General features: G+C 72.7%; 56 protein-coding genes (1 of these 56 only partly in view). 30 read left to right on the forward strand and 26 right to left on the reverse strand.

Going from position 1 to position 54,543, the window contains the following annotated elements; all coding sequences use genetic code 11:
• The 3 genes in view from ACFPFQ_RS09065 to ACFPFQ_RS09075 are tightly spaced (at most 49 nt apart) and all read right to left on the reverse strand, a layout consistent with a single transcriptional unit that may run on beyond the window.
• Positions 1-341: the 5' portion of a class I SAM-dependent methyltransferase gene (locus ACFPFQ_RS09065; RefSeq protein WP_379616767.1), read on the reverse strand. It extends 304 nt beyond the left edge of the window; 341 of the gene's 645 nt are visible here — the first part of the coding sequence; it begins with the start codon at positions 339-341; its stop codon lies off the left edge, out of view.
• A 49-nt stretch (positions 342-390) separates the two neighbouring features.
• Positions 391-1,389 carry an LLM class F420-dependent oxidoreductase gene (locus ACFPFQ_RS09070; protein WP_379616769.1) on the reverse strand — a complete coding sequence of 333 codons (999 nt, stop codon included), beginning with the start codon at positions 1,387-1,389 and terminating at the stop codon, positions 391-393.
• A complete protein-coding gene (locus ACFPFQ_RS09075) occupies positions 1,386-3,140 on the reverse strand; it encodes a class I adenylate-forming enzyme family protein (protein ID WP_379616771.1) in 1,755 nt (584 codons plus the stop codon). The genes ACFPFQ_RS09070 and ACFPFQ_RS09075 overlap by 4 nt, the downstream gene beginning before the upstream one ends.
• 123 nt (positions 3,141-3,263) lie before the next feature.
• Here ACFPFQ_RS09075 and ACFPFQ_RS09080 point away from each other — a divergent pair, with 123 nt between their 5' ends.
• From ACFPFQ_RS09080 to ACFPFQ_RS09095, 4 genes are all read left to right on the forward strand, one after another.
• Positions 3,264-4,490, forward strand: coding sequence for an acetyl-CoA acetyltransferase (locus tag ACFPFQ_RS09080; RefSeq protein ID WP_379616773.1), 1,227 nt, complete (start codon positions 3,264-3,266; stop codon positions 4,488-4,490).
• 77 nt (positions 4,491-4,567) lie between these two features.
• A complete protein-coding gene (locus ACFPFQ_RS09085) occupies positions 4,568-4,945 on the forward strand; it encodes a nuclear transport factor 2 family protein (RefSeq protein WP_379616775.1) in 378 nt (125 codons plus the stop codon).
• Positions 4,942-5,307 (forward strand): hypothetical protein, encoded by a 366-nt coding sequence (locus ACFPFQ_RS09090; protein WP_379616777.1) that lies wholly within the window; start codon positions 4,942-4,944, stop codon positions 5,305-5,307. The genes ACFPFQ_RS09085 and ACFPFQ_RS09090 overlap by 4 nt, the downstream gene beginning before the upstream one ends.
• A gap of 139 nt (positions 5,308-5,446) precedes the next feature.
• Entirely contained in the window at positions 5,447-6,451 is a 1,005-nt protein-coding gene (locus tag ACFPFQ_RS09095) for a magnesium and cobalt transport protein CorA (RefSeq protein ID WP_379616779.1), read from the forward strand.
• A 7-nt stretch (positions 6,452-6,458) separates the two neighbouring features.
• Here the strand turns inward: ACFPFQ_RS09095 and ACFPFQ_RS09100 are convergent, their stop codons facing one another.
• From ACFPFQ_RS09100 to ACFPFQ_RS09110, 3 genes are all read right to left on the reverse strand, one after another.
• Positions 6,459-7,889 (reverse strand): DUF2252 domain-containing protein, encoded by a 1,431-nt coding sequence (locus ACFPFQ_RS09100; RefSeq protein ID WP_379616781.1) that lies wholly within the window; start codon positions 7,887-7,889, stop codon positions 6,459-6,461.
• Positions 7,890-8,011: 122 nt separating this feature from the next.
• Positions 8,012-9,667 (reverse strand): hypothetical protein, encoded by a 1,656-nt coding sequence (locus tag ACFPFQ_RS09105; protein WP_379616783.1) that lies wholly within the window; start codon positions 9,665-9,667, stop codon positions 8,012-8,014.
• Between the two features lie 152 nt (positions 9,668-9,819).
• Complete coding sequence (locus ACFPFQ_RS09110; RefSeq protein WP_379616785.1) at positions 9,820-10,023, reverse strand: tautomerase family protein; 204 nt, start codon at positions 10,021-10,023, stop codon at positions 9,820-9,822.
• Positions 10,024-10,194: 171 nt separating this feature from the next.
• On the opposite strand from ACFPFQ_RS09110, the gene ACFPFQ_RS09115 reads away from it, so the two are divergent.
• A complete protein-coding gene (locus ACFPFQ_RS09115) occupies positions 10,195-13,635 on the forward strand; it encodes an indolepyruvate ferredoxin oxidoreductase family protein (RefSeq protein WP_379616787.1) in 3,441 nt (1,146 codons plus the stop codon).
• 163 nt (positions 13,636-13,798) lie between these two features.
• Here ACFPFQ_RS09115 and ACFPFQ_RS09120 read toward each other — a convergent pair whose 3' ends face one another.
• Positions 13,799-14,743, reverse strand: coding sequence for an FAD-dependent oxidoreductase (locus tag ACFPFQ_RS09120; RefSeq protein WP_379616789.1), 945 nt, complete (start codon positions 14,741-14,743; stop codon positions 13,799-13,801).
• A 173-nt stretch (positions 14,744-14,916) separates the two neighbouring features.
• On the opposite strand from ACFPFQ_RS09120, the gene ACFPFQ_RS09125 reads away from it, so the two are divergent.
• The 3 genes from ACFPFQ_RS09125 (at position 14,917) to ACFPFQ_RS09135 (ending at position 17,289) form a co-directional block, all read left to right on the forward strand.
• Positions 14,917-15,387: a peptidoglycan-binding domain-containing protein gene (locus ACFPFQ_RS09125; RefSeq protein WP_379616791.1), complete on the forward strand. Its 471-nt coding sequence runs from the start codon at positions 14,917-14,919 to the stop codon at positions 15,385-15,387.
• A 113-nt stretch (positions 15,388-15,500) separates the two neighbouring features.
• Entirely contained in the window at positions 15,501-16,448 is a 948-nt protein-coding gene (locus ACFPFQ_RS09130; protein WP_379616793.1) for a class I fructose-bisphosphate aldolase, read from the forward strand.
• 52 nt (positions 16,449-16,500) lie between these two features.
• Positions 16,501-17,289, forward strand: a complete 789-nt coding sequence (locus ACFPFQ_RS09135) for an enoyl-CoA hydratase/isomerase family protein (RefSeq protein WP_379616795.1) — start codon at positions 16,501-16,503, stop codon at positions 17,287-17,289.
• Here ACFPFQ_RS09135 and ACFPFQ_RS09140 read toward each other — a convergent pair.
• On the reverse strand, positions 17,274-17,777 hold the full coding sequence (locus tag ACFPFQ_RS09140) for a winged helix-turn-helix transcriptional regulator (RefSeq protein ID WP_379616797.1): 504 nt from the start codon (positions 17,775-17,777) through the stop codon (positions 17,274-17,276). The genes ACFPFQ_RS09135 and ACFPFQ_RS09140 overlap by 16 nt on opposite strands.
• A 119-nt stretch (positions 17,778-17,896) precedes the next feature.
• Here ACFPFQ_RS09140 and ACFPFQ_RS09145 point away from each other — a divergent pair, with 119 nt between their 5' ends.
• Positions 17,897-18,661 carry an SDR family NAD(P)-dependent oxidoreductase gene (locus ACFPFQ_RS09145; protein ID WP_379616799.1) on the forward strand — a complete coding sequence of 255 codons (765 nt, stop codon included), beginning with the start codon at positions 17,897-17,899 and terminating at the stop codon, positions 18,659-18,661.
• Positions 18,662-18,664: 3 nt separating this feature from the next.
• Here ACFPFQ_RS09145 and ACFPFQ_RS09150 read toward each other — a convergent pair whose 3' ends face one another.
• Positions 18,665-19,024, reverse strand: coding sequence for a hypothetical protein (locus ACFPFQ_RS09150; RefSeq protein WP_379616801.1), 360 nt, complete (start codon positions 19,022-19,024; stop codon positions 18,665-18,667).
• 155 nt (positions 19,025-19,179) lie between these two features.
• Between ACFPFQ_RS09150 and ACFPFQ_RS09155 the strand changes: the two genes are divergently transcribed.
• Complete coding sequence (locus tag ACFPFQ_RS09155; protein ID WP_379616803.1) at positions 19,180-20,721, forward strand: MFS transporter; 1,542 nt, start codon at positions 19,180-19,182, stop codon at positions 20,719-20,721.
• Here ACFPFQ_RS09155 and ACFPFQ_RS09160 read toward each other — a convergent pair.
• Together ACFPFQ_RS09160 and ACFPFQ_RS09165 are read right to left on the reverse strand one after the other, a co-directional pair.
• Complete coding sequence (locus ACFPFQ_RS09160) at positions 20,690-21,298, reverse strand: hypothetical protein (RefSeq protein ID WP_379616805.1); 609 nt, start codon at positions 21,296-21,298, stop codon at positions 20,690-20,692. The two genes, ACFPFQ_RS09155 and ACFPFQ_RS09160, sit on opposite strands and share 32 nt — an antisense overlap.
• Positions 21,299-21,415: 117 nt before the next feature.
• A complete protein-coding gene (locus ACFPFQ_RS09165) occupies positions 21,416-21,760 on the reverse strand; it encodes a DUF3040 domain-containing protein (RefSeq protein ID WP_379616807.1) in 345 nt (114 codons plus the stop codon).
• Positions 21,761-21,899: 139 nt separating this feature from the next.
• Between ACFPFQ_RS09165 and ACFPFQ_RS09170 the strand changes: the two genes are divergently transcribed.
• Entirely contained in the window at positions 21,900-22,826 is a 927-nt protein-coding gene (locus ACFPFQ_RS09170) for an NAD(P)H-binding protein (RefSeq protein ID WP_379616809.1), read from the forward strand.
• A gap of 98 nt (positions 22,827-22,924) precedes the next feature.
• Positions 22,925-23,377 carry a DUF6918 family protein gene (locus ACFPFQ_RS09175; protein ID WP_379616811.1) on the forward strand — a complete coding sequence of 151 codons (453 nt, stop codon included), beginning with the start codon at positions 22,925-22,927 and terminating at the stop codon, positions 23,375-23,377.
• A gap of 57 nt (positions 23,378-23,434) precedes the next feature.
• Here the strand turns inward: ACFPFQ_RS09175 and ACFPFQ_RS09180 are convergent, their stop codons facing one another.
• The 3 genes from ACFPFQ_RS09180 to ACFPFQ_RS09190 all read right to left on the reverse strand — a co-directional run bounded on the left by ACFPFQ_RS09180 (position 23,435) and on the right by ACFPFQ_RS09190 (position 24,452).
• A complete protein-coding gene (locus tag ACFPFQ_RS09180) occupies positions 23,435-23,623 on the reverse strand; it encodes a hypothetical protein (RefSeq protein ID WP_379616813.1) in 189 nt (62 codons plus the stop codon).
• A gap of 183 nt (positions 23,624-23,806) precedes the next feature.
• A complete protein-coding gene (locus ACFPFQ_RS09185; RefSeq protein ID WP_379616815.1) occupies positions 23,807-24,112 on the reverse strand; it encodes a hypothetical protein in 306 nt (101 codons plus the stop codon).
• Positions 24,113-24,155: 43 nt separating this feature from the next.
• Complete coding sequence (locus tag ACFPFQ_RS09190; protein WP_379616817.1) at positions 24,156-24,452, reverse strand: hypothetical protein; 297 nt, start codon at positions 24,450-24,452, stop codon at positions 24,156-24,158.
• Here ACFPFQ_RS09190 and ppc point away from each other — a divergent pair.
• The gene (gene ppc / locus ACFPFQ_RS09195; protein ID WP_379616819.1) at positions 24,451-27,852 is read left to right on the forward strand and encodes a phosphoenolpyruvate carboxylase; all 3,402 of its coding nucleotides are present in this window, start codon (positions 24,451-24,453) and stop codon (positions 27,850-27,852) included. The genes ACFPFQ_RS09190 and ppc overlap by 2 nt on opposite strands.
• A 55-nt stretch (positions 27,853-27,907) precedes the next feature.
• Positions 27,908-28,735, forward strand: a complete 828-nt coding sequence (locus tag ACFPFQ_RS09200) for a dienelactone hydrolase family protein (RefSeq protein ID WP_379616821.1) — start codon at positions 27,908-27,910, stop codon at positions 28,733-28,735.
• A gap of 2 nt (positions 28,736-28,737) precedes the next feature.
• Here the strand turns inward: ACFPFQ_RS09200 and ACFPFQ_RS09205 are convergent, their stop codons facing one another.
• Positions 28,738-29,307 (reverse strand): hypothetical protein, encoded by a 570-nt coding sequence (locus ACFPFQ_RS09205; protein ID WP_379616823.1) that lies wholly within the window; start codon positions 29,305-29,307, stop codon positions 28,738-28,740.
• Positions 29,308-29,547: 240 nt separating this feature from the next.
• Between ACFPFQ_RS09205 and ACFPFQ_RS09210 the strand changes: the two genes are divergently transcribed.
• The 6 genes from ACFPFQ_RS09210 (at position 29,548) to ACFPFQ_RS09235 (ending at position 35,048) form a co-directional block, all read left to right on the forward strand.
• On the forward strand, positions 29,548-30,348 hold the full coding sequence (locus ACFPFQ_RS09210; RefSeq protein ID WP_379616825.1) for a hypothetical protein: 801 nt from the start codon (positions 29,548-29,550) through the stop codon (positions 30,346-30,348).
• Positions 30,349-30,526: 178 nt separating this feature from the next.
• On the forward strand, positions 30,527-31,291 hold the full coding sequence (locus tag ACFPFQ_RS09215; protein ID WP_379616827.1) for a hypothetical protein: 765 nt from the start codon (positions 30,527-30,529) through the stop codon (positions 31,289-31,291).
• A gap of 430 nt (positions 31,292-31,721) precedes the next feature.
• The gene (locus ACFPFQ_RS09220) at positions 31,722-32,186 is read left to right on the forward strand and encodes a MarR family winged helix-turn-helix transcriptional regulator (RefSeq protein ID WP_379616829.1); all 465 of its coding nucleotides are present in this window, start codon (positions 31,722-31,724) and stop codon (positions 32,184-32,186) included.
• Positions 32,183-33,007 (forward strand): ATP-binding cassette domain-containing protein, encoded by an 825-nt coding sequence (locus ACFPFQ_RS09225; protein WP_379616831.1) that lies wholly within the window; start codon positions 32,183-32,185, stop codon positions 33,005-33,007. Before ACFPFQ_RS09220 ends, ACFPFQ_RS09225 begins: the two co-directional genes overlap by 4 nt.
• Positions 32,967-33,785, forward strand: coding sequence for an ABC transporter permease (locus ACFPFQ_RS09230; protein WP_379616833.1), 819 nt, complete (start codon positions 32,967-32,969; stop codon positions 33,783-33,785). The genes ACFPFQ_RS09225 and ACFPFQ_RS09230 overlap by 41 nt, the downstream gene beginning before the upstream one ends.
• Before the next feature lie 414 nt (positions 33,786-34,199).
• Positions 34,200-35,048, forward strand: coding sequence for an SDR family oxidoreductase (locus ACFPFQ_RS09235; protein ID WP_379616835.1), 849 nt, complete (start codon positions 34,200-34,202; stop codon positions 35,046-35,048).
• Positions 35,049-35,066: 18 nt separating this feature from the next.
• On the opposite strand, the gene ACFPFQ_RS09240 is transcribed toward ACFPFQ_RS09235, so the two are convergent.
• The 5 genes from ACFPFQ_RS09240 to ppdK all read right to left on the reverse strand — a co-directional run bounded on the left by ACFPFQ_RS09240 (position 35,067) and on the right by ppdK (position 40,789).
• On the reverse strand, positions 35,067-35,879 hold the full coding sequence (locus ACFPFQ_RS09240; RefSeq protein ID WP_379616837.1) for a hypothetical protein: 813 nt from the start codon (positions 35,877-35,879) through the stop codon (positions 35,067-35,069).
• Between the two features lie 29 nt (positions 35,880-35,908).
• Entirely contained in the window at positions 35,909-37,126 is a 1,218-nt protein-coding gene (locus ACFPFQ_RS09245; protein WP_379616839.1) for an RNA polymerase sigma factor, read from the reverse strand.
• A 29-nt stretch (positions 37,127-37,155) separates the two neighbouring features.
• Complete coding sequence (locus ACFPFQ_RS09250) at positions 37,156-37,557, reverse strand: YciI family protein (protein WP_379616841.1); 402 nt, start codon at positions 37,555-37,557, stop codon at positions 37,156-37,158.
• Positions 37,558-37,577: 20 nt separating this feature from the next.
• Complete coding sequence (locus ACFPFQ_RS09255; protein ID WP_379616843.1) at positions 37,578-37,928, reverse strand: pyridoxamine 5'-phosphate oxidase family protein; 351 nt, start codon at positions 37,926-37,928, stop codon at positions 37,578-37,580.
• A gap of 119 nt (positions 37,929-38,047) precedes the next feature.
• Entirely contained in the window at positions 38,048-40,789 is a 2,742-nt protein-coding gene (gene ppdK / locus ACFPFQ_RS09260; protein WP_379616845.1) for a pyruvate, phosphate dikinase, read from the reverse strand.
• A gap of 159 nt (positions 40,790-40,948) precedes the next feature.
• Between ppdK and trpC the strand changes: the two genes are divergently transcribed.
• A complete protein-coding gene (trpC, locus tag ACFPFQ_RS09265; RefSeq protein ID WP_379616904.1) occupies positions 40,949-41,731 on the forward strand; it encodes an indole-3-glycerol phosphate synthase TrpC in 783 nt (260 codons plus the stop codon).
• Positions 41,732-41,806: 75 nt separating this feature from the next.
• Here trpC and ACFPFQ_RS09270 read toward each other — a convergent pair whose 3' ends face one another.
• Both ACFPFQ_RS09270 and ACFPFQ_RS09275 read right to left on the reverse strand, forming a co-directional pair.
• Positions 41,807-42,163 carry a Rieske (2Fe-2S) protein gene (locus ACFPFQ_RS09270; RefSeq protein ID WP_379616847.1) on the reverse strand — a complete coding sequence of 119 codons (357 nt, stop codon included), beginning with the start codon at positions 42,161-42,163 and terminating at the stop codon, positions 41,807-41,809.
• A gap of 9 nt (positions 42,164-42,172) precedes the next feature.
• Entirely contained in the window at positions 42,173-43,135 is a 963-nt protein-coding gene (locus ACFPFQ_RS09275; RefSeq protein ID WP_379616849.1) for a Rieske 2Fe-2S domain-containing protein, read from the reverse strand.
• Positions 43,136-43,380: 245 nt separating this feature from the next.
• On the opposite strand from ACFPFQ_RS09275, the gene ACFPFQ_RS09280 reads away from it, so the two are divergent.
• Positions 43,381-43,707 carry a cytochrome c biogenesis protein CcdA gene (locus ACFPFQ_RS09280; protein WP_379616851.1) on the forward strand — a complete coding sequence of 109 codons (327 nt, stop codon included), beginning with the start codon at positions 43,381-43,383 and terminating at the stop codon, positions 43,705-43,707.
• A 96-nt stretch (positions 43,708-43,803) separates the two neighbouring features.
• The gene (locus tag ACFPFQ_RS09285) at positions 43,804-44,352 is read left to right on the forward strand and encodes a dihydrofolate reductase family protein (RefSeq protein ID WP_379616853.1); all 549 of its coding nucleotides are present in this window, start codon (positions 43,804-43,806) and stop codon (positions 44,350-44,352) included.
• Here ACFPFQ_RS09285 and ACFPFQ_RS09290 read toward each other — a convergent pair.
• Positions 44,324-47,236 carry an ATP-binding protein gene (locus ACFPFQ_RS09290; RefSeq protein WP_379616855.1) on the reverse strand — a complete coding sequence of 971 codons (2,913 nt, stop codon included), beginning with the start codon at positions 47,234-47,236 and terminating at the stop codon, positions 44,324-44,326. The two genes, ACFPFQ_RS09285 and ACFPFQ_RS09290, sit on opposite strands and share 29 nt — an antisense overlap.
• Before the next feature lie 45 nt (positions 47,237-47,281).
• A complete protein-coding gene (locus tag ACFPFQ_RS09295; RefSeq protein ID WP_379616857.1) occupies positions 47,282-47,434 on the reverse strand; it encodes an AfsR/SARP family transcriptional regulator in 153 nt (50 codons plus the stop codon).
• Between the two features lie 70 nt (positions 47,435-47,504).
• Between ACFPFQ_RS09295 and ACFPFQ_RS09300 the strand changes: the two genes are divergently transcribed.
• Both ACFPFQ_RS09300 and ACFPFQ_RS09305 read left to right on the forward strand, forming a co-directional pair.
• Positions 47,505-48,287, forward strand: coding sequence for an alpha/beta fold hydrolase (locus ACFPFQ_RS09300; protein ID WP_379616859.1), 783 nt, complete (start codon positions 47,505-47,507; stop codon positions 48,285-48,287).
• Positions 48,288-48,325: 38 nt separating this feature from the next.
• Positions 48,326-48,520 carry a hypothetical protein gene (locus ACFPFQ_RS09305; RefSeq protein ID WP_379616861.1) on the forward strand — a complete coding sequence of 65 codons (195 nt, stop codon included), beginning with the start codon at positions 48,326-48,328 and terminating at the stop codon, positions 48,518-48,520.
• On the opposite strand, the gene ACFPFQ_RS09310 is transcribed toward ACFPFQ_RS09305, so the two are convergent.
• Positions 48,480-49,736 (reverse strand): MFS transporter, encoded by a 1,257-nt coding sequence (locus tag ACFPFQ_RS09310; RefSeq protein WP_379616863.1) that lies wholly within the window; start codon positions 49,734-49,736, stop codon positions 48,480-48,482. The genes ACFPFQ_RS09305 and ACFPFQ_RS09310 overlap by 41 nt on opposite strands.
• Before the next feature lie 126 nt (positions 49,737-49,862).
• Between ACFPFQ_RS09310 and ACFPFQ_RS09315 the strand changes: the two genes are divergently transcribed.
• The 5 genes from ACFPFQ_RS09315 to ACFPFQ_RS09335 all read left to right on the forward strand — a co-directional run bounded on the left by ACFPFQ_RS09315 (position 49,863) and on the right by ACFPFQ_RS09335 (position 54,097).
• Complete coding sequence (locus tag ACFPFQ_RS09315; RefSeq protein WP_379616865.1) at positions 49,863-50,450, forward strand: TetR/AcrR family transcriptional regulator; 588 nt, start codon at positions 49,863-49,865, stop codon at positions 50,448-50,450.
• A complete protein-coding gene (locus ACFPFQ_RS09320; RefSeq protein ID WP_379616867.1) occupies positions 50,447-51,691 on the forward strand; it encodes a M20 family metallo-hydrolase in 1,245 nt (414 codons plus the stop codon). The genes ACFPFQ_RS09315 and ACFPFQ_RS09320 overlap by 4 nt, the downstream gene beginning before the upstream one ends.
• A gap of 324 nt (positions 51,692-52,015) precedes the next feature.
• On the forward strand, positions 52,016-53,314 hold the full coding sequence (locus ACFPFQ_RS09325) for an ABC transporter substrate-binding protein (RefSeq protein ID WP_379616869.1): 1,299 nt from the start codon (positions 52,016-52,018) through the stop codon (positions 53,312-53,314).
• A 68-nt stretch (positions 53,315-53,382) separates the two neighbouring features.
• Positions 53,383-53,727: a hypothetical protein gene (locus ACFPFQ_RS09330; protein ID WP_379616871.1), complete on the forward strand. Its 345-nt coding sequence runs from the start codon at positions 53,383-53,385 to the stop codon at positions 53,725-53,727.
• Between the two features lie 136 nt (positions 53,728-53,863).
• Entirely contained in the window at positions 53,864-54,097 is a 234-nt protein-coding gene (locus ACFPFQ_RS09335; protein ID WP_379616873.1) for a hypothetical protein, read from the forward strand.
• Between the two features lie 6 nt (positions 54,098-54,103).
• Here the strand turns inward: ACFPFQ_RS09335 and ACFPFQ_RS09340 are convergent, their stop codons facing one another.
• Positions 54,104-54,343, reverse strand: a complete 240-nt coding sequence (locus ACFPFQ_RS09340) for a hypothetical protein (protein WP_379616875.1) — start codon at positions 54,341-54,343, stop codon at positions 54,104-54,106.
• Positions 54,344-54,543 lie beyond the last annotated feature (200 nt).

Genomic DNA, 54,543 nt, shown 5'->3' on the forward strand with positions numbered 1-54,543 from the left:
GAGAGCAGGTCGGCCACCCGGTAGTCGACGGTGGAACCGGGGAACCGGCGGCGGGCGCCCTCGACGGCGGTGGGCGCGACGTCGAAGGCGGTGGTGGCGAATCCGTGGCGGGCGAGCAGTTCGGCGTCCTCACCGAAGCCGCAGCCGATGGTGAGGGCCCGCCGGTCACGCTGGTCGAGCTCGAGCTCGACCAGCCAGGGTTCCAGCAGCGGGTGCGGGGTACCGCGATCCCACGGCACCACCGCCGTTCCCGCGGCCGCCTCGGTGTAGAGGCGGTCGAACCAGGCCGTCGGACCGCCGCCGGCCGCCAGGTCGCGGGTGTGCTGATCGGGATCCGTCACGCGTTCCTCCTCCGAGTGCCCTGCTGTCGATCATGCGGCAGGGTCGCCGCTACCCAGGCAGCACTTTCCCGATCTCCGCAGTGACCGCCAGGGTGTGGGCTCCGGCGGGGTCCTCGTCGGTTGCCGCCGGCACGATCACCACGTCGTCGGCGCCCGCCGCCAGGTACGCGCGGATCCGCGCCTCGACGTGCGCGGCGTCGCCCACGAGGCCGACCGCCCGGCTGAGCTCGGCAGGCACCCTGGCCAGCAGCGCGCCCGGGTGCGGTCCGGTCTGCGCGAACGCCACGAGCTCGCCGAAACCGGCGCGGGTGAACATCGTGCTGTAGCCGGGGGCGGCCAGGTAGCCCACGACACCGCGGCGCAGCTGCTCCACCGCCGCGGGGCCGTGGTCCACGGCCGCGGTGACCCAGACCGCCACCCGCGGGCACGGCCTGCCGGCCTCCGCGGCAGCGGCTCGCACCTGCTCCACCAGCAGCGCGACCGTGTCGACGTCGACGAGGTTGAGCACGACCCGGTCGCCGTGGCGGGCCGCCGCCCGGATGGCGTGCTCACCGAACGCCGCGATCGCCAGCTCCGACCTCGGTGCCGGGAGGCGGAGCCGGTATCCGGACGAGCGCACGACCGCCCCGTCGAGATCCGCCCGGGAGCCGTCCAGCAGCGCGCGGACGGCCTGCGCCGACTCGGCGAGCGCCGTGGCCGAGCGCACCCGGTCCCGGCCGTGCCACCGCTCGACCACGACGGTGGAGGAGGTGCCCAGCGCCACCCCGACGGTGCGGCCGGTGAGGGCGGCCACCGACGCGGCCCCCATCGCGATCATCATCGGGTCGCGCACGGCCACCGCGAACGGGCCGAGCACCAGGTTGCTGTGCCGCAGCGCGGCCCCGACGTGCGCGCCGAGCGCGAACGCGTCCCAGGTGGCCATCTCGCCGATCCAGATCGCGCGGAACCCGAGCGCGTCGGCGAGCGCCGCGGTCTCGAGCACCTCGGCCGGTGGGCGGTCCTGCCAGAGCCCGAGCGACACCTCGAGGGAGCATGGGGGTGCGGTCACGGGCGGGGTGTCCGCATCTCGTCGCGCAGCTGCCTCTTGAGGATCTTGCCGACCGGGTTGCGCGGCAGCGCGTCACGCAGCTCCAGCCGCTCGGGGAGCTTGTAGCCGGCGATCTGCTGCGCCTCGAGGTGCGCGATCACGTCGGCAAGGGTGATCGACTGCCCCGCTCGGGTGGCCACGACGGCCGCGACCCGCTCGCCGAGCACGTCGTCGGGGTAGCCGACGACCGCCACGTCGGCGACGGCGGGGTGGCTCGCGATCATGGTCTCCAGCTCGGCGGGCGCGATGTTCGTGCCGCCGCGGATGATCAGGTCCTTCGCCCGGTCGACGTAGCGCAGGAACTCGCCGTTCGGCCCGTCGATGACGAAGACGTCGCCGGTACGGAGGAAGCCGTCGGCGTCGAACGGGTCGGGCAGCGCCGCGGCGTCGAGGTAGCCTGCGAACACGCTCGGGCCCTTCAGGTGCAGCTCACCGGGGCGGCCAGGCTCCTCGACGATGGCGCCGGTGTCCGGGTCCACGAGCTTGACGGTGGTCTGCTGCGCGACCGCGAAGCTCCACTCCCGCCCGCCGCCGTAGCGCGGGAAGAAGCGTGCCCGCTGCGCCGGATCGGTCATGCGCACCACGTCGGTCATCAGCGCGATGCCCTCGTTGGAACCGAAGAAGTTGATGACGCTGATGCCGAGGCGCTCGTGCCAGCCCCGCACCATCCACTCCTGCAGCGGCGCCGAGCCGGAGCCGACGTGGCGCAGCGAGGACAGGTCGGCCCCGGCCAGCAGCTCTTCGTGCTGCAGCAGCATCGCCAGCAACGCGGGCGGGGCGACCGTGTAGGTGACGCGCTCGTCGCGCACCTGCGCCAGGAACACCGCGAGGTCGAACGGGTGGTGCTGCACCAGCACGCAGCCGACCCGCAGCCACGGCAGGAACATCCCGCTGATCCCCGCCATGTTGACCATGGGGAAGGGGTTGAGCAGCACCGAATCGCGGGTCAGGCCCGGTGCCTCGACGGTGCCCGAGGTCATCGTCAGCCACTCGTAGTGCGCCCGCGGCACCCCCTTGGGCCGGCTCTCGGTGCCGGAGGTCCAGCAGATCGTGAGGCAGTCGTTCGGGTCCACCGGATGCGCGTCGGCGTAGGCCGCCACGGCCGCCCGGTGCCCGTCGGTGAGGCCCGCGACCGCGTCGCCGACGCCGACCGAACCCGGCACCGGTGACGGGCCGACGTGCAGCACGGTGTGCAGCGACGCGATCTCGGGCCGCAGCGCGACGACCTCCGCCGCCGCGGCCCGCTTGCCGATCCGATCGGCGGTCAGGAATGCCGCGACCGCGCCGATGGTGGCGAGCTCCACGATCTCGTGGCGGCGGTACTGCACCGGCAGTGGCGAGACGATCGCCCGCACCCGCCAGGCGGCGAGGTAGGCCACCACCAGCTCGACGGTGTTGGGGAGCTGCACGGCGAGCACGTCGCCCTCACCGATCCCGTGGGCCAGCAGCACGGCGGCGAGCTGCTCGACCTGCGTGTCGAGGTCGTCCCAGGTGGCGCGCTGCGGGGCGGTGTCGAGCAGGTCGACCTTGTTCGCCGGGTCGATGACCGCCGGCTCCGGGCCGAGCTCCGCGACCCGATCGGCGAACAGCTGCTGCACCGTCACACCGGTCCACCAGCCGCGCTCCACGTACTCGGTGATCCGCTCCTGCGGATGCATCTTCCTGCCGGCCACCTGTCGCCTCCCGACGTCGCTGTCGTGCTGCGTGCGCATCATCTCCTCGTTGGGCCCCCGCCCGCCGTTGCGGGAAAGTGGCTTTCCTGCAAGCCGAGAGCCTGCCGCCCCGCTGCACCGTCGTGTAGTACTGGTTGCGTCGCGCGCACAAGGGAGTTCGTCGTGAGCACACCGTCCAGCTGGATCATCGGCGGCTACCAGACCGACTTCGCCCGCAACACGGCCCGGGAGGGCACGAGCTTCGCCGACCTGTTCGGCGAGACCGTGCGGCACACCCTGGAGTCGGCCGACATCCCGGCGTCCGAGGTCGGGGTCGTGCACGTCGGCAACGCCTTCGGCCAGCTGTTCACCGGGCAGGGGCAGCTCGGCGCGATGCCCGCCACCGTCGAGCCGGCGCTGTGGGAGGTGCCCGCCGTGCGGCACGAGGCCGCCTGTGCGTCCGGGTCGATGGCGCTGATCGCAGCGATGGCCGAGATCGAGGCGGGTCGCTACGACGTCGCGCTCGTCGTCGGGGCGGAGATCGAGCGCACCGTCGGTGGTGAGCTCGGCGCCCGGCATCTCGGTGCGGCGGCCTGGGTCGGGCAGGAGGGCCAGGAGGCGCGGTTCATGTGGCCGTACATGTTCGACCGGCTCACCGACGAGTACGACCGCCGCTACGGGCTCGACGACCGCTACGTCCACGCCATCGCCGAGCTCAACATGCGCAACGCGAAGCTCAACCCGAACTCCCAGACGCGCGGCTGGACGTTCACCCCGGAGAGCTTCACCGACGACGACACGGCCAACCCCCGCGTCGAGGGGCGCGTGCGGCGCACCGACTGCAGCCAGATGACCGACGGCGCCGCCGGTGTCGTCGTGGTCTCCGACCGCTACCTGGCCGCGCACGGCGACCTCGCGCGACGCCCGAAGGCGCAGGTACTCGGGTGGGGCCACCGCACGGTCGGGCTGCCGCTGGCGCAGAAGCTGGAGCGCTCCGCGGGGGACGAGTACGTGCTGCCGCACGTGCGGCGCACCATCACCGACGCCTTCGCCCGTGCCGGCATCGGTGGGGTGGACCAGCTCGACGCGATCGAGACCCACGACTGCTTCTCGATGAGCGAGTACGCCGCGATCGACCACTTCGGCATCACCGGGCCCGGCGAGTCGTGGAAGGCCGTGGACGCGGGCGACATCGAGCACGGCGGCCGGATCCCGGTGAACCCCGGCGGCGGCCTGATCGGCGGCGGCCACCCCGTCGGCGCCACCGGCGTGCGGATGGTGCTCGACGCCTACAAGCAGGTCACCGGGCAGGCGGGGGAGTACCAGGTGGCCGGCGCGCAGACCGTGGCCACGCTCAACATCGGGGGCAGCACCACGACGTGCGCGAGCTTCGTCGTCGGCAACCGCTGATTTCCGCCGCGGCGTTCCGTTCGCCTCCGTCGTGGTGTCTCAACAGGTGTCACCTCCACGACGGAAGGAACCTGATCATGACCGACCCCGGCTCCGCGGCACTGGACGTCGCACTGGCCTACCACCGCGCCTGGACCGGCCACGACATCGAGCTGGCGATGTCCTACGTCGCCGACGACATCGTCTGCCAGGCACCGCCCGGGCGGCTGGAGGGCATCGCGGCCTTTCGCGCGTTCATGGGCCCGTTCTCCCAGATCCTCACCAGGTCGGAGCTGATCGCCGCGTTCGGCGACGACACGACCGCGGTGCTGATGTACGACACCGACACCGTCCCGGTGCCCGATGCCCCCGGCGCCGAGCGCCTCACGATCCGCGACGGCCGGATCAGCCACATGCGCATCATCTTCGACCGCGCGCCCTTCGACGCGGCCCGGCAGGCGGCGGCGAGCCGGTGACGGACGCGCTCGCGGCGGACGAGCGCCGCAGCCGCCGCCGCGCGGCGCAGGCCGTGTTCGACGAGCTCGCCGAGGCCCATCTCGGCCGGCCGGGTGTGGACCGCGCCACCATGTTCGGCAGCGCCGGCCTGCGTGTCGGTACGAAGTTCTTCGCGTTCGTCGGCAGCGCCGGTCAGCTGATCGTCAAGGTGCCGGCTGCGCGGGCCGAGGCACTCGTCGCGGCCGGGCTGGGCACGCCGGTGCGGGTGGGACGCGCCGCAGCGCGGGAGTGGGTCGGGGTGCCGGGGCAGGACCGGTGGCCGGGCCTGCTGGACGAGGCCCGCACCTACGTCTCGGCACTGGTGGCGGGGTCCGCGAGCTGAACCGGACACTCGAGACGATCATGACGCAGCGGCTGTTCCGGTCAGAGGGGACGTCGCACGCCGCGCATCGACACCGGCGCCGGGAGGGACCGATAATCGGTCGGCGCTGCCCGGCGCCCTGCGCACGGGGAGTCGAGAGATGATCATCGATTGTGCCCACTACCGCGACGGGTGCCGGCAGGGCGACGGCCCGGTCCCGATCGAGGACGCGGCCACGCTGCACGGCGAGGGCGGTTTCGTCTGGCTCGGGCTGTTCGAGCCCGGGCCAGACGAGCTGGCCAGGGTGCGCGACAGCTTCGGCCTGCACGAGCTGGCCGTGGAGGACGCCCAGACCTTCCACATGCGGCCGAAGGTCGAGATCTACGACGAGACCGTCCAGCTGGTCATCCTGCGCACCGCGCGCTACGACGACGAGCGCGAGGAGGTCGACTTCGGCGAGATCAGCGTGTTCCTGGCGCCGACGTTCGTGATCACGGTGCGGCAGGGCGTGGCGAGCGAGCTGCACAGCGCGCGGTCCCGCCTGGAGCAGCGCTCGGAGCTGCTGCACGCGGGCACGGCGTCGGCGCTGTGGGCGATCCTGGACTCGGTGGTCGACGGCTACGCGCCGGTCATCGCGGGGCTCGAACGCGACATCGACCAGATCGAGGCCACCGTGTTCTCCGGGGCGGTGGCACCGACGGAGCGGATCTACTCGCTGCGCCGCGAGGCCACGGACTTCTACCGCGCCGTGCACCCGCTGCTCGCGGTGGTGGCCACGGTCGAACGGACCGCGGTGCCGCAGCTGCGGCCCTACCTCCGTGACGTGCACGACCACCTGCTGCTCATCAACGACGAGGTCGGCGCCCAGCGCGACCTGCTCGGCACGGTGCTGGAGGCGAACATGGCGGTGATCTCGGTCGAGCAGACGAAGGTCAGCGTCCAGCAGAACGCCACGATGGAGCAGCTCACGGTGCTGGCGACGGTGTTCCTGCCGCTCACGTTCGTCACCGGGTTCTTCGGCCAGAACTTCGGCTGGCTGGTGGGCCACATCGACGACTTCTGGACGTTCCTCGGCCTCGGCATCGGCGGCCTCCTGCTGCCGCTGGTGCTGCTCTACCTGTGGCTGCGGTCCCGCCGCCGCCCCGACCGACCGCCCACCCCGTAGCGGCTGGTCAGACCCCGTGCTCCACCGGGAGCAGCCCGCGGTCGACGGCGGCGACGAGGGCGGCGTGGTCGGCCTCGGTCTGGTCGGCGTAGCGACGCGCGAACTCGGCCAGCGCGTCGTCGAGCTTCGCCGAGCCACCGACGTACCCCGCGATCATCGAGGCGCCGCTGGTACGGGCGTGTCCCTTGGCGAGCAGGTGCCCGACGACGTCGGCGTAGTCGGCGAGCGCCTCGACGTCGATCGCGTCGAGGGCGATCGCGCCCTTCATGTTGCGGAACTGGCGAACGTAGAACTGGCGCCCGGCGATCTCGGTCCAGCCCAGCAGCGGGTCGCTCACGGTCTGCAGCGCCTGCTGGTACTCCACGACCCGCTGGCCCTGGTGGTCGTGCCATGCCGACTCGCCGTGCACGTAGCGGGCCAGCACCGACCGGCGGGCCTGCTTGAGCTGCAGGAACACGACGTCCTCCGGGGAGGAGCCCTCCAGCAGCGCGACGTAGGCCCGCAGCCCCACGCTGCCGACGCCGACGACCTTCTGCGCGGCGTCGAGGAACGTGTAGCCGCCGAGCACCCGGCGCCAGTGCGGCGCCAGCGTCAGGAGGTAGTCGTCGAGCGCCTCGGCGACGGCCTCGACCTCCGGGTCGGCGAGGCGGGTGATGAGCGGCGGCTCCTCGACGATGCGGCGCCTGCCCTCGACCGTCTCGGTGAACCGGGGGAGCGCGCGGTCGCTGGTGCGGTGGCGGGCCCGGCGGGCGGCGCGGCTGATCTCGTGGCCCAGCGTCGTGTCGGAGACGTCGTGGGCCAGCCGGTCGACGTCGACGCGTTCGTAGGAGCGCGACAGCAGCGGCTGCTCGGCGAGGTGGCGGACCTCGGCGCGGTAGGCGGCCACGCAGGAGCGGACCGCGGCGCCGCACCCGTCCTCGGACGCCCCGTTCTGGCGGCCGGCCACCCAGATGCTGGCCACCAGCCGGCGCAGATCCCACTCCCACGCCCCGGGATGGGCCTCGTCGAAGTCGTTGAGGTCGATCACGAGATCGCGCTCGGGGGAGGCGTAGAAGCCGAAGTTGCCCAGGTGTGCGTCGCCGCAGACGACCGGGGTGATGCCGGTGGCCGGCAGGTGCGCGACGTCGTCGGCCATCACCACGGCCGTGCCGCGCAGGAACCCGTAGGGCGAGGCGACCATCCGCCCCACCCGGATCGGCACCAGCCGCCCCAGCCTGCCCTCGTGGCTGTCCATGATCTGCGCGACCGGGTCGGGGCGGCCCACCGCCACCTGCCATTCCCCGAGCGAGGTGCGGGGGACCCGCCTGCGCAGGCCCTTGCCGAGTGCGTAGCGCTCGGCCCGGTCGATCGGGCGGTGCCGCAGCGACGCGTAGGCGGTGCCGTCGGCGTCGGCGAGAACCGTGTGTGCGTGGGCAGCGCGCTTGGCCGGAACGGTCACGTCCGGATGCTACGCAGTGATCCCCAGCACAGTGATCGCGCAGGGACTCCGGACATGCCTGCGGACATGACAGTGCCGGCCTGCTGGATCAGCAGGCCGGCACCGGTCAGGTAGCGCTCGGATCAGATGTGGAAGCCGAACAGGTGGGCCGCCCCGCCGTCGCCACCATCAGCGCTGGCGTCGGCGTGGTTGTCCTGGTCGCCGAAGATGTTGACGTTGCCCTCGTTGGAGGCGAAAGCCTCTCCACCGAAGCCGCCGTCGCCACCGAAGGCGTGAGCGAACGGGTCGAAGCCGTGGGCTGCGGCGTTGCCACCGTCGCCACCGTCGGCGTTGGCCGTGGCCGAGTTGACCTGGAGGCCACCGACGTTGATGTTGCCGACGTTGTGGGCGTCGGCGAACCCGCCGTCGCCCCCGTTGCCGCCGGTGGCCGCGCCGTGCCCGAAGCTGTCGGCGTCGCCGCCGTTGCCCCCGTTGGCGTTGGCGGTGGCCGTGTTGTCCTGGTCGCCGAAGATGTTGATGTTGCCGAAGTTCCCGGCGTGCGCCTCGCCACCGTTGCCGCCGTTGCCGCCGGTCGCCGCGCCGTGCCCGAAGCTGTCGGCGTCGCCGCCGTTGCCCCCGTTGGCGTTGGCGGTGGCCGTGTTGCTCTGGTGGCCGAAGATGTTGATGTTCCCGACGTTGGACGCGTCGGCGGTGCCGCCGTTGCCCCCGTTGCCGCCGGTCGCCGCGCCGTGCCCGAAGAAGCCGCCGGCGTGGGCGTCGCCGCCGTTGCCGCCGTTCGCGTTGGCCGTGGCGGAGTTGTCCTGGTCACCGAAGATGTTGATGTTGCCGACGTTGTGGGCGTCGGCGGTGCCGCCGTTGCCCCCGTTGCCGCCGGTGGCGGTGCCGTGCCCGAAGAACCCGCCGGAGGTGGCGTCGCCGCCGTTGCCCCCGTTGGCGTTGGCGGTGGCGGTGTTGCTCTGGTGCCCGCCGACGTTGACGTTGCCCTCGTTGGAGGCGCTGGCGGTGCCGCCGTTGCCGCCGTTGCCGCCGGTCGCGGTGCCGTGGCCGTGGGCGGTGGCGTCGCCGCCGTTGCCGCCGTTGGCGTTCGCGGTGGCGGTGTTGTCCTGGTGCCCGCCGACGTTGACGTTGCCGACGTTGTGGGCGTCGGCGGTGCCGCCGTTGCCCCCGTTGCCGCCGGTGGCGTGCCCGCCGTGCCCGGCGTCGGCGTTGCCACCATTGCCGCCGTTCGCGTTGGCCGTGGCGGTGTTGTGCTGGGCGCCCCCGACGTTGACGTTGCCGTCGTTGCCGGCCGTGGCGTGCCCGCCGTTGCCGCCGTTCCCGCCGGTGGCGGTGCCGTGGCCGTGGGCGGTGGCGTCGCCGCCGTTGCCCCCGTTGGCGTTGGCGCTGGCGGAGTTGCTCTGGTGTCCGCCGACGTTGACGTTGCCGCTGTTGTGGGCGTCGGCGGTGCCGCCGTTGCCCCCGTTGCCGCCGGTGGCGTGTCCGCCGTGGCCCGCGGTGGCCGCCCCGCCGTTGCCGCCGTTGGCGTTGGCGTCGGCGTGGTTGCTCTGGTGTCCGCCGACGTTGACGTTGCCGCTGTTGTGGGCGTCGGCGGTGCCGCCGTTGCCCCCGTTGCCGCCGGTGGCGTGTCCGCCGTGACCCGCGGTGGCCGCGCCGCCGTTGCCGCCGTTGGCGTTCGCGCTGGCCGAGTTGTCCTGGTGTCCACCGACGTTGACGTTGCCGCTGTTGCTGGCCGTCGCGGTGCCGCCGTTGCCGCCGTTGCCGCCCTGGGCGTTGCTCATGATGTTCTCCCGAGTTCGCTGCCGGGGGTTTGGGTTCCGGCTGGTTTGTGGTGATGCCAATCATGCGAGCCGGCGGCGGCCGGGGCGCTCGCCATGACGGGGGCGTGGCTGTAGCGGGAGGTAAGGGTTCTGTCACCCCAGCGGCAGTGCCCTCATCGCTGCCCGGACGCCCGCAGCTCGGCCAGCGTGTTGCCGCCGACGAACCAGTGCTCGGGTTCGCACTCGGTGAGCACCACCCGGATCGACGCGCGCGGGGCGCCGATCGACTGCTCGGCGGCGTCGGTGAGGGCCTGGCCGAGCGCGTGGAGCTGCTCGGGGGTGCGGCCACGGCCGATGGTCACCTGGATCAGGGGCATGCTGTCCTCCGGAGGGTCGGTTCGAGGTCCACCCAGTCTGCGACCCGCGGACGCTCCCGCTCCGACGCGGGTCGTGGCGCGGGGAGCGCGCCGGTTCGCGATCGTGCAGAGTGTTCGCAAGGCCGCCGCGACGGTCCCAGCAGCGAGCGCACGAGCGAGTGGGAGCACGCGATGACCCTCGAGGACACCCGGCCCGTCGAGTTCGACCTCGCCGCCCGGTACCGGGCGGGTGCCGGTCCCGTCCTGCTCACGGGGGTGCAGGCGATCGCCCGCATGCTCGTCGAGCAGCACGCCGCCGACGCCGCGGCGGGGCTGCGCACCGCGTCGTTCGTCTCCGGCTACCAGGGCAGCCCGCTGGGCGGGCTCGACCAGACCCTGGCCAAGGCGTCCGAGCTGCGGGAGAACGCCGGGCTCACCCTCGTACCCGGTGTCAACGAGGAGCTCGCCGCCACAGCGGTGTGGGGCAGCCAGCTGGAGGTCCCCGGCCACGAGCGCACGGTCGACGGCGCGGTGGGTGTCTGGTACGGCAAGGCACCCGGCGTCGACCGGGCGGGCGACCCGTTCCGGCACGGCAACATGTGCGGCGCGCACCCGTCCGGTGGCGTGCTGGTGCTCGCCGGCGACGACCCGAGCTGCAAGTCCTCCACGATCCCGTGCATCAGCGAGCGCACGCTGGCCGGATACGGCCTGCCGGTGCTCTACCCGGCCGACGCCACGGAGATCGTGCGGCTGGGCCGCTACGGCGTGGCGCTGTCGCGGGCGTCCGGGATGTGGGTCGGCATGAAGATCACCGCTGACGTCGCCGACGGCATCGACACCGTCGACGGCAGCTGCGGTGACGTCGCGATCACCGTGCCGGAGATCGAGTGGGACGGGCAGCCGTGGCGCTACCGCCAGTTCCCGATGCTCGTCCCGCCGGGCTCGCTCGAGGCCGAGGCCCAGATGTACGGACCGCGCTGGGCGATGGTGCGGGCGTTCCTGGCGGCGAACCCGATCAACACCGTGGCGGTCGAGACACCGGGTGCGTGGCTGGGGATCGTCGCGGGCGGCAAGGCGTTCACCGACGTCCGCCAGGCACTGCGCGACCTGGGTCTCGACGACGAGGGCTGCCGCCGCGCCGGGATCCGGCTGCTGCGCCTCGGCATGATCCACCCGCTGGAGCGCGACCTGCTGCGGGAGTTCGCGTCCGGCCTCGACACCGTGCTCGTGGTGGAGGAGAAGAGCGCGTTCGTCGAGTCGGCGGTGCGTGACGTGCTCTACGGACTCCCGGCCGCTCCCGCGGTGATCGGCTCGGCGGACGCCGACGGCACACCGCTCGTGCCGGTGGCGGGGGAGCTGACGGCCGGGGTGCTGGCCGGGCCGCTGCGGCGCATCCTGGCCGATCGGGTGGAGCTGCCTCCGATCAAGCGCGACCCGCCCGTGCTGCAGCTGCTGCCCGTCGCCCGCACGCCGTACTTCTGCTCGGGCTGCCCGCACAACCGCTCCACGATCGTGCCCGAGGGTGCGGTGGCCGGTGGCGGCATCGGCTGCCACGCGATGGTGGCGTTCACCCACCGCCCGTCGAGCGAGGTCACGTCGATCACGCAGATGGGCGGCGAGGGGGCGCAGTGGATCGGCCAGTCGCCGTTCACCACGGCGGGGCACATGTACCAGAACATCGGCGACGGCACGTTCGCGCACTCCGGGCAGATGGCGGTGCAGGCGTGCGTCGCCGCGGGGGTGTCGATCACCTACAAGCTGCTCTACAACCGGGCCGTCGCGATGACGGGAGGGCAGGACGCCGAGGGTGGCCTGGAGGTACCGGCGCTCACGGCGAAACTGCTCGCCGAGGGTGTCTCGAAGATCATCATCTGTGCGGACGAGCCGGAGCGCTACCGGGCACTGCCGGCGCTGCCCGGTGGTGTCCTGCTCTGGCACCGCGACCGTCTCGACGACGCCCAGGCGGCGCTGGCCAAGGTAGAGGGCGTCTCGGTGCTGGTCTACGACCAGCGCTGCGCCGCGGAGTCGCGCCGGATGCGCAAGCGCGGCACGCTGCCGATCCGCCCCACCCGGGTGATCATCAACGAGGCCGTCTGCGAGGGTTGCGGCGACTGCGGGGTGAAGAGCAACTGCCTGTCCGTGCAGCCCACCGACACCGAGTTCGGCCGCAAGACCCGCATCGACCAGACCTCCTGCAACACCGACTACTCGTGCCTCGACGGCGACTGCCCCTCGTTCGTCACCGTGGAGCTGCCGCCCGGCACGGCGGCCGCGCAACAGGATCGCCCGGAACCGCCTGCGGTGGCCGACGTCGAGCGGCCCGCGGCCGGAGACGTGTTCCTCGCGGGGATCGGCGGCACCGGCATCGTCACGGTCAACCAGGTGCTCGGCTCCGCCGCCGTCCGCGACGGGCTGGCCGTGCACGGGGTGGACCAGACCGGGCTGTCGCAGAAGGCGGGCCCCGTCACGTCGCACCTGCGGATCGCGGCCGACGCCGCGGCGCTCGGCCCGGCCAACCGCGTGGGTGCCGGCACGGCAGGCTGCTACCTGGCCTTCGACGTGCTGGTCGGCGCCGACGGCCGCTACCTCGGCTACGCCTCGCCGCAGGAGACGGTCGCGGTGGTGTCCACGAGCCCGGTACCCACCGGGTCGATGGTGCGTGACGCCGGGGTCGCCGCTCCCGATGTGGCGGGGCTCGTCGAGCGGATCGCCGGTGCCAGCCGTTCGGTGGTCCAGCTCGACGCGCAGGCCGCGTCGCGGGCCCTGTTCGGCGACGCCATGCCGGCCAACCTGCTCCTCGTCGGGGCCGCGTACCAGTCCGGGGCACTGCCGCTCTCGGCGTCGGCGATCGAGTGGGCGATCGAGCTCAACGGCGTGGCCGTCGCGGTCAACACCGCCGCGTTCCGGTGGGGGCGGGTCGCGGTGGCCGACCCGGCAGCGTTCGCCGCGGCGACGGCCCCGCCGGTGGCCACAGCGCCCGTGCCGGCGCCGCTGCCGTCCTCGATCGGGTTGGGGGAGCTGGCCGGGGAGACGCGGCGGCTCGTCGAGATCCGGGCCGCACAGCTCGTCGGGTTCCAGGGCGAGCGCACGGCGAAGCGCTACGTCGCCGACGTGCTCGTCGCGTGGCGCGCGGAACGGCGACTGGGGGAGGAGACGGCGTTCAGCCAGGCCGTGGCTCGCGGACTGCACAAGCTCACCGCGTACAAGGACGAGTACGAGGTGGCTCGGCTGCTCACCGACCCGGCGTTCGAGGCAACGCTGGCCGCGGAGGTGCCCGGCGGGGTGAAGCAGCGCTACCGGCTCCACCCGCCGGTGCTGAAGGCGCTGGGCCGCAGCAAGAAGATCGCGCTCGGGCCGTGGATGCGACCGGTGCTGCGGACGCTGGCCAGGGGCAGGGTGCTGCGTGGCACCCCGCTCGATCCGTTCGGACGCACCGAGATCCGGCGGCTGGAGCGGGAGCTGCGCGACTCCTACCGGGCGATGGTGTTGCGGCTGGCGGGGTCGCTGACCACGGAGACGGTGGGGACGGCGGTTGCGGCAGCGGAGGCAGCCGATCTTGTGCGGGGGTACGAGGACGTCAAGCTGGCCAACGTGCAGCGGTATCGGGTGCGGTTGGGGGAGCTCGGGGTGTGAGGTCGGTGCAGGTCAGCGGGCGAGTTGCGGTGCATGGGCCCGCGAGTTGCGGCGGAAGGGCCCGCGAGTTGCGGCGGAAGTGCCCGCGAGTTGGGACGGAATGACCCGCGAGTTGGGGCAGATCGGCCCGGCCGCCACCCTCTTGGTGGCGTCCCAGCAGGGGTCAGCTCCCGACCAGCGCGACGAGATCCGTGGCGCAGCCCCAGCTCAGGGTGATGCCGGAGCCGCCGTGCCCGTAGTTGTGCAGGATGCGGGCCCCGCCCCGAGCGGGTGCCGACTCCTCGAGCCGGACGGTGGGCCGGGCCGGTCGCAGGCCCACGATGTGTTCCAGCACGGTGGCCGTGGCCAGTGCGGGGACGATGTCGCGGCAGCGGCGGACGATGGCGGCGGCGGCTTCGGGGTCGACGCGGGTGTCCCACTCGTTCTCGTCGAGCGTGCCGCCGAGGATGCAGTCGGTGGTGCGGGGGTGGACGTAGGCCCGACCGTCCGGATGCGACTCGTCGCGCACCGACACCGTCAGGCCGGGGTTGCTGACCCGCACGATCTGCCCACGCACGGGATGGACGCTCGGGTCGGCGGCCAGCTCGCGGGCCGCGAGGCCGGTGCAGTTGATCACGGCTGCGGTCTCGCCCGCGACGTCGTCGAGTGCGGCGATGCGCCGGTCGATCATGGTGCCGCCCAGCGCGGCCACCCGCGCGACGAGCCACGGCAGGTACAGCGGCATCTCCACCAGCGGCACCACGAACCGCAGCCCGTAGTCGTATCCCGGGGGCAGCTCCGCGGCCGGGGCCGGGCGGACCCCACCGACCGCGGCAGCCCAGTCCGGCTGTCCGGGCGGGCGGCGGTAGAGCGCCAGCGACTCCCGCATCACCACCCCGGGCACGCCGGAGCGGGCCTGCAGCGCGAGCTCGGTGTAGGTGCGAGCACCCCAGTCGAGGACCCGATCCGGCGGTCCGACGTGCGTCGGGAACCACACCGCCGCCGCGAGTGACGACGTGGACGCCGACGTCGGGCCTGCCGCCACCACCCGCACCCGGTGCCCGGCCTCCAACAACCGGACGGCGGTGGTCAGACCGCTGATCCCCGCGCCCACCACGGTCACGTCCACGGTCGCGCCCCCTCCACCGTCGCCATCCTGCCCGAGGCAGGTGTCCACCGATCGGCCGACACCTGCCTCAGCACCGTCATGGCCCTGCCGGCCGACAGTGTCGATCTCCGCGGCGGCGCATCGTAGGGACATCGGGGAAACACCCCGGGACCACCGCACAAGGAGTCACCACCATGGACACCGCGCCCCTCCCCACCGTTCCCGCAGCCAGCACCCCCCGCCGCGGTCGCACCATCGCCCTCGCCATCGGCGCCACCCTCGCCGGGGCGGGCATCGCCACCGGCATCGTCTTCGGGCTCACCGCAGGCACCGCCGCAGCCGCCCCCACCACCCCGGCCACGATCATCGTCGACGGTGGCGGCCAGGCTCCGGCGCACGTCGTGACACCCATCAAGCCGGTCGTTCCGGTCACGCCCATCACCCCCGTCGGCCCCAGCGCGGCGATCTCGACGCTGCAGAGCGAGCTCGGGCAGCTCAACTACTACGAGGGCCCCGTCACCGGTGTCATGAACACCCAGACCACGCAGGCCATCACCTACCTGCAGCGCGACGCCCACCTGCCCCAGACCGGCACGATGAACGCCGCCACCCAGGCCGCACTCGCCAACTTCCTCGCGCACGGCAACAACCAGATGGGCTCCTGAGCCGCACCCTGCCCCACCGATTCCCCCGCAGCGGGGACGTCGGGGCCGGGGCGAGGTGCGACCGTCATCGTCGTGGGACCACCCTGCTGACCCGTTCCCGAGGAGTCGATGACGTGGATGCTCTGCGGCAGTGCCTGGACGAGCTGTTCACCCCCGGTCGGGGGATCGTCGCGGTCGACACGACGCCGGCGACGCTGGCGACCCGGTTGCGGTCGGTGGATCTCGCACCGTCGGCCGAGGCGGTCGATTCCTACCTGGACATGCTCCTGGGCACCCCGGAGCTCGCGGCCGCGGCGAGTGGTGTCGTGCTGGCGCCCGAGGAGTTCGACGGCGAGCGCGCGCAGCGGCTGCGCGCGGCCGGGATCCGGACCGGGGTGCGTGCCGACACCGGGCACGAGCGGCTGGCGGCGGACGCCCGCGACCGCGTGACGACGGGCCTGGAAGGGCTCTCGGCCCGACTGGGCAGGCTGCACGACCTGGGCGCGTCCTTCGCGGTGTGGAGCGCCGTCGCGCGACCCACCGCCGACCGCCGCGGCGAGCGGGTGCTGACCGCCAACAGCCAGGCTGCCGCCCGGTTCGCACACCTGTGCCAGGGCCTGGGCGTGGTGCCGGTCGTGCGGATCGGCACGCGGGTCGGCGGTGCGGAGGGCGCGCAGCGCAGTGAGACGGCCGGCGCGGCGCTGCGGAGCTTCGTCGCGCACCTGGGCGAGCTCGACGTCGACCCGGCCGCCACGGTGATCAGCACCGAGCTGGACCCGGACGCCGACCGCGCCGCGATCGGAGCCGGGCTGCTCGACGCGATCCCGGCCGGCATCGGCGGGGTCGCCATCACCACCAGCGGCTACTCACTCCACGACGCCGTCGAGGCGATCTCCGCCGTGTGCTCGGCCGCGCCGCCGTGGCCCGTCACGTTCTACGCGGGCCGCCATCTCACCCGCCCGGCGCTGCAGGCGTGGCAGGGCCGCGATGCGTCGATCAGCGCGGGGCGCCGCGCGCTGGCCGCGGGTCTGGCCGAGGCGAGTGCCGCGGTGCTCGCCGGGGCCGTCACGGGACAGGGTTGAGCCCGGTCCCGAGTCGGTTGTTTAACAAGACTGTGGCTGTTAGCGTCGGGCCATGGCGAAGAAGGTGGACTGGACGCTCGATGGCGACGTTGCTGTCATCACGATCGACAACGCCCCGCTGAACCTGCTCGACATCGCGACGATCGAGGACTTCGGCACCGCCGTCACCGCGGTGCGCGAGAGCGATGCGCGTGCCGTGCTGCTGCGGGCGACCGGCCGGATCTTCTCGGGCGGTGCCGACGTCGGCATGTTCCGGGGCATGACCGCGCGGGAGGCGGCGAGCCGGTTCCAGGTCTGGCTGTCCTACGTCCACCGCCTCGAGATGGCGCCGGTCCCCACCATCGCGGCGGTGCACGGGCTCTGCCTCGCCGGTGGCCTCGAACTGGCGCTGGCGTGCGATCTCATCCTCGCGGCCGAGGGCACGAAGCTCGGGCAGACCGAGGCCAGCATCGGCACCACGACGTTGCTGGGCGGCGCCCAGCGCATCGCCCAGCGGGCCGGAACGTCGCGGGCACGACGGATCTGCTTCACCGCGGCGATGTTCGACGCCGTCGAGTTCGAGCGCTGGGGCATCGTCGACAGCGTCGTGCCTGCCGCATCGCTCGAGGCCGAGGCCATGACGCTCGCCCGCGAGCTCGCCGCCGGTCCGACGCAGGCCCACGCCACCGTCAAGGCGATGATCCGGGTCGCGGCCACCAGCGGGGTCCAGGCCGCCGACGACTTCCTGCTCGCGCACGCGTTGGAGCTGTTCGACAGCGACGACATGATCCACGGCGTCGACACCCTGCTCGAGCACGGTGCGCGTGACTTCCGGGCGCACACGGCCTACGTGGGGCGCTGACGTCGAGGCGTGCTGACCTCAGGACGCGCCGCCGGCCGACGAGCCCCGGGGCCGGGGCGGATGCGGACCTCCGTGGCGGGCACCTCCCCGCATTCCGCACACCGCAGCTCCGAGTGCACGGCGTGCCCGCAGGTCTTGTGCTTCGCGACGGCGGGCGCCGAGTCGGGTCCGCCGAGCAGCCAGCGGTCGCCCCACTGCATCAGGTCCAGTAGCACCGCCACCAGTTCGGCGCCGCGGTCGGTGAGGCGGTACTCGTGGCGCGGGGGACTGTCCTGGTAGCGGCGGCGCTCGAGGATGTCATGGGCGACGAGCGTCTTGAGCCGGTCGGTGAGGATGTTGCGGCTGATCCCGAGATCGGCCTGGAGTGCCTCGAAGCGGCGGGCGCCGTAGAAGATGTCGCGCAGCACCAGCAGCGTCCACCACTCGCCGAGGATCTCCAGGCTCTGCGCGATCGAGCAGTGCATGTGGGCCACCGAGGTCCGCTTCATCCCGTGACGATACCTCCGTCTCGTGACGGGACTGACGCCTCCGACCGCATCCGGAGCCGGGTCCGTTTAGTATGGCGATTATCCGGACGCGGCTCCGGTTCGATCCGACGGAGGACGGCGTGACCACACGACTGACGGGCACCGTGGCGCTGGTGACCGGTGCCAGCAGCGGCATCGGGGAGGCGACCGCGCGGGCGCTCGCGGCGGAGGGGGCTGCGGTCGCGCTGCTGGCCCGCCGCGGTGACCGGCTCGAGGCACTCGCCGGCGAGCTGCGGGCCGGGGGAGCCACGGCGCTCGTGCAGGCGGTCGACATCACCGACCCGCAGCAGGCCGCGGCTGCCGTCGAGCGCGTGGCGGGCGAGCTCGGCAGGCTCGACATCGTCGTCAACAACGCCGGCCTGATGCTCACCGGCCCGGTCGCCGACGCCCCGGCGGACGAGTGGCAGCGGATGCTCGCCGTGAACGTCGAGGGCCTGCTGCACGTCACCCGCGCCGCGCTGCCGCACCTGGTCCGTGCGGCAGCGATGGCGCCGCGCCATGTCGCCGACCTGGTCACCATCAGCTCCACCGCCGGCCGGGTCGCCCGGCCGGGAACGGCCGTCTACAACCTGACCAAGTTCGGCGTGAACGCCTTCTCCGAGGCGCTACGCCAGGAGGTGCTGGCGCAACGGGTGCGGGTGGGCGTCGTCGAGCCGGGCACGGTCGACACCGAGCTGGCCTCGCACGTGCGTGCCGGCATCCGCGAGGCGATCGCGCGCCAGACCGGGGAGATCGAGGCGCTGCGGCCCGCGGACATCGCCGACGCCGTATCCTACATGGTCACCCGGGACCGCCGGGTCGCGGTCAACGAGATGCTCGTGCGCGCCGGTGCGCAGACCTGGTGAGCGTCAGCGCACGGTGGTGCTGATGTCGAGCACGGCGACGCCGCCCTGGATCGAGCGCACGGACGTCGTGATCCGGGCCCGGTCCGAGCCGAACGCCATGCGGCCGCCGACGCCGGTCATGGAGACGCTGCCGCCGTTCGGGCCGCCCTTGATCGAGACGGCGACGGCGTAGGAGGTGACGCCGACGACGGACAGGACCGTCGGCCCGGCCCTGCCGTCGAGGGGGATGTCCACCGGGCCGGACACGGCGATGGTGCAGGTGCCGTTGAAGCAGCTGCTGACATCCGGTGTCGCAGCGCCGGCAGCCGGCACTGCGACGGCGAGCAGGGCACCCAGTGCGAGGACGGCGATGCTGCGGACCATGGGCTCAACGTAGATCGATCCCGTGGCGGCGCGCTTGCCGGACCACCCGATCAGGGAACCTCCGCCCGGATGTCGAGCGCGGCATGTCGAGCGCGGCCGTTCGGCTCCGACCAGGTCGGGAAGAGCATCGACCGTCCGAGCCGGAGGACCGAGACATGACCAACCCGACTGCGAGCCGGGCGGCTGTGCCGCCGATCGCGGGGCGACGCCAGTGGTGGGGGCTCGCCGTGCTGGCGCTGCCGACGCTGCTGAGCGCCGTCGACATGAACGTCCTGTTCCTGGCGCTGTCCCACCTCGCGCACGACCTGGACCCGACGGCCGCCGAGCAGCTGTGGATCACCGACGTCTACGGCTTCGTCCTTGCCGGCTTCCTCATCACCATGGGCACCTTCGGGGACCGCGTCGGCCGTCGCAAGCTGCTGTTCCTCGGCGGCTCGGTCTTCGCCTGCGTGTCGGTGGTCGCGGCCTACTCGGTCAGCCCGCTGATGTTGATCGTCTGCCGGGCGCTGCTCGGCATTGCGGGGGCCACCCTGATGCCCTCGACGATGGCGTTGATCACCACCATGTTCCGCGACGGCCGCCAGCGCGGCGTTGCCATCGCGATCTGGGCCACCTGCCTGTTCGGTGGTGCGGCGCTGGGCCCGGTGGTCGGCGGGGTGCTGCTGGAGCGGTTCTGGTGGGGCTCGGTCTTCCTCCTCGCCGTCCCCGTCGTCGTGGCGACGCTGCTGGTCGGACCGTTCGTGCTGCCCGAGTCCCGCGGCGCCGATGCCGGCCGGCTCGACCTCGCCAGTGTCGGGCTGTCGTTGGGCGCCGTGCTGCCGATCGTCTACGGGATCAAGGCGCTCGCCACCGGCTCGTCGTCGCCGATGGTGGGCGTTGCGTCGCTGCTCGGCGGTGTGCTGCTGGCGGTCGTGTTCGTGCGCAGGCAGCTGACGCTGGAGACGCCCCTGCTGGATCTGGGCCTGTTCCGCCTCTCCCGGGTCAGCATCGTGCTGGTGACGTTGGTCGGGGCCGGCGTCGTCATGGCCGGCGCCGGGCTGCTGATCACCCAGTACCTGCAGTCGGTGCTCGGGTACTCGCCGCTGGAATCGGCGGTCCTGTTCGCCCCGATGGGCCTCGCCGTCGCCGCGGGCACGATGCTGACCCCGGCGATCACCCGTCACGTCACGGAGAAGGGGGCCATCTGCGGGGGGCTCGTGCTCGCCGCGATCGGCGCGGCCGTGCTGCTGCTCGTGCCCGCCGACGGCGGGGCCGCGACGGCCATCGTCGCGGTCGCGGTGCTGGCGCTCGGCACGGGACCGCTCTTCGCGTTGGGCGTCGGCTACATCGTGGGCGCGGTTCCGACCGGCCGGGCCGGAGCGGCCGCATCGCTGTCGGAGACGGGCAACTACGTGGGCGGCGCGCTCGGCATGGCACTGATGGGGACGCTGGGCGCTGTGGTCTATCGCGCCCGGATGGCCGAACTGGTTCCGGACGGCGCGTCCGGCGCGCTCGCCAGGGCCCGGGAGACGATCGCCGGAGCGGTCGACGCCGCCGCCGGCATGGCACCCGTCGACGCCGCCCGGCTGCTGGACACGGCCCACGCGGCGTTCACCGGCAGCGTCCACACCATCGGTGCCATCGGCGCCGTGGTGTTCCTCGTGCTCGCCGCGGCGATCACCCGGATCAGCCTCGCGACGGCCGGCTCGCCCCGGTGAGGGGGGCGCCTGCGTCCGCGGCCTCGACGGCGGCATCCCATGCCCGCCGGCACCGTTCGACGGCGACGACGAACCGATCGGCCGGCTCGGCGCCGGGATATCTCTCGGTCAGCAGGGCGCTGACCTCGGCGAAGGAGTCGACGAAGCGGGCGGTGGCCGGCCGGCTCACATCGGCGAGCGCGGGCCGGGCCAGCACGGCCATCCGATCGCACTCGAAGGCCGCGAAGGCCTGCGCGGTGCGTCCGTGGCGTTCGACCGCGTCGTGCCACGCGCGGTGGCCGTCACCGCGCTGTAGCAAGGCGGTGCGGGCCCACTCGCGCAGACGGCGATCGACCCCGGTGGCGTGCACGAGCACCGCGACGAGCAGGAGCGCCACCAGCAGCCCGGGCAGGGCGGGCCACCAGCCGGGTCCGCCGAACCACGCCGCCGCGGGGCCCCCGTGCCAGCCGGGGCCGCCGGGTCCCTCGTGCCAGCCAGGTCCGCCCGGTCCACCGGGTCCGGGACCACGCCAGTCGGGTCCGGGGCCATGCCAGCCAGGACCGCCGGGCGGTCCGCCGTCGCCATCGAACTCGGGCATTTCGGTGCCTCCCGACGTCGAGCACTCCGCGCGTGCTCGTCGACGGTAGTCACACCGGGCCGGCCCGGGTGGGTTCTTCAGGTTTCTTCAGCTGACCGGTCCAGCGCTACGTGCGGCTCAGGCGGGCGGCCTGCGATCGGGCCACGGCCCGCCGACCCGGCCACCGCGCCAGCCACGCTGGCCGGTGGGCTTCGCCCCGGCGCCTGCCGGGAACCGCACGCGGCGGATCAGGAACGTGATGGCCGCCAGCGCGGCCGCCAGCAGACCGGCGCCGGTGGCGCCGGGCAGGAACAGGCAGACGAGCGCGAGCACGGTGGACACGGCGATGGTGATGTCGTGGCGGTGGCGGGCCCAGGTCTCCGCCCGGCCGTGACGCCGCAGCACGGCAGCGAGCGCGGCGTCCTCACGTTCGAGTCGCTGCTCGATGTCGTGCAATGCAGAACGGTCGGGTTCGCTGAGCATGTTGACCTCCGGTAGCCCCAGAGTAATCGTCTGTGACGAGTTGCGCTCGGCGCCAGGACTGTGGCTTCTCCGTCGTCGACCGTGCGGTTCGGGGCGGCCACCGGTGGCGGCATCCGGCGGCGCGGGGGAAGGTGCGTGCATGCAGGTACTGGTGACGGGTGCGTCCGGCTTCGTCGGCAGGCGGTTGGGCCCCGAACTCGAGGCCGCGGGACATGCGGTGCGCGCGATGACGCGCCACCCCGAGAGCTACGCGGGCGCAGGCAAGGCGGTCCACGGCGACGTGGCGGACGCCGCATCGCTGGCCGCGGCGCTGGCCGGCTGTGAGGTCGCCTACTACCTCGTGCACTCCCTCGACGCGGCCGACTTCGAGGAGCGCGACGCTGCGGCCGCCCGGCGGTTCGGCCGCTGCGCGAGCGAGGCCGGGGTGCAACGCATCGTCTACCTCGGCGGCCTCGGCGACGACGCCGACGAGCTGTCGGCGCACCTGCGCAGCCGCCGCGAGGTGGAGGAGCTGCTCGGATCCGGTGGCGTGCCGGTCACCACACTGCGTGCGGGGATCATCGTGGGACACGGCGGCACCTCGTGGGAGCTGACCCGCCAACTCGTGGAGCACCTGCCGGCGATGATCACGCCGCGGTGGGTGCGCACCCGCACGCAGCCCATCGCGGTGGACGACGTGGTGCGCTACCTCGTCGGCGTGCTCGACGTCGAGGCCACCGTCGGCAGGCACTTCGACGTCGGTGGCCCCGAGGTGCTCGCCTACGCGGACATGCTGCGCCGGGTGGCGGTGATCGAGGGCCGGTGGATGCCCGTGGTACCGGTGCCGCTGCTGTCGCCGCGCCTGTCCTCGCTCTGGTTGTCGCTGGTCACCGACGTCGACGCGCAGACGGGCCGTTCGCTGGTCGATTCCATGAGCAACGAGGTGGTGGTGCGCGACGACACCATCCGCAGGCTCGTCCCGTTCGAACCGATGGACTACGACGCCGCGGTGCTGCAGGCGCTGGGCGAGCGAGCCGCCGCGGCGCGCGGGAAATCCGCCCCGAAGCCGGCCCGAAAGGGGGCGTGAGCGCATCGTCGCCGCCGCGGGCGCATCGTCGCAGCACCGGGGCCCGTGCCCACCCCGCCATTCCCGGTATCTCGATCATGAAATAGTGTCCCGCACTCGTGACAGCAACACTCTCCGACACCCTGCTCCGCGATGACCGGCGCACTGCCCTGATCGACGACCTGACGACGGTGGTCGACCAGGAGGTCTCCGACAAGCACGGGGTATCCGGCGCGGTCATCAAGACCGCCTACGCCGCGGCCAAGAAGATGCGTCCCGGCCTCGTCCCCGGTGCGCTCAACCGCATGCTCGACGACTTCGTCGTCGCGCTCGACCCGATGTACGGCGACTACCGGGCCGCCGGGGGCGCCGGGTTCGGCCCCTACCTCGTCAGCCGCTCCGACGAGGCTTCCGAGGCGCTGCTGAGCGTCTCTGACGGCCGGGCCCAGCGGACGTCGATGGAGAGCCTGCGCAAGGTCTACGAGAAGCTGCGCCCGACAGGTCGCAAGAACGTCGCCGAGGCGCTGCCGCGCCTCGGTGCCGTGATCGAGCAGCACGCGACGGCCGGCTGAGCAAGGCTCCGGCACCTTCCTGCGCCCCGGACGTCCGGGGCGCAGGAAGGCGAGTGGTCAGGCCGCGTCGGGCAGTTCGGCGATCCGGAGCCAGCCGCGCCGCTCGAGCAGCAGGTCGATGTCGGCGCGGAACGCGCGGACGAGCGCGGGGAACCGCGGACCTGCCCGCCGGATCCGGTCCGCCAGCGCGGCGAGATGCCGGTCCAGCGCGTCGACGGTGGAGCAGGGATAGGCATCACCGTTCACCCCGATGACGGTGCTGACGGGATCGACCCACGGGGCCGGAGTACACAAGCGACCCATCTCCGTAACCCCTTTCCGTGCCGGCTGTTGCTGTCGGGCTCCAGGGTGACGCGCGCAGGCGGGCAGCGCTGTCACGCGGCCGGGAGATCGCGCTGCCGACCCGGCGACGGTTTGCTTGCCATCCCGCTAGGGCGCGAGGCTGTGGGCCCCGCCCTGTGCGGCGTCGTGCGCCGCGGGGAGCGCACGACGCCGCCGCACCACCAGCTCGACCGCGAAGATCACGAGCCATGCGCTCCACAGGATGTAGCCGATGAAGTTGGCGGCGTCGGTGAGCGGGAGCTCCAGCGGCGAGAGCACGCCGGCGAGGAGGTTGCCGAGGATCCGGTTGGCCGTGCCGAACGCGTCGCGGGCGCCGGCCGCTGCCGCGGCGTCGCCGCCCGTCGACGCGGCGGCCCAGCGCGGCACCAGCAGCGGCCGGCGCAACAGGCCCACGACCTGCACCGTGCGGCGGCGATGCCCACCGGGACGGCCACCCTCATGAACCGTGGTCCAGGGCGAGCAGGTGAGCGCGGTCGCCGTCGCCTGCCAGGTGCGCGGCCGCGATCACCACGAGCTGGCGCTCCCGCGTGCCGGTGGCCGCCTCGGCGGCGTGGGCCAGCAGCGGCCGCCAGCGGGGCGGGATGGCGAGGGCCGTCGCCACGAGCACGGCGGGATCGGAGCTGGTCGCGCTGCGCTGCGCTGCACGAGCGCTGCGCTGCACGAGCGCCGCGATCGCCGTGGCGTCACCGGCGACGAATCGCCGGATGAGCTGTTCCGAACAGGTCGAATCCATGTCGCGGAGCGTCCCGAGTGCCGCTGTGGCACTGGGCGACACCGTGGCGGGGCGGGCCGCCTGCGAGGAGGCGATCCGCGTCATCACGCCGCTGGGCGACGCGTGGGGGCTGTTGCACGCGGAGGCGGCGCTGGGCCGGGTCGCGCAGGCCGAAGTTCGCTTCGCGGACGCCGCGGCGCACCACGGCCACGCGGCGGACTCGGCGCAGCGGCTCGGGTTCGGTGGTGCCGCCGCCCTGCACACGGTGCACCTGGGCCGGGCCCGGCACGAAGCGGGTGATCCCGCGGCCGCGGAGACGCTGCGCGCCGCGATCGCCGCCGCCGAGCTGGCGGGGGACCTGCGACTGCTCGCGGTGGCACGGATGGCGCTCGCCGAGCACCTGCGCGTCCACGGCGACCGCGCCACCGCCCGAGCACTCGTGGAGGCCGCCGACCGGTGGTACGCGCAGGCCGGGGCAGGCGAGGGCGCGCTGCTCGCGGCCTGCCTGCTCGCGACGATGCGGGCCGAGGACGGTGCCCCGGCGCGGCCGCGGACCTGCACGCGATCCACGAGGCGGCGGTGGTGGCAGGCGACGTCGTCGTGCAGCGCCTGGCCGGTGGCGCGGACGTGGGAGGATGAGCGCGCTCTGCCGCATCCCACCGTCGAGAGCGGCCCACTGACCGTCGACGGGATGCCCGTGTCCGATCTGTCCTCCGCAGGCGTGGTCTCGGCGTCCGAGCACGACGCGCTGCGCGCCGACATCCGCAGGCTCTCGACGATGCTCGGTCACACGCTGGCCGATCACGGCGGCGCCGAGCTCCTGGAACTGGTGGAGCGGGTGCGCAAGCTCGCCCGCTCGGCTCCCGACGGCGCCGAGGCGGAGCTGACGACGCTGCTCGCGGGCGTCGACGCCGGCACCGCGCTCGCGCTGACCAGGGCGTTCTCGCAGTACTTCCAGCTGGCCAACGTCGCTGAACAGCTGCACCGCTCCCGGGAGCTGCGCGAGCTGCGCCCGGCAGGCAGGCGCCCGCTGCGGGTGGTGATGCAGCGGCTGGCCGCGGAGGCCGACCCGGCCGCCGTCGCCGAGGTGCTGGCCCGCGCCCAGCTGCGGCCCGTGTTCACGGCCCACCCGACGGAATCGTCACGCCAGACCGTGCTGACGATCCTGCGTCGCGTGGCCGTCGCGCTGGATTCCGGCGCGCCGGACGAGACGCTCGCCGCGCTCGTCGACACGCTGTGGCAGACCGACGAGATCCGGCCGGGCCGGCCCAGCGTCGCCGACGAGGCCCGCGGCATCGCGTGGTTCCTGGAGCAGCTGGCCGCACACAGCGTGCCGGCGTTGCTCAGGGAGTACGAGAGCGAGGCGCGCGCCGCCGGGTTCGAGGTGCCCCGCTCGGCCCGTCCGGTGGTGCTCGGGAGCTGGGTGGGCGGTGACCGCGACGGCAACCCGAACGTGACGCCGCAGGTCACCCGGGACGTCCTCGACATGCAGGCCGACCGGGCGCTGCGCATCCACATCCGGTTCGTCGAGCAGCTCGTGCAGGAGCTGGGGATCTCCACGAAGATCGTCGGGGTGTCCGAGGAGCTGCGGGGGGCGCTGGCGCGTGACCGCCGCGCGCTGCCCGCGGTGTTCGACCGGTTCAACCGGCTCAACATCCACGAGCCCTACCGGCTCGCGCTGTCCTACGTGCTCGCCCGGCTGGAGAACACCCGCACCCGGATCGGGGCGCGCGCCGCGCACGTCGCGGGACGCGACTACTTCGGCGCCGCGGCCTACCTCGAAGATCTCGCGGTGCTCGACCGCTCGCTACGGGCCCACCGCGGCGCCCGCATCGCCGACTCTACGCTGGCCACGGCCCGGCGCGCCGCGGAGGCGATCGGGCTGCACCTGGCGGAGCTGGACGTCCGCGAGCACAGCGAGCGCCACCACGCCGCACTGGGCGCGATCTACGACGCCCTCGGCGAGCTGGACCGGCCCTACGCCGAGCTGACCCGCCCGGAGCGCCGCGCGCTGCTCTCGGCCGAGCTGGGCAGCGCCCGCCCGCTGGTGCGCCGCCACTACGGGCTGCCCGAGGCCGCCTCCGGCGTGCTGGCGACGTTCGACATGGTCCACGAGCTGCAGCACGAGTTCGGCGAGGAGTCGGTGCGCACCTACATCGTCTCCATGTGCCAGGACGTCGACGACATGCTCGCCGTCGCCGTGCTGGCCCGCGAGTCGTACATGGTCGAGCTGCGCACGGACCCGCGGTCCTCGATCGACCTGGTGCCGCTGTTCGAGACCGTCGAGGAGCTCTCGCGCGCAGGTGAGCTGCTCGACGGGCTGCTCGCGGATCCCGGCTACCGCCGGCACGTGCGCAACCGGGACGACCTGCAGGAGGTCATGCTCGGCTACTCCGACTCCAACAAGGGCGCCGGCATCACCACGTCGCAGTGGGAGATCCACCGCGCCCAGCGGCAGCTGCGCGACGTAGCGGCCGCGCACGGCGTCCGGCTGCGGCTGTTCCACGGCCGGGGCGGCTCGGTCGGGCGCGGCGGCGGGCCCGCCGGTGAGGCCGTGGCGTCCTCGCCGTTCGGGTCGGTGGACGCCGCGCTCAAGCTCACCGAGCAGGGCGAGGTCATCTCCGACAAGTACACGATGCCCGCGCTCGCCCACGACAACCTCGAGATCCTGCTCGCGTCGATGATCGACGCGACGCTGCTGCACCAGTCCTCCCGCTGGCCCGACGCCGCGCTCGCCCGCTGGGACGAGGTGATGACGTGCGTCAGCACGGCGGCGCGGGCGGCGTACCGGGAGCTGGTGGAGACGCCGGGCCTGCCCGCGTTCTTCCAGGCCGCCACCCCCGTCGACGAGCTGGGCAGGCTCAACGTCGGGTCGCGGCCGTCGAAGCGGCCCCAGGCGGGCGCGCCGACACTCGATGACCTGCGCGCGATCCCGTGGGTGTTCGGCTGGACCCAGACCCGCATGGTGGTGCCGGGCTGGTTCGGGCTCGGCAGTGGTCTGCGGGCCGCCCGGGAGGCCGGCTTCGGTGCGGACCTCGACGGGATGCGGGAGTGGGCGTTCTTCGCCAACCTGCTCGGCAACGTCGAGATGACGCTCGCCAAGACCGACCTGCGCATCGCCGGCCGCTACGTCGACGCGCTCGTCGAGCCGGACCTGCAACCGATCTTCGCGACGATCCGCGCCGAGCACGCGACCACGCTGCGCGAGGTGCTCGCGCTGACCGGATCGTCGACGCTCCTGGCCCAGCACCCGGTGCTGCGCAACACCCTCGAGGTGCGCAACGGCTACCTGGAGCCGCTGCATCACCTGCAGGTGGAGCTGCTGGCCCGGCGCCGCACCGGTGACGACGACCCGGACGTCGAGCGGGCGCTGCTGCAGACGATCAACGGCATCGCGGCGGGGCTGAAGAACACCGGATGATCCGCATGATCTGATGCGGCGGACCGCCCGCCGTCGATCGAGATCGGACGAGCTCATGCCCGAGGCAGCAACCACCGACGCAGCACCGACCGGGGACCTCGCGGGCTGGCGCCGGGCCCCCTTCACCGGGGCCGGCATGACCTACGACTGCTTCGAGAAGGGCGAGGGCCCCGGGGTGGTGCTGATCCCGGAGATCCCCGGGATCACCCCGCAGGTTCTCGGGCTCGCCGAGCACCTGGTCGACGCGGGCTTCACGGTGGTCGTGCCGTCGCCGTTCGGCACGCCGGGCAAGCCGATGACCACCGGCTACGTGCTGCGCGTGATCACCAGGCTGTGCGTCGCGTCGGAGTTCCGGGCGTTCGCCACCAACGCGCACCGCCCGATCACCGACTACCTGCGTGCCGTGGCGCAGGACCTGGCAGCGCGGACCCCGGGCCCGGGGGTCGGGGTCATCGGGATGTGCTTCACCGGCGGCTTCGCGCTGGCGCTGGCCGTCGACGACGTGGTGCTGGCACCGGTGCTGAGCCAGCCGTCCGTCCCGCTACCGCTGGGCGCGGCCCGGCGCCGTGACGCGGGGGTCTCCGCCGCGGAGCTGGACCGGGTGGTCGAGCGCACCACGACGGCGGACCTGTGCGTGCTCGGGTTGCGGTTCACCGAGGACGGCGCGGTCGACAAGGAGCGCTTCGCCACCCTGCGCGCCCGGCTCGGCGACGCCTTCGAGGTGATCGAGCTGGACTCGGCACCCGGCAACGCCGGTGGGTTCGCGAAGGGTGCGCACTCGGTGCTGACGGCGGAGGTGCGCGAGCGGCCAGGGCACCCCGCACTCGCCGCCCGGGAGCGCACGGTGCAGTTCCTGCGGGAGCGGATCGCCGTCAAGGGCTGACCTCAGCCGGTGGACGTGCCGCACTGCGGGCAGAACCGGACCCCGGCCACGTCCCCGCCGCAGCAGCGGCAGAACGCGGGCCGCACCATCGGGGTGCCGCAGTCGCCGCAGAACCGGCCGCTGCCGGTGGCTCCGCAGGCCGTGCACTGCGCCTGCCCGGCAGCGGCGCCCTGCCGCCCGGACTCCCGAACCTCGGGCGCACAGGTGTTGCAGCAGTCCAGCGCGGTGTCCCAGCAGACCTGCCGGCACACCCACTGCGTGCAACGCCGGCACTGGTGGAACTCCTCGGCCACGTCCTGGGCGGCCTCGACGAGCCGGGCGTCGTTGGTGGTGCCGCGCATGCTGCTGCGGCCGTTCTGCGCCCACCAACCGGCGTCCTGGATCCGGTTGCCGATCTCCCCGCCCAGCAGGCTGCCCCCGAGCACGGCGAGCCTGCCGCCGAAGCCGGTGGCCGAGTGGCGGAACGCGGAACGGTAGCCGTTGCCGCAGTGCATGCAGCAGAACTCGAACTGGTAACCCTCGTGCGTGCTGTCGTCGCGGTAGTTGCTGGTGAACGGGATCAACGCGGCCATGGGGGAATCCTCGACCGCCGTGGTGATCGGGAGACTCCCGCCGGCGGCCAGGTTCCGGCTCCCAGAAGGAAGGTTCACCTACCCGTCCGGCAACCCACCCGCGGCTCAGCCGAATCGCTTCCGGCGGCACCCGCACGGCCCAGCGGCACCCGGCGCTGCCCCGTCGGCGCTGCCCCGTCGGCGCTGCAGTCCGGCGCTGCCGCTAACGGCTGCGGGTGTGGCGGCGTGGAGGAGGGGCAAATGGCAAGCTCAGCAGACGTCCTCGCCGCCAACGGCATCCTGCGCGCCGCGGACGTGGTCTGGCTGGCCGCGCAGGAGGGCCTCGAGCTCGCCGCGGCGGCCACCATGCTGCAGAAGGAGACCGGGGGCGGGCGCAACGTCTGGGGCAGCGCCGGCGTCTCGACCGGCGGCGTCTACGTCAAGGGTTCCGAGGTCACGCAGTCGGCGTACCTGAACTACAAGGCCATCCGGGCCCAGATCGGCAACCAGGGCGTCGGCCCGTGCCAGCTGACGGCGACGACGTACCAGAACCAGGCCGACGCGATCGGCGGCTGCTGGGACCCGATCGCCAGCATCACGATCGGTTTCCGCGCCCTCGCCGGGATGATCCGCGCCAACGGCCTGCGCAACGGCTTCCGCGCCTACAACGGCTCGGGACCCGCGGCCGAGTGCTACGCGGACGACTCCGCCGCCGTCTACAATCGCTGGCGCGGCCTGCTCGCGGGCTCCGTCGGGGGACCGGCCGGACCCGGCCCCACCACCCCGGGCAACCGGCGAAAGGACGAGCCCGTGGCTCCCATCCCGCTGCAGGTCAACAGCAACGGCACCGTCCGAGCCGCACTGCAGGTGGAGGCGGACGCGTCGTCGCTGGTCATCGCGCAGGCCGGCCGCCGAACGCCACATCGACCTCCCCGACAACGGCCGCTCCTTCCTCCAGGTCCCCTCCGGCGCCGTCATGGCGACGATCGAGGGCCGCGCCGCACCGGCGTCGACGTGTCGGGCTGGCGCCCGTCGGCGGCGCTCGTGGTCCGACCGCGCTGAGCGCTGGCTGGGCCGGTGGTGGGCGCTGCTGCGGCGCGCCGGATTGTGGTTCGGGGAGGTCGTGGCGGAGGGGTTCGCCGCGGGTGGTGTAGGTCCTGCCCAGCGGGCTGGTCCACCCGAACCGTCCCGGTGCGGGCTGCGAGAGTGTCCAGCCGCGGTCTTTGTCGGGGTGGTGGCGGTGACAAGCGGGTCCGGCGTTCTCCTCGACGGTGTCGCCGCCCTTGTCGTGGTCGAGGGTGTGATCCAGATCCGAGCGGCGGGCCGACCGGGTGCAGCCCGGGCCGCCGGGATCGGAGATCAGGTCTTCGAGTTCGGCCAGGGTGAGGTGGATCTGCACGACCCCGCCGCGTGCTTTGCCGCCGCGGGTCTTGGGTCGGCTGCGCAGGTATCCACCGTGCAGGAGGTGCCCGGTGTCGTCGACGATGGTGACCTCCCACGTCCCACCCCGATGCTGCCGCGCCACCGCAGCCCGGGCGACCTCGGCGGAGACGGGCCCGACACCGGCGATCTCGCCGGGCCGCTGATCGCGGCCCATCAGGGTCGGCAGCCCGATGTGGACCTCGACACCCTCGCGGACCAGTTCGGTGTCGCCGGTCAGGGCGTCGATGATCTGGGCCTCGGTCAGGCCTTGGAACCGGCCGTCGAGCATGCCCAGATACAGATCGGCGCTGATCTGACCGAGCGTTCCCGGGCACCCCTTGCGGTGCACGGTCTCGGCGAGCCGGTCAAGGCGTGCGCACGCGGCCGCGGCTTCATCGGGTGGGAGTCCTTGGGGGACCCCACGTCCTCGACCACAACCGCCCGGATTGCCCGTTACGGGCGTGTCGCATCCCTCGGCCCTACTGATCTTGTTGAGATCACCTCACTATCGAGCATCATCGCCATTTCGGAAACGAGAAATCACCGTGTGGAAATGGCGAAATCGCCCGCCCTGGGCGCATGAGCCCAACTCGCAGGTCCATCCGTCGCAACTCGCGGGTCCATCCGTCGCAACTCGCGGTGCGTTCCATCCCAGCTCGCGCCGTGTCGAAATCGCGAAATCACCGTGTCGGAACGGCGAAATCACCGTGCTGGAACGGCGGAATCGCCCGTACCGACATCCACGCGCCGCCGACGGCCCGTCCGTCCCGAACTCGCGCCCCGAGCGGCCCGCCACAACCGGCCGCACCGCCCTCGCCGGGGCCTCGGCCTCGCCTGCGCAGGCACCACCTCGATACCCGTCTCGGCCCGGATCAGCGCAGCGACATCCACCGGGAAGTACATGGAAGCTCCTCTCGGCCGTGGATCGACCGGACCGAGGCTGCCGCCTGGTGCGCGCTCCAGGTCGAGCCCGACCCCTAGATACCTCTGACTCAGAGCCTTATGATCGGATCATGTCCACCACCCCGGGCACCGTGTCGGAGCGCCTGATGCCGGCTATCGGCACCCTCCGCAGGCTGCTGCGCCGCCAGGCGGGGCCGGGTTTCGGCGACGCCGTCTCCACCTCCCAGCGGGAGGTGATGCTGGCGGTCGCCCGCCGTCCGGGCAGTCCGGTGGCCGATGTCGCCCACGAGCTCGGGCTCGCGCCCAACAGCGTCTCGACGATGGTCACGCAACTGGTGGCGAGCGGCCTGCTGATCCGGGAGCCGGATCAGCAGGATCGACGGGTCGGGCGGCTGAGCCTGAGCCCGGATGCTGCCGCCCAGGCCGCAGTGGTGCGTGGCAGGCGCCAGGTGCTGCTGCAGAAGGCGTTGCAGGGACTGGCCCCACAGCAGATCGACGACCTCGTCGCCGGCATCGACGCGCTCGAGGCGTTGGCCGGCGCGTTGCGCGCACTCGAGCAGGAGGAGCAGCGATGACCGTTCCCGCAACCGCACTCGCCACCGCGGTGTCCTGCACCGGACTGGTGCACCGCTTCCGGGAGACGCTGGCGGTCGACCACCTCGACCTGCAGATCGCCACCGGGGAGGTCTTCGGCCTGCTGGGGCCCAACGGTGCGGGCAAGACCACCACGATCCGCGTGTTCAACACGCTCCTGCCGGTGCAGGAGGGCCGGGTCGAGGTGTTCGGCCTCGACGTCCGGCGCCACGCCGCCCAGGTCCGGCGCCACCTGGGCTACGTGCCGCAGCAGCTCTCGATCGAAGGTGCGCTCACGGGCCGGCAGAACGTCACGTGGTTCGCCCGCCTCTTCGACGTGCCGAAACGGGAGCGCGCCGACCGCGTCGACGAGGCGCTGGACGCCATGGACCTGCTCGACGTGGCCGATCGCCGCGCCAGCACCTACTCCGGCGGCATGATCCGCCGCCTGGAACTCGCCCAGGCGCTGGTCAACCACCCCTCGCTGCTCGTGCTCGACGAGCCGACGGTCGGGCTCGACCCGATCGCGCGGGCCGGGGTGTGGGAGCGCGTGCGCGACATGCAGGCGCAGTACGGCATGACGGTGCTGCTCACCACCCACTACATGGACGAGGCCGACGAGCTGTGCGACACCGTCGCGCTCATGCACCACGGCCGGTTGCAGACGGTCGGCTCGCCCGCCGAGCTGCGGGCGGCCATCGGGCCCGACGCCACCCTCGAGGACGTCTTCCGCACGTACGCGGGTGCCGGTCTCGCCGAAGCCGAACAGAAGGGTCTGCGAGATGTCCGTCGCACTCGCACCACCGCCCGCAAGCTGGGCTAGCGCGGCAGGCGAGTCGGTTCGCGTGCTCGCCTCCCGCACGTGGACGCTGTCGCTCGTCGAACTGCAGAAGATCCGCAGCGATCACACCGAGCTGATCACGCGCATGGTGCAGCCGGTGTTGTGGTTGCTGGTCTTCGGGCAGATCTTCAGCCGGATCCGGGCCATCCCGACCGGCAACCTGCCCTACCTCGCGTACCTGACGCCGGGCATCCTGGCGCAGTCCGCGCTGTTCGTCTCGATCTTCTACGGCATCCAGATCATCTGGGACCGCGACGCGGGCATCCTCACGAAGGTCATGGTCACCCCGACGCCACGCACGGCGATCGTGCTGGCCAAGGCGTTCGCGGCCGGGGTGCGCGGGCTCGCGCCGGTGGTCGTGCTGATCCCGGTGGCGCTGCTGCTCGGGGTGACGATCATGGTGAACCCGCTGCAGATCCTCGGTGCGGCCGCGGCGCTGCTGCTCAGCGCGGGATTCTTCGCGTGCCTGTCGATGGCGATCGCGGGCGTCGCGCAGACCCGCGATCGGCTGATGGGCATCGGCCAGCTGATGACGATGCCGCTGTTCTTCGCGTCCAACGCGCTCTACCCGATCGACATCATGCCGGGCTGGCTGCAGGTGCTCAGCCAGATCAACCCGCTGACCTACCTGGTCAACGCCCTGCGCGGGCTGCTCGTCGGGGCGCAGGCGAACCTGTGGACGGACTTCGGCGTGCTGGTCGGGGTGTTCGTGATCGGGGTCGCCGCCGCAGCCCCACTGCTCGGCAAGCTGGTGCGGTGACGCCGCTCGTCGACCACGGCGTGCAGGTCGAGGAGCTCGGGAAGTGCGAGGCGATGGCCTCGATGGCCTCGATGGCCTCGATGGCCACGGTGAACCGGTGGTTGCGGTCGCCCTGACCCACGTCGATCTTCGCGAGCGCGGTGCCGTGGACCTCGTGCTGGCCCAGATCGATGATGCGGCCACCGCGGGCGACCGACCACCGCACGTTGAAGTAGTCGTAGGACAGCCCGGCCGCGAGGGCGATGTCGTTGCTTCCGGTCAGAGTCTCGTCACCCGCCGACAACCCCGGTGAACCGCCGTGGCACCCATAACAGTCAATGTTGACTGCTAATGTTGTCGCAACCGGCGAAGGGAAACCTCCATGTGCAACGATGCCATCCGCCCCGCCCCTGCGACCGCTGAGGACGTCCTCCGATGACCGGCGCGCTGGCGGGCCGCACCCTCGTGATGTCCGGTGGTAGCCGCGGCATCGGGCTGGCGATCCTGCTGGCCGCCGCCCGCGAGGGCGCGAACGCCGTGCTGCTGGCGAAGACCGACCAGCCCGACCCGCGCCTGCCCGGCACCGTGCACACGGCCGTCGCCGAGATCGAGGCCGCGGGCGGCCGGGCGGTGGCGGTGGTGGGCGACGTCCGCGTCGAGGAGGACGTCGACCGCGCCGCGGCCACGGCCGTCGAGCACTTCGGCGGCATCGACATCGTGGTCAACAACGCCAGTGCGATCAGCGTCTCCGGCACCCTCGACCTGACGCCCAAGCGGTACGACCTGATGCAGCAGATCAACTCCCGCGGCACCTACCTGCTCACGCGGGCGTGCGTGCCGCACCTCAAGGCGTCGTCGGATGCGCAGATCCTGACGATGTCGCCGCCGGTGAGCCTCGACCCGAAGTGGCTGGGGCGGTTCCCGTCCTACATGCTCTCGAAGTACGGGATGTCGCTGCTCACGCTCGGGTTCGCCGCCGAGTTCGCCGACGACGGGATCCGGGCCAACTGCCTGTGGCCCGAGACGACGATCGCCACCGCCGCGGTGGTCAACCTCCTGGGCGGCGCCGAGGCGGCCGCGCGGTCACGCGCACCGGAGATCATGGGTGACGCCGCGGTGGCGCTGCTGCGCGATCCGGCGAAGCCCACCGGGCAGACGCTGCTCGACGTGGACGTGCTGGCCGCGGCGGGTGTCACCGACCTGTCGCCCTACGGCGGCACCGACGATCCCGAGCTCGACTTCTTCGTGGATCCGCCGCAGGTGCGCGCCGCCCGGAACACCTGAGCGGGGGCCTCCTGAGCTTCAGGAGCGACGCGCCGACAGATCGAAGAACGTGCTCGCGGAGCGGAGCTGTTTGAGCAGCTCCTCGAGCCGTCCCACCGGTACCGGTTCCTGCCAGGCGTCGAGCGTGCCGCGCAGCACGACGGCGCCGGCGGTGGGCGTGACGGCGGTCAGGCGCAGGCCGCGGGGGAGCGCGGGCAGCGCGACCGGGATGGCGGGGGTGTGGCTGCCCAGCACCCGGCGCCGCCCGCGCAGGACGAGCGCCCGCGGCCGCAACCACAGGTGCGAGCCGTCTGGGTGGACATCGATCTCCACGTGCCCGAGCCGGGGGTGGCGCCGCCAGCGCACTGTGGCGACGCCGTCCCGGCCGGTACCGATACCGAGCAGCAGCCGGGGCACCTGGTCCGCCACCAGCGCGAGCACGACGCCGGCCGCGACGGTGATCTCCACCTCGACCGGCGCCGCGACGAGCAGCGGGATCTCGGCGGGCTGGACGTGCAGGTTGTGCAGCGTCACCACGGCCGCGTCGAGCGGGTGATCGGCCACGGTGATGTCCGTGGCCGCCAGCCGGACCTCGCCGAGCTGCCCGACCGACAGGCTCATCGGGTCGAGCGTCGCGTTCAGCGCGGCCAGCGTCAGCGCGATGTCCGACCCGCCGGTGGAGCGCACGGTGAACGCGCGCCCGACGAGGTGGCGCTGCACCGTCTCGAACACGGTGCGCACCACCGTGACCGGGCCGATCATGAGCGGTGCGGCGGCCTGCGTCCACAGCGAGGCCATGCTCTCCAGCGGCCGGAACGGGTCCCAGCCGCCGAACGGTCCCGACGGCGCCATTGCGGGAGCCTACGCGGCGCCGGGCTCGGTCACCGGTGGACGGCCTGCGCGGCTTTCGCCGTCAGGTACCGCTGTTCCGGCAGGCTGGTGGCCCGCCGGGCGGCGGCGCCGAAGTGCCGTGCCGCCGTCGTGTGGTCGCCGAGCATCGCGTGCAGGTGCCCCCGGACGGCGTCGAGGCGGTGGTGGCCGGGTAGCCGCTCGTCCAGCGGTTCCAGCAGTGCCAGCCCCGCGGCCGGACCCTGCACCATCGCCACGGCCACCGCGCGGTTGAGCGCGACCATCGGGTTGTCGGTGATCCGGCCCAGCAGGTCGTAGACGGTGACGATCTGGGCCCAGTCGGTGTCCGCGGCCGATGGGGCGCCGTCGTGGACCGCGGCGATCGAGGCCTGCAGCTGGTATTCGCCCACCCGGCCCCGACTCATCGCGGTGACGACGAGCCCGACGCCCTCGGCGATGCGGTCCCGGTCCCAGAGCGCGCGGTCCTGCTCGGTGAGCGGCACGAGCTCCCCACCGGGTCCGGTGCGGGCCGGCCGGCGCGCGTCGGTGAGCAGCATCAGCGCCAGCAGCCCGGTCACCTCGCCGTCGGCCGGCAGCAGCGCGTGCACCGTGCGGGTCAGCCGGATGGCCTCCTGGGCCAGGTCGACGCGCTGCAGATCGGCTCCAGAGCTCGCGGTGTACCCCTCGTTGAACATCAGGTACAGGACCCGCAGTACGGGGGCGAGGCGGCGCTCCCGCTCCTGGTCGCCCGGTGTGCGAAAGCCCTCGTCGGACGCGGCGATCCGCTGCTTGGCGCGGCTGATGCGCTGCGCCATCGTCGCCTCCGGCACGAGGAACGCCGCGGCGATCTCGGCGGTGGTCAGCCCGCCCACCGCCCGCAGCGTCAACGCCACGGCCGACGCCGGCGTCAGCACCGGGTGGCAGCACAGGAACAGCAGCTCGAGCGTGTCGTCCTGGTCGGCGACATCGACCTCGCCCACCGCCTGCTCCTGCTGCGTGACGAGGTCCTCGCGCCGCCTGCGGGCCTGCTCGCTGCGGAACTGGTCGGTGAGCTTGCGCAGCGCCGTCTGGATCAGCCACCCCGAGGGGTGCTCCGGCACACCGTCGCGCGGCCACCGCTGTGCCGCGGCGATCAGGGCCTCCTGCACGGCGTCCTCCGCCGCCGCGAAGTTGCCGTAGCGGCGCACGAGCACGCCGAGGGCCTGCGGGGCCAGCGAGCGCAGCAGGTCCTCGAGGTCCCGGATCCCCATCGCCGGCAGATCCGTCCCGGGTGCCTCGCTCACAGGTCGGGACCGCCGATGGCCATCACCTGCCGCACCTCGATGTGCTGGCCGATCGGCACGCCACCGGGCCCCGGTGCGGCCGAGACGAGCGCGGCGATCTCGACCGCCCGCGCCTCGGACTCGACGTCGATCAGCTGGTAGCCCGCGAGCATCTCCTTCGACTCGGGGAACGGCCCGTCGGTGACCACCGTCGTGTTGCTCGCCCCGGCAGTGACGGTCCTGGCGAGCTCCGGCGCGGCGAGGATGTTCACCTCGATCAGCTCGCCGGATTCGGACAGCTCGCGGTTGAGAGCGCGCAGATGGTCGAGGTGCGCGGTGATCTCGGCGGGATCCCACTCCTCCATCGGCGGCAGGGCAAGGCTGGGGTCGTACCTGGTGAGCAGCAGGAACTTCGGCATGGTCGTGGTCCTCTCGTCCGTCAGCGCGGGTCGCCGTAGGCCTGGATCAGATCGGCGACGGCCTTCGCGACGGTGGTCTCGAAGTCCAGCAGCTTGGCCCAGTTCCCGCCCCGCACCAGCAACACGCGCGGAGGGTAGCCCTCGGTGTCGATCGTGATCGCGACCCGGGGATGGGCCTGCAGCGCCCGCACCTTCGCCGACCGCGACACCGTGCACACGATCAGCTGCGACCCCGTCCACCGGAGGCCGTCCGGCACGACCCGCGGGCCGCCGTCGATGCCGGTGCAGGCCAGCCGGGCCGGGATCGAGGACCCCAGCAGCTCCTGCGAGATCGGCCTGGCCAGCACCGCGGCGACGTCTGTGTACTCCATCGTGGTCTCCTCCGCCTGGGCGTGCACCCGGTGTGCCCGCCAGACACATCCATGACGGGGCTGCCGCGCTGTTCTCTACACGCCCCGGCGAAGGAACCGAGATTTCCTCGTCGGGGTCCTCAGAGCCCCGTGTCGGCGGCCAACGCCGCGCGTCCGGACTCCAGCCGTGCCACCGGTACCCGGTAGGGCGAGCAGGAGACGTAGTCGAGGCCCGCGTCGTGGAAGAAGTGCACGGAGTCGGGGTCGCCACCGTGCTCGCCGCACACGCCCAGCTTGATCGACGGACGCGTCTGGCGACCGGCCGCGACGGCCGTACGGATCAGGGCGCCGACGCCGTCGCGGTCGAGCGACTCGAACGGCGACACGGTGAACACGCCCTTCTCCAGGTAGGTCGCGAAGATCGACGCCTCGACGTCGTCACGGGAGAAGCCCCAGGTCGTCTGCGTGAGGTCGTTGGTGCCGAAGGAGAAGAACTCGGCGGCCTCGGCGATCCGGCGGGCGGTGAGCGCGGCGCGCGGCAGCTCGATCATCGTGCCGATCGGGATGTGCAGCGGCGCGCCCGCGGCGTCGGCGACCTCGGCGACGATGCCGTCGATCTCGTCGCGGATCAGGTGCAACTCCATCACGGAACCGACCAGCGGCACCATGATCTCGACGACCGGCTTGCCACCCTGGGCACGCCGCTCGGCGGCCGCCTCGGTGATCGCCCGCACCTGCATCGCGTAGAGGCCGGGCACGAGCAGCCCGAGCCGGACGCCGCGCAGTCCCAGCATCGGGTTGGACTCCCGCAGGCGCTCGACCGCGGCGAGCAGCCGCTCGTCCTCGGGATCGGCCCCGCCCTGGGCCTGGGCGACCGCCACCTTGACGGCCAGCTCGGTGCGGTCGGGCAGGAACTCGTGCAGCGGCGGGTCGAGCAGCCGGATCGTGACCGGCAGCCCGTCCATCTCGGTGAGCAGGGCGACGAAGTCGGCGCGCTGCAACGGCAGGAGCTCCGCGAGCGCCGCATCGCGCTCGGCGGAACCGTCGGCCAGCACCAGCCGCTCGATGAGCACGCGCCGCTCGCCCAGGAACATGTGCTCGGTGCGGCACAGCCCGATGCCCTCGGCGCCGAGATCGCGGGCCCGGGCGGCGTCCTCTGCGGTGTCGGCGTTGGCGCGCACCCGCAACCGCCGGGTGCGGTCGGCGTGGCGCAGCAGCCGGTCGACGGCGCGCACCAGGTCACTCGTGTCGCTGTCGGCCTCGGCCACCGCGGCCTCGAGGCCCTTCTCCAGGTAGTTGACCACCGGTGACGCCATCACGGCGAGCCGGCCGGCGAACACCTCGCCGGTGGTGCCGTCGATCGAGACGACGTCACCTTCGTTCAGGGTGGTGCCGTTGACCTTGAGGGTGTGCGACTCGACGTCGATCTCGAGCTCCTCGGCACCACACACGCAGGTGCGGCCCATGCCGCGGGCCACCACGGCGGCGTGCGACGTCTTGCCGCCGCGGCTGGTCAGCACGCCGACGGCGGCCACCATGCCGGAGAGGTCGTCGGGGGTGGTCTCGCGGCGGCACAGCAGCACGTCCTCACCGCGGTCGGCCCACTCGACGGCCGTGGCCGAGTCGAACACCAGCTTGCCGGACGCGGCGCCGGGGGAGGCCGCCATGCCCTTGGTGAGCAGCTCGCGCGGGCCCTCGGTGTCGAACTGCGGGAACAGCAGCTGGCCGAGCTGGGCGCCGGTGACGCGGTGCAGCGCCTCGTCCTCGGTGATCAGGCGCTCGTCGATGAGCTGGGTGGCGATGCGGAACGCGGCGGCCGCGGTGCGCTTGCCCACGCGGGTCTGCAGCATCCACAGCTTCCCGCGCTCGACGGTGAACTCGATGTCGCACAGGTCGCGGTAGTGCGTCTCCAGCCGGCGCATGATCTGCCCCAGCTCGGCGTGCGAGGCCGGGTCGAGCCGGGAGAAGTCCTCGAGCGAGAGCGTGTTGCGGATGCCCGCGACCACGTCCTCGCCCTGGGCGTTGACGAGGTAGTCGCCGTAGGCGCCCTGCTTGCCGGTGGCCGGGTCGCGGGTGAAGCAGACCCCGGTGCCCGACGAGTCGCCCAGGTTGCCGAACACCATGGCGCAGATGTTGACGGCCGTGCCCAGGTCGTGGGGGATGCGCTCGCGGCGGCGGTAGATCCGGGCCCGCTCGGTGTTCCACGACGTGAACACCGCGCGCATCGCCATGTCGAGCTGCTCGCGCGGATCCTGGGGGAACTCGCGGCCGCTGTGCGTGGACACGATCTGCTTGAACGTCTCGACGACCTCGCGCAGCTCCTCTGCGGGCAGCTCCACGTCGGAGCGGGCACCGGCCCGGCGCTTGGCCGCGTCCAGCTCGTTCTCGAACAGCTCGCCGGGGATGTCGAGCACGGTCTTGCCGAACATCTGGATGAGCCGCCGGTAGGAGTCCCAGGCGAAGCGCTCGTTGCCGGCGGCGTCGGCCAGCCCCTTCACCGAGTAGTCGTTGAGACCGACGTTGAGGACCGTCTCCATCATCCCGGGCATCGAGAACTTCGCGCCCGAGCGGACCGACACCAGCAGCGGATCCTGGACGTCGCCGAGGCGGCGGCCCAGCTGGTCCTCCAGGCGACGCAGCGCCATCGTGATCTGCACCCGCAGCGACTGCGGCTCCTCACCCTGGGAGAGGTAGTAGCGGCACGCCTCCGTGGTGATCGTGAACCCCGGCGGCACCGGGAGACCCAGGTTCGTCATCTCGGCGAGGTTCGCGCCCTTGCCGCCGAGGAGGTCGACCTGGTCCCGGCTACCGTCGGCGAAGTCGAAGACGAGCTGTGCTCGCTGCCCCACCGGGAACGATGCGCTGGGACGGGGATCTGCCACCGGAGCCTCCTGCGTGCGTGACCTGCCGAAACGACGGACGTTACGGCGAGATCGGCCTCCTTGTCGTCTCAACGTGACATCGGTATCGATCCCGGAACCGTGGCAGTTCACTCCGGGAGGCGATCATCGGTGGGTCACGGCGTGGGGGAGACTGGCGTGGTGACTGTTCTCGACGGGATCCTCGAGGGTGTGCTGGCCGATCTCGCCGACCGCGAGCGGGAGGTGCCCCTGGCCGAGCTGAAGGCCCGCGCGGCGGGCACCGCGGCGGCACTGGACCCGCTGCCCGCGTTCCGCGCACCGGGAGTCGCGATCATCGCGGAGGTGAAGCGGCGCAGCCCCAGCAAGGGCGCGCTCGCCGACATCCCCGACCCGGCGTCACTCGCGGGGCAGTACGCCGCGGGCGGTGCGGCCGCGATCAGCGTGCTCACCGAGCAGCGGCGCTTCGGCGGCTCGCTGGCCGACCTGGCCGAGGTCCGCAAGGCGGTGGCCGTTCCGGTGCTGCGCAAGGACTTCATGGTCACGCCCTACCAGCTGTGGGAGGCCCGCGCCTGGGGCGCTGACCTGGCACTGCTGATGGTGGTGTCGCTACCGGGCGGGCTGCTCGAGGAGCTGTACGGGCTCACGCGCGAGCTCGGGATGACGGCGCTGGTCGAGGTGCACACCGAGCGCGAGCTGGGCAGGGCCGTCGACCTCGGCGCGGACGTCATCGGCGTCAACGCGCGCGACCTCACGACGCTCGACGTCGACCGCACCCTGTTCCAGCGGCTGGGAGCGCTCATCCCGACCGATCGGGTCCGGGTGGCCGAGTCCGGTGTCAGCTCCGCCGCAGACGTCGCGCAGTACCGCGGGTGGGGCGCCGACGTCGTGCTCGTGGGGGAGGCGCTGGTCAAGTCCGGGGCGCCGCAGACCGCCGTCGGGGAGTTCATCGCGGCGGCCGGCTGAGGCTCCCCGCACACACCGCGGCACCGCCGCACACACCGTGCACGGTGTGTGCGGCGGTGCCGCGGTGTGTGCGAGCTAGTGGTAGGGCTTGTGCGGGATCGCGGCGTCGTTGAGCTGCTGGTCCATGTCCACCCAGATCGCGTCGTCCTCGATCTTGCACGCGTAGACCGGGATCGGTGCGACGGCCGGGACGCCCCGGGGCTCGCCGGTGCGCAGGTCGAAGCAGGAGTTGTGGGCCGGGCAGATGAGCGTGTCGTCCTCCTGCAGGTAGCCCTCGTTGAGCGGCTGCTGCTGGTGGGTGCACGTGTTGTGCACCGCGACGGCCTCGTCCTCGTACAGGCGCACGACACAGATCGGCTCGCCCGCGAGCTGGACGACCATCATGTCGCCCTCTTCGAGCTGGTCGAGATCGGCGATCGCTTCCCAGGCCATGCGTCCTCCTCAGGTGTTCTTGGAGCCCCGGGACCGAGGCAGGGAGCCCCGGACCTCGATCCAGCCGTTCCGGACCCGCGTCGGGAGCACGGGCTGGGCGTGATGGGCGGGGCCGCGCACGATCTGGCCGTCCCGCAGGTCGAACCGTGCCCCGTGCAAGGGGCACTCCACGATGCAGTCGCTGACCTCGCCGCGGCTGAGCAGGCCGCCGGCGTGGCTGCACGTGTTGTCCAGCGCGTACAGCTCGCCCGCGCTGCGGTGCAGCAGGACGGGCCTGCCGTCGACCTCGACGCCGGCGGACGCATCATCGAGCAGCTCGGTGTCCTCGATCGCGCGGACCCAGCGGTTGGGGCCGCTGTGGTCGGCAACGCGGTTGACCATGGCGGCCTTGCCGAGCACCAGGTGGCCGCCGAGGTACGCCGCGGCCACCGTGACGCTGAGGCTGGTGGCGCTGAGCACGCGGGCGGTGCCGCGGTGGCCCGACATCCGGGCTGCCAGCGACGCGCTCTGCAGCGCCACGCCCGCCACGTTCATGACGCCGTGGAACAGCCCGACGCGGCGGTCCTCGTCGTCGCTGACGTTCCAGTCGGTGATGCCGGTGGCCACCGTGGCCGCCGCGGCGAGCAGCCCGGCGGCGCTGAGCGTGCCGGCGGGGTCGAGCCGGTTGCCGTCGGTGCGGACGTCCTTGCCGAGCACGTCGAGCACGACGCTGCTCGACCACAGCCCGATCGGGAGGTCGCTGAGCGCGGGGTGCAGTGCGTGCCCGGCCCAGCGGCCGCCGTGCATGAGCTCCACCAGCAGCGTGTCGCGGTGCCGGTCGTAGAGCGGTCCGACGACCCCTGTCACCTGGTCGTTGAGCGTGCGCAGCCACTGCCACCCGCCCACCGCCTTGATCGCATCCTGGTGCCAGGTGGTGAGCCGGGAAGCTCGTTTGGGTGCGCCGGCGCCGAGCTCCCGGTCGGTACTCGACATGGACGGTTTCCTCCCCACGTGCCATTCCTGTCCGGGATGTTCCCACCCGCATCGGGCCCGCCAACGGCCACGATTTCGACATACTGAGAATCGACGCGGATCACAGCACCCCTCCCACGCGGTAGGCGAGCGCCGGGGCCGTCCGCGTTTCGTCATGATTCGGGGCCGGTCCGGCCACGCGGCTCGGAGAGGATGAGCGGCACTTCCCTCGCGCCGGAACTCCCCTCCGGTCCGACCCCTGGCGAGTGCCGCGATGCTCCTGCTGGTCGCCATCGGGCTCGTTCGGCGGGCTGCTGTTCGTGCCGTGCGCGGGCCCGGTGTTGGCCGCGATCGCCGTGGTCGGCGCCACCCACCGGATCGGGGCCGGGGCGGTGGTGCTGACCATCGCGTTCGGGATCGGGGTCGGCGTGCCCCTGCTCCTGTTCGCGTTCGCGGGCGACACCCTCGCGAGGCGGACGTCCGCGCTGCGCGCCCGTGCCGCCGGGCTGCGGCGGGCCGGCGGGGGGTGGCAACGCAGCCAGGGACGATCTGGGCGCGAAGGGCGCGATCAGGACTTCGTAAACGCGGCCTAGCGGCCCGAAAGGAGATCGAAAGAGAACCGTAGGCGCGGGTGGGCAGTGTTCTGGGTGTCACGAACGAGCACCACCCAGACTCCCCAGGAGATCCCGATGCGCAAGCTCATCAACTCGACCTACATCACCCTCGACGGCGTCATCGAGGCCCCGATGTGGACCATGGCCTACTTCGACGAGCAGGCCGCCGCGTTCGCCGGCAAGCAGACCGACGCCGCCGACGCGATGCTGATGGGCCGCGTCACCTACGACGGCATGTCGGTGGCGTGGCCGGCCAGCGACGACTCCGACCCGCGCACCGGCGCCGCCTACTTCAACAGTGTCAAGAAGTACGTCGCGTCCACCACGCTGACGGACCCGACCTGGAACAACACCGAGGTCCTCCAGGGTGACCTCATCGAGGAGGTCGCCAAGCTGAAGGCGCAGGACGGCGGCGACATCCTCCAGTACGGCTACGGCTCGGTCACTGCGCAGCTGATCAAGGCGGGCCTGGTCGACGAGGTCCGGTTCTGGATCCACCCGGTCATCGAGGGTGGCGCGAGCCTGTCCGGCCCGCTCGCGGACGTGCAGGCGACCTTCGAGCTGATCGACACCCAGATCCAGAAGAGCGGTGTGATCATCGCGTCCTACCGGCCGGTGGGGTAGCTCGGACGAGGGACCTGGCCGCCGTCGTGGTCAGGCCGCCCCCCTCGGCGAGCAGCTCCGCCACCCGGGCCCGGCCGAGCGCCGTGACCAGGCGCTCGGTCACGCGGTCGATCTCGTCGAGCTCCGCCGGTGCGGCCGGGGCTTCGAGCGCCAGCCGGGCCGCGGCCGCCGCGCCCAGCAGCCGGGCGGCGAGCTCGGGGGAGCGCACGGCCGAGGCCATCCCCTCCAACGCGTTGACCCCGTCACGGGGGGATCCCATCGTCTCGGCTGCCTCGAACGCCTCGACGTGCAGCGCCAGCGCGGCCGTCGGGTCCCCGGCCTGCTCCGCGGCGTGGCCCAGCTCCACGAGCACCATCGGCAGGTAGAGCGCCGGTTGCGCCTCGGAACGGCCCTGCTCGGCGAGGCGGTTCAGGTGGACGGTGGCGAGGTCGAGCTTGCCCTCGCGGCGGGCGGCCAGCCCGAGGCTCAGCTCGGCGAAGACGATCGCGGTGGGTGCCGCCTGCTCCACCGCCAGCGCGTAGGCCCGCTCGGCCAGCTCCCGCCCGGCGGTGTGCTCGCGGGTCTGCACGGCGATCCAGGCCAGCCAGGAGAGCTTGCTGCCCACCGCGGGCCACAGCGACAGCTCCTCGGCGAGCCGGAGCCCGTCGCGGTGCAGCTGCGCCGCGCGGTCGTGCTCACCCCGCATCTCGGCGAGCCCGCCCTGCCAGTCGGTGGCCTGCAACCGTCCCCAGCGGTCACCGATGGCTGTGAACAGCTTCGCACTGCGGTCGGCGGCGCTCTCCAACGTCGCCAGGTCGCCCGTGGCGTGCGCCAGCTTGGCCCGGGTGCTGAGCACCGCGGCCTCGGTCCATTCGTCGTCGACGGTGGCGGGCAGCAGCTCGGTGGCCAGCGCGAGGTCACCCCGGTCGAGCACGGCGTTGGCGAGGAACCAGGCGACGGGCCCGCTCGCGGCATCGATCCCGACCGCGGACCGGACGGCGTCCGGTACGAGCGGTTCGCCCTGCAGCAGTGCGAACCCGAGCCGCCACGGCGTGGCCCGCGACTCCTGCTCCGGATCGCCGGTGACCGCGAGCGCCCGGCTGGCCTCGCTGAGCCGGCCGCGCAGGAACCGGTACCAGCTCAGCGCCAGTGCCAGCCGCAGCCCGCCACCTCGACCGCCGGCCGCACGCAGGTTCGCCGCATCGACGTCCAGGCGTGCGAGCCATTCCTGCTGGTCAGGTCCGCGTAGCTGCGGGTCGGCGCGCTCGGCGAGCGCCGTGTAGTAGGCAGCGTGGCGGGCCTCCACGTCATCGGCGCCCCCGGCCTCGATCGCGGGCAGCCGTTCCAGCGCGAACGCGGCGATGGACTCCAGCAGCCGGTAGCGCGCGCCGGTGGCGGTCTCGTCCATCACGACCAGCGACCGGTCCACCAGCCGGGCCAGGACGTCGAGGTCGGTACGGCACACGTGTTCGGCGGCGTCGGGCGTGCAGCCGTCGCGGAACACGGCGAGCCGGGCGAGCACAGCGCGGTCGCCGGGTTCGAGCAGGTCCCAGCTCCAGCCGATCACCGCCGTCAGCGTGCGCTGCCGTTCGGGCAGGTCGCGCTGCTGGCTGGTGAGCAGCGCGAACCGGTTGTCGAGCCGATCCACCACGCCCTGCACGCCGAGTGCGCGCACCCGGGTCGCGGCCAGCTCCAGTGCCAGCGGCAGCCCGTCGAGGCGGCGGCACAGCTGGGCGACGGCGGTGGCGGTCGTCGCGTCGAGCCGGAAGGCGCGCTGCTGAGCGGTGGCCCGCACGGCGAACAGCCGAGCCGCGGCCGAGCGCCGCACCGCGTCGACGTCGTGCCCGTCCGCCGGTACCGCCAGCGGTGGCACCTCCCAAAGCAGCTCTCCGGTGAGTCCCAGCGGCTCGCGGCTGGTGGCCAGCACCCGCAGGTCCGGCGCCTCGCGCAGCAGCCTGGCCACCAGCGCGGCCACGTGCTCGATCACGTGCTCGCAGTTGTCGAGCACCAGCAGGAGCCGGCGCCTGCGCAGTGCCGCGACGAGCAGATCGGTGGCGGAGCGGCCGGCACCCGCGCTCTCCCGGACGTCGAGCGCGGCGAGCACGTGCTCGGCGACGTGCGGCTCACCCGCCGGCAGTGCGGCCAGCTCGACGAGGTGGGCGCCGTCGGGGAGGATCTGCTCCCTGGCGGCCTCGGTGGCCAGCCGCGTCTTGCCGACGCCGCCGGGGCCGACCAGCGTGACCAGCCGCTGCTGCGGGAGCACCGTGCGCAGCTCGGCGAGCGCCTCGGCGCGTCCCACCAGCTCGTCGAGCCGGGCCGGGAGGCTGTTGCGGATGACGGCGGCGTGCGGCGGTGCGCTGCGGGTCGCGGCGGGTGGAGGCGCCGCCAGCTCGGCGTCCTGTTCGAGGATCCGGCCGTGCAGCGCGGTGATGTCGGGTCCAGGGTCGAGTCCCAGCTCGTCGGCCAACCGCTCGCGCAGGTCGGTGAAGGCGGCCAGCGCCTCGGACTGGCGACCGGCCGCGTAGAGGGCGCGCATCTGTGCCGCGCGCAGTCCCTCCCGCAGCGGGTGCCGAGCGACCAGCTCCGCGAGGTCCGCGGCCACCAGGTCGTGCTCGCCACGGGCCAGCCGGGCCGCGGCGAGCCGTTCGTGCACGGTGATCCGCTGCTCGGCAAGCCGGGTGCACTCGGCGCGGGCGAACTCCTCGTCGGCGACGTCGGCGTAGGCGTCGCCGCGCCACAGCGCGAGCGCCGCGGTCAGCTGCTCGACGTCGGTGGAGTCGGCGAGCTCGGCGAACCGGTCGGCGTCCACGGCGGCAGTGCGCAGCAGGTAGCCGGGCGCGCGGGACTCGACGACGTCCCGGCCGCCCGCCTCTGCGTCGCCGAGCGCCTTGCGCAGCTGCGACACGCGCACCTGCAGCGCCCCGAGCGGGTTGGCGGGAGCGTCCTCGCCCTAGAGGTCGTCGATGAGCCGGTCGGCGGAGACGACCTGGTTGCGATGGGTCAGCAGGTCGGCGAGCAGCACGCGGACCTTGGCGCCGGGCACGACGACGGGCTCGCCGGCGTCGGTGGTGACGGCGAGCGGCCCGAGCACCCCGAACTGCACGGTGATCAGCGTAATCGGCCGTAAGCGGAGGTGAAGCAGCCCGTAAGCGCCGGCGCGCATCGTCATCGCCATGGACATCCACCACGAAGAACACGGTCTCGCCGAGGGCCGCCCGGCCGTACTGATCCACGGCGCCCTCTCCGGCATCGGCACCTCGTTCGGCGCCGTCCTGCCGCAGCTGGCCAAGACCCGTCGCGTCATCGCCGTGGAGCTGCAGGGCCACGGCCACACCCCGGACATCGACCGGCCGCTGACCGTGGAGCACTTCGCCGCCGACGTGGTGGAGCTGCTCGATCGCCTGGGCCTGGACCGCGTCGACGTGTTCGGCTGGAGCATGGGCGCCGCGGTCGCGCTGCGGCTGGGGACCGACCACGCCGAACGCGTCGGGCGGCTCGTGCTCGCGTCGGTCAGCTTCGACGACGACGGCCTGCACCCGGGGCTGCTCGACGGCATCCAGGACCTGCAGCCCGAGCACCTGCACGGGTCGGAGTTCCACGAGGAGTACCTGCGCACCGCGCCGGACCCGGCTGGCTGGGCGGGGCTGGTGACGAAGATGAAGGTGCTGGACGCGAACCTGCCGCAGTGGACACCCGAGCAGATCCGCGCGCTGGTCGCTCCGACGATGATCGTGGTGGGGGACGCGGACATCATCCGGCCCGAGCACGCCGTGGCGATGTTCCGGCTGCTCGGCGGCGGGGTCGCAGGCGACCTGACCGGCCTGCCCGCCTGCCGGCTCGCGATCCTGCCGGGCACCACGCACACCACGATCCCGCAGCGGGCCGAGTGGCTGGCCCCGATGATCGACGAGTTCCTCGACGCCGAGCCGGCCACCGGTGCATCTGTCTCAAACTGATTTCGTCGTCAACCACCAGGGAGGCGCAGAATTGCGGTATGAGCATCCAGGTGGAGTTCCGGGGCGGTCCCGCCGACGGAACGGTGCGCGAGTACCCGTTCGAACGGGCGCTGCCGAGCCTGTACTGGCAGGCCGATGTGTCGGACGACCGCCGGGGCGTCTACCGCAGGGAGGGTGATGCCCCGGACTCGATCACCGGGCTGTGGCGCTACGCCTTCGGCGGGGCGCGCTGACGGACGACGCGGTGCGCCGCAGGTAGCCGAGGTGGAAGGCGGCCAGCCCGGCGAGCACCGCGATGGCGCCGACCACCGGTAGCAACGCGGGGCCGGCGAGCGTCAGTGCCGCGGCGCCGATGGGTGGCGCCACGGCGACGCCGATGTACATGGCCGTGGTGTACCAGGACAGCGCGAGCGCGGCCGTGGCCGGATCGATCGCGACCATCCGGTGCTGCAGCGGCACGACGGCGGCGAACGCGGCCGCTCCCCAGATCACGAACAGGATGGTGGCCTCGAGGTAGGTCATGTGCAGCACCGGCATCGCGATGAGCACGACGGCCTCGGCGGCGAGCGCCGCGGTGATGGCCCGGCGGCTGCCGATGCGGTCGGTGAGCGGGCCCGCCACCACGTTGCCGAGGACGCCACCGATGCCGTAGAGCAGGAGCAGCAGTGCGAGCCCCGGCCCGGAACCGGCGGTGGCCTGCGCCGTCACGGCGGCGCTGAAGATGTAGACGATGTTGAACCCGGCCAGCATCAGCAGCGTGGTGGCCAGTGCCAGCACGATGCGGCGGTCGCGCAGGGGAGCGAGGCGCTGGGCGAGCGTCGCCGAGGCGTCGCGCGGGATGTGGCGCACCAGCAGTTGCACCGCCGCGGCGACCACGACCGCGAGTGCGGCGAGGACGTAGAGCGGCAGCCGCCAGCCGCCGACCGCGCCCCCTGCGGTGCCCAGCGGTGAGCCCACGGCCGCGGCCAGGGTGAACCCGACGGCGACGATGGCGAGCGCGCGGCCGCGTTGGGCCGCCGGCAGCAGTGTCGCCGCAGCGGCCGTCGCGACGGGGACGAGCGCGGCGCCGCCCAGTGCGGCGACGATCCGGCCGACGGTGAAGACGACGACGCTGCCTGCCGCGGCGGCGAGCAGCGTCCCGAGCGCGACCAGCACCAGGCCCGCCGTCATCAGGTGCGTGCGCGACCAACGGGCCAGCAGGATCGACACGGCGGGCGCAGCGACGGCGACGACCAGTGCGTACCAGGTGATCGAGTAGCTGACGGCGGTGACCGACGCGTCGAGCCCGTGCGCGATGTCGGGCAGCAGCCCGGCGATGACGAAGGCGTTGGTGCCGACGAGGAACATCGCGGCGGCGAGCGTCGCCAGCTTGAGGTAGGTCACCGGTGACGGTGCCGGCGGGTCGCCGAGCGCGGACCTCGGGTGGGTGGTCGAGGTGGATGCGGGCATGGTCATCCTGTTCGTGCAGCGAGCTCTGGTGGGGCTCTATGATTGAAGTGGAGTTTCCTCCGCTTCCGCGACGATAAGTGGAGGAGCCGCCACTTATCAAGTCCGATGTGACGAGGGGGACAGCGCGTGGGGAGGGACCCGGATCGGCCGCTGCGCGTGGACGCGCAGCGCAACCGCGACAAGATCCTGGCCACCGCCGTGCGCGTGTTCGGCCAGGACGGGCTCGACGCCAACTTCGACCGGATCGCCAAGGAGGCCGGCGTCGGCACCGGCACGCTGTACCGCAACTTCCCGACGCGGGAGGCGCTGGTGGAGGCGGCCTACCGCAGCGAGCTCGCGCGCCTCTGCGACGCCGCACCCCGGCTGCTCGCGACGCTGCCGGCCACGGCCGCCCTGCGGGCCTGGATGGGCGGATTCATCGACTACGCCGTCGCGAAGCGCGGGATGGCCGACGCGCTGCGCGCCGTCGTGGCGTCCGGCGGTGACCCGTACTCGCACACGCAGGAGATGCTGCGCGCGTCGGTCACGTCGTTGCTGGCGGGGGGCATCGCGTCCGGGTCGATCCGCGACGACGTCTGCGCGCCGGACGTGCTCGCCGGTCTCACCGGCATCGCGCTGGCCACCGCGGGTCCCGAGCAGCGGGAGCAGGCCGAGCGGCTGCTCGACCTGATGATGGACGGCCTGCACCACCTGCACCAGAAGGGAAAACCATGACCACCGACGCCGAACGCTTCCTCGACGACTTCACGCAGCTGTCCGCGTTCGGCGCCACCGCGGCGGGCGGTGTCGAGCGGCAGGCCGCCACGGCGGCGGATGGGCAGTCCCGCGCGTGGCTGGCGGCCTGGCTGACCGGCCACGGGTTCACCGTGGCGCAGGACCGCATCGGCAACCAGTTCGGGCTGCTCGAGTTCCGGCCGGATGCGCCGTACGTACTGGCGGGGTCGCACCTCGACAGCCAGCCCCGCGGCGGCCGTTTCGACGGTGCCTACGGCGTGCTGGCGGCGGCCCACGCCGCCGACCGCCTCCGTGCGCAGGTCGCGGCCACCGCAACGGTGCCGCCGTGCAACATCGCGGTCGTGAACTGGTTCAACGAGGAGGGCTCCCGGTTCAAGCCGTCGATGATGGGCAGCGGCGTGTTCACCGGCAAGCTCCCGCTCGCCGGTGCGCTGGTCACCGCCGACGCCGCCGGTGTCACGGTGCAGGAGGCCCTCGCCGGGATCGGTGGCACCGGACCGGATGACGTCTTCGGCACCGACCGCACGGTGAGCTCGTACGCGGAGATCCACATCGAACAGGGCCGCGAGCTCGACAAGGGCGGCGTCACCCTCGGACTCGTCGACGCGACGTGGGCTGCCAACAAGTACGAGATGGCGGTGATCGGCGCGCAGAGCCACACCGGAGCCACCGCCATGGCCGACCGCCAGGACGCGCTCTACGGCGCGGCGCTCGTCGTCGTCGCGGTGCGGGAGCTCGCCGACCGGTTCGGTGAGGAGCTCCACACGTCCTGCGGGCAGCTCACGGTCCATCCCAACTCGCCCGTGGTCGTGGCGCGCGAGGTGCACCTGCACCTCGACCTGCGCTCGCCGTCGGACGAGCTGTTGGTGCAGGCCGACGCGGAACTCCACCGCAGGCTGGCCGAGATCGAGGTGAAGGCGGGCGTGCAGGTGCAGCGCCGCTTCGCCCACACCTGGAAGGGGCAGTTCTACCAGCCTGCGGGCGTCGCGCTGGCCGGGGCGGTGGCCGCCGACCTCGGGATCTCGCAGATGCTGGTGCAGACGCGCGCCGGGCACGACTCCACCAACATGAAGGACATGGTGCCCACCGTCATGCTCTTCATCCCGAGCGTGGACGGCATCTCGCACTCCGAGGCCGAGTTCACCCGCGACGACGACCTGTGTGCCGGTGTCGACGTGCTGACCGAGACGCTCGCTCGGATGGTGCAGGGCGCGCTCTGAACCGGGCTGTCACTCGGAGTCACTGTTTCGGGACCACCTGCAACCGAGGTGAGCCCGTCCGGTGCGCTGTTGCGCGAGGGGCGACGGCCGCGGACAGGTGCCGGAACGGCCTGTGGTGACGGCACAGTACAAGGATCTTGGCAATGGGTTGCCGCGCGCTGACCAGGCGGTCTAGCTTTCCCGCCGAGCGGGCCACGCCGTTGGCCCCGCCGGACGTCCGCGACGCTGCGGATGCGGAGGAGGTCCTCGATGGGTGCCCGCCGAAGAGCCGCCACCATGATCACCGCAGTGATCGTTGTGTTACTCACAGTCAGTGGTTGTTCGATGGTGGGCACCGACGCGGTCGCGGTACCGGACGTGGCGGGCGCCGTCGGTCACACCGGTGACACCGGACCCCTGCGCGTGCTGGTGAGCGTCAGCGCGCAGTACCCGCAGCAGCAGCAGGCCTGGTTCGCGCGCATCCAGCAGCGCTTCCACGAGCGCACCGGCGCCGACGTGCAGTTCGAGACGTTCGCGTCGGCGGCCGATGAGCAGAAGCGGATCCAGACGGCGGTCGTGGCGGGTGACGGTCCCGACGTCTACTCGCTGGGCACCACGTTCACCCCGGTCGCGTTCGCGACGGGCGCGTTCCTGCAGATGGGCGACGCGGAGTGGCGGGCGGTGGGGGGCAAGGACCGGTTCACACCTGCGACGCTCGCGATGTCAGGCCCCGACGGGACGCATCAGGTCGGCATCCCGTTCGTGAGCCGCCCGTTCGTGATGGCCTACAACACCAGGATGTTCGCCGCCGCCGGCCTGACCGCCCCGCCGACGACGTGGGACCAGCTCGTCGAGGCGGGCAAGATGCTGACGAAGGACGACCGCTTCGGCCTGGCGGTGGCCTACGCCGACAACTTCGACCCGTGGAAGTACGTCTGGATGTTCGCCAACCAGTACGGCAACCCGTTGATCGAGGGTCGCGCGGCGCGGCTGGACGACCCGACGATGCAGAAGGCCTTCGACGCGTACTTCGGGTTCCTGACCACGGATCACATCGTGAACCCGGAGGCGGTCGGGTGGACGGCCGCGCAGTCGCTGGCGGCGTTCGCGGCGGGCAAGGCGGCGAAGATGCCCCTCTCGGGTCCGGGGGCGATCCCGACGCTCGAGGCGTCCGCGGTCAAGGGTGAGTACGCCTTCGTCCGGATGCCCGGTGTCCCGCCGGGGGAGGCCACGCTCCCGCCCGGTGGGCGGCCCGCCACCACCATCGTCTCGGGCGACAACATCGCGATCGCCGGCTACACGCGGCACAAGGAACTGGCGCTCGCCTACGCCGAGCTCGTGACCAGTCCCGTCGAACAGATCAACTACACGAACACCTTCGGTGACCTGCCGACCAATGCGCAGGCCGCGAACGTGATCACCGAGTCGAACGGCCCGCTCGCGCCCATCGTGGCTGCGGGCGCGACCGCGCTGCCGACCCCGTTCACCGGCGCGTGGTCGGACGTGCAGCTGGCGCTGACCAACATCGTGGCGCAGTCGCGCCCGGACCTGGCGGGTGGCGGAGTGCCGGCACCGGCACTCGATGCCCGGCTGGCCGAGGCGCAGGGCGCCGCCCAGTCGGCGGTCGACCGGGCGCCGCACTAGTGCGGCGTGACCCGACAGGGGCGCTCCAGGACTTGCGGGTGGCCACCGGGGGCGGAGAAGCTGCCACGGTGACTGATGATGCTGTCGAGCTGGACCTCGATGACGCGGGCCTGGCCGTGGAGCTGCCCCGACCACAGCACGCGCGCGACGAGGTGCAGCAGGTGCCCTACCGCCCGGTGCAGTTCCGCGACGACGACCTGCCGGTCGCGCTCGAACGCTCGGCGGCGTGGTTGCGCAGCGCGCAGCAGTGGCTCGGGGAACCGGTCGACGTCATCGCCATCCACCTCGACTACGACGACAGTGACGGCGCGCCGTACTACGAGGTGAAGCTGCTCTGCAACGAGGAGGACCTGGCCGGTGCACCGGTGGCGGCCCGCCTCGCTGCGTCGGACGTCGTCACCGCCGCGGACTGACCTGGACGCAGGCCACGGCCGGGTGTCGGGGACATCGCACCGACAACCCGGCCCACGGAGGCCGTTGCGCAGGGATGATGGACCGTGAGGGCGGCCAGGGCGTAGCCACACGGACGACATGCGCGGAGTGGATCAGGTGACGGACGACGAGCTGGTCGTCGAGTTCGCGTTGACGCGGCTGGACAATCCGGGCCTGGACCTGGAGGAGATCGCCGCGCTCGTGGTGCGTCGGGGCGGTACGGATCGGATGCTCGCGCTGGCCGCACAGTACCTCGCGGTACGGGACGAGCTGCGCGGCGACGCCTTCGCCTCGGCCGTGGAGTACGTGCTGCGCATGGTGCTGACGCTGCGGGGCGACACCGGCGACTGACCGGGATCAGGTCGCGGTGTGGGTGCCCTGGGCCCGCTGCTCCTGGTTGCGCCGGGTCTCGTCAGCGATCTCCCAGAGCCGGCAGGGCCAGACCGGCGCGGCCGTGGTCGGGTACCGGCACCCCCGGCAGTGGCCGGTGGAATCGGCGGCGTGCTCGGTGAGGATGCGGCTCACCGCGTTCGGGGACGACATGACCGCCAGTACCTCGGCGATGCTGTGGATCTGATCGAGCGTCTCGCGCGCCATCGCAACGGTTCCCCTCCGTCGTGGTGAGCCCGGACCGGCTGCCGCGGTCGCCGGCTGCCCTTCCGTAATCGCTGCGTCGTCGTGCTGTCGCAGCGAGTCACTCACCCTGTGCAGTCTGGCTACCGCTCACCGCAGATGCAAGCGGCACCGCGGCGGCGCACATGCAAAACGCAGATGCGAGGTCGCACGATCGGTGAGCG

This window comes from Pseudonocardia sp. GCM10023141, assembly GCF_042653605.1.

What these genes read in the sequence shown, in the direction of transcription:
- ACFPFQ_RS09225 (WP_379616831.1), top strand. Translation starts at nt 32,183, where the DNA reads ATGACCGTTCCCGCAACCGCACTCGCCACCGCGGTGTCCTGCACCGGA.
- ACFPFQ_RS09110 (WP_379616785.1), bottom strand. Translation starts at nt 10,023, where the DNA reads ATGCCCCTGATCCAGGTGACCATCGGCCGTGGCCGCACCCCCGAGCAG.
- ACFPFQ_RS09320 (WP_379616867.1), top strand. Translation starts at nt 50,447, where the DNA reads ATGACCACCGACGCCGAACGCTTCCTCGACGACTTCACGCAGCTGTCC.
- ACFPFQ_RS09170 (WP_379616809.1), top strand. Translation starts at nt 21,900, where the DNA reads ATGCAGGTACTGGTGACGGGTGCGTCCGGCTTCGTCGGCAGGCGGTTG.
- ACFPFQ_RS09160 (WP_379616805.1), bottom strand. Translation starts at nt 21,298, where the DNA reads ATGCCCGAGTTCGATGGCGACGGCGGACCGCCCGGCGGTCCTGGCTGG.
- ACFPFQ_RS09165 (WP_379616807.1), bottom strand. Translation starts at nt 21,760, where the DNA reads ATGCTCAGCGAACCCGACCGTTCTGCATTGCACGACATCGAGCAGCGA.
- ACFPFQ_RS09250 (WP_379616841.1), bottom strand. Translation starts at nt 37,557, where the DNA reads ATGCCGAAGTTCCTGCTGCTCACCAGGTACGACCCCAGCCTTGCCCTG.
- ACFPFQ_RS09210 (WP_379616825.1), top strand. Translation starts at nt 29,548, where the DNA reads ATGGCAAGCTCAGCAGACGTCCTCGCCGCCAACGGCATCCTGCGCGCC.
- ACFPFQ_RS09340 (WP_379616875.1), bottom strand. Translation starts at nt 54,343, where the DNA reads ATGGCGCGCGAGACGCTCGATCAGATCCACAGCATCGCCGAGGTACTG.
- ACFPFQ_RS09275 (WP_379616849.1), bottom strand. Translation starts at nt 43,135, where the DNA reads ATGTCGAGTACCGACCGGGAGCTCGGCGCCGGCGCACCCAAACGAGCT.
- ACFPFQ_RS09150 (WP_379616801.1), bottom strand. Translation starts at nt 19,024, where the DNA reads ATGGTCCGCAGCATCGCCGTCCTCGCACTGGGTGCCCTGCTCGCCGTC.
- ACFPFQ_RS09085 (WP_379616775.1), top strand. Translation starts at nt 4,568, where the DNA reads ATGACCGACCCCGGCTCCGCGGCACTGGACGTCGCACTGGCCTACCAC.
- ACFPFQ_RS09115 (WP_379616787.1), top strand. Translation starts at nt 10,195, where the DNA reads ATGACCCTCGAGGACACCCGGCCCGTCGAGTTCGACCTCGCCGCCCGG.
- ACFPFQ_RS09325 (WP_379616869.1), top strand. Translation starts at nt 52,016, where the DNA reads ATGGTGGGCACCGACGCGGTCGCGGTACCGGACGTGGCGGGCGCCGTC.
- ACFPFQ_RS09135 (WP_379616795.1), top strand. Translation starts at nt 16,501, where the DNA reads ATGGCGAAGAAGGTGGACTGGACGCTCGATGGCGACGTTGCTGTCATC.
- ACFPFQ_RS09255 (WP_379616843.1), bottom strand. Translation starts at nt 37,928, where the DNA reads ATGGAGTACACAGACGTCGCCGCGGTGCTGGCCAGGCCGATCTCGCAG.
- ACFPFQ_RS09245 (WP_379616839.1), bottom strand. Translation starts at nt 37,126, where the DNA reads ATGGGGATCCGGGACCTCGAGGACCTGCTGCGCTCGCTGGCCCCGCAG.
- ACFPFQ_RS09095 (WP_379616779.1), top strand. Translation starts at nt 5,447, where the DNA reads ATGATCATCGATTGTGCCCACTACCGCGACGGGTGCCGGCAGGGCGAC.
- ACFPFQ_RS09140 (WP_379616797.1), bottom strand. Translation starts at nt 17,777, where the DNA reads ATGAAGCGGACCTCGGTGGCCCACATGCACTGCTCGATCGCGCAGAGC.
- ACFPFQ_RS09235 (WP_379616835.1), top strand. Translation starts at nt 34,200, where the DNA reads ATGACCGGCGCGCTGGCGGGCCGCACCCTCGTGATGTCCGGTGGTAGC.
- ppc (WP_379616819.1), top strand. Translation starts at nt 24,451, where the DNA reads ATGTCGCGGAGCGTCCCGAGTGCCGCTGTGGCACTGGGCGACACCGTG.
- ACFPFQ_RS09285 (WP_379616853.1), top strand. Translation starts at nt 43,804, where the DNA reads ATGCGCAAGCTCATCAACTCGACCTACATCACCCTCGACGGCGTCATC.
- ACFPFQ_RS09125 (WP_379616791.1), top strand. Translation starts at nt 14,917, where the DNA reads ATGGACACCGCGCCCCTCCCCACCGTTCCCGCAGCCAGCACCCCCCGC.
- ACFPFQ_RS09200 (WP_379616821.1), top strand. Translation starts at nt 27,908, where the DNA reads ATGCCCGAGGCAGCAACCACCGACGCAGCACCGACCGGGGACCTCGCG.
- ACFPFQ_RS09190 (WP_379616817.1), bottom strand. Translation starts at nt 24,452, where the DNA reads ATGGATTCGACCTGTTCGGAACAGCTCATCCGGCGATTCGTCGCCGGT.
- ACFPFQ_RS09220 (WP_379616829.1), top strand. Translation starts at nt 31,722, where the DNA reads ATGTCCACCACCCCGGGCACCGTGTCGGAGCGCCTGATGCCGGCTATC.
- ACFPFQ_RS09270 (WP_379616847.1), bottom strand. Translation starts at nt 42,163, where the DNA reads ATGGCCTGGGAAGCGATCGCCGATCTCGACCAGCTCGAAGAGGGCGAC.
- ACFPFQ_RS09205 (WP_379616823.1), bottom strand. Translation starts at nt 29,307, where the DNA reads ATGGCCGCGTTGATCCCGTTCACCAGCAACTACCGCGACGACAGCACG.
- ACFPFQ_RS09105 (WP_379616783.1), bottom strand. Translation starts at nt 9,667, where the DNA reads ATGAGCAACGCCCAGGGCGGCAACGGCGGCAACGGCGGCACCGCGACG.
- ACFPFQ_RS09230 (WP_379616833.1), top strand. Translation starts at nt 32,967, where the DNA reads ATGTCCGTCGCACTCGCACCACCGCCCGCAAGCTGGGCTAGCGCGGCA.
- ACFPFQ_RS09155 (WP_379616803.1), top strand. Translation starts at nt 19,180, where the DNA reads ATGACCAACCCGACTGCGAGCCGGGCGGCTGTGCCGCCGATCGCGGGG.
- ACFPFQ_RS09240 (WP_379616837.1), bottom strand. Translation starts at nt 35,879, where the DNA reads ATGGCGCCGTCGGGACCGTTCGGCGGCTGGGACCCGTTCCGGCCGCTG.
- ACFPFQ_RS09305 (WP_379616861.1), top strand. Translation starts at nt 48,326, where the DNA reads ATGAGCATCCAGGTGGAGTTCCGGGGCGGTCCCGCCGACGGAACGGTG.
- ACFPFQ_RS09300 (WP_379616859.1), top strand. Translation starts at nt 47,505, where the DNA reads ATGGACATCCACCACGAAGAACACGGTCTCGCCGAGGGCCGCCCGGCC.
- ACFPFQ_RS09310 (WP_379616863.1), bottom strand. Translation starts at nt 49,736, where the DNA reads ATGCCCGCATCCACCTCGACCACCCACCCGAGGTCCGCGCTCGGCGAC.
- ACFPFQ_RS09075 (WP_379616771.1), bottom strand. Translation starts at nt 3,140, where the DNA reads ATGCGCACGCAGCACGACAGCGACGTCGGGAGGCGACAGGTGGCCGGC.